The sequence below is a fragment of the Streptomyces sp. AK02-01A genome (assembly GCF_033795305.1).
Lineage (GTDB): Bacteria > Actinomycetota > Actinomycetes > Streptomycetales > Streptomycetaceae > Streptomyces.
Genome location: NZ_JARBAE010000053.1, coordinates 1 through 47,146, shown reverse-complemented (window position 1 = coordinate 47,146; position 47,146 = coordinate 1). Strand labels below are relative to the sequence as shown.

Annotated in this window: 36 protein-coding genes; 15 read left to right on the top strand and 21 right to left on the bottom strand. The window is 71.8% G+C overall.

The features are described 5' to 3' along the window. Positions 1–399 precede the first annotated feature (399 nt). Positions 400–849, top strand: a complete 450-nt coding sequence (locus PV679_RS31910; protein WP_319684233.1) for a PTS glucose transporter subunit IIA — start codon at positions 400–402, stop codon at positions 847–849. Between the two features lie 92 nt (positions 850–941). Further along, positions 942–2,612: a phosphoenolpyruvate--protein phosphotransferase gene (ptsP, locus tag PV679_RS31905; protein WP_319684231.1), complete on the top strand. Its 1,671-nt coding sequence runs from the start codon at positions 942–944 to the stop codon at positions 2,610–2,612. Positions 2,613–2,685: 73 nt separating this feature from the next. Here ptsP and PV679_RS31900 read toward each other — a convergent pair whose 3' ends face one another. Together PV679_RS31900 and PV679_RS31895 are read right to left on the bottom strand one after the other, a co-directional pair. Continuing rightward, positions 2,686–3,621, bottom strand: a complete 936-nt coding sequence (locus PV679_RS31900) for a hypothetical protein (RefSeq protein WP_319684229.1) — start codon at positions 3,619–3,621, stop codon at positions 2,686–2,688. Positions 3,622–3,696: 75 nt separating this feature from the next. Then, on the bottom strand, positions 3,697–5,682 hold the full coding sequence (locus PV679_RS31895) for an acetoacetate--CoA ligase (protein ID WP_319684227.1): 1,986 nt from the start codon (positions 5,680–5,682) through the stop codon (positions 3,697–3,699). A gap of 218 nt (positions 5,683–5,900) precedes the next feature. Between PV679_RS31895 and PV679_RS31890 the strand changes: the two genes are divergently transcribed. Continuing rightward, complete coding sequence (locus tag PV679_RS31890) at positions 5,901–8,267, top strand: glycoside hydrolase family 31 protein (RefSeq protein ID WP_319684226.1); 2,367 nt, start codon at positions 5,901–5,903, stop codon at positions 8,265–8,267. 34 nt (positions 8,268–8,301) lie between these two features. Here PV679_RS31890 and PV679_RS31885 read toward each other — a convergent pair whose 3' ends face one another. Beyond that, positions 8,302–8,826 carry an NUDIX domain-containing protein gene (locus PV679_RS31885; RefSeq protein ID WP_319684238.1) on the bottom strand — a complete coding sequence of 175 codons (525 nt, stop codon included), beginning with the start codon at positions 8,824–8,826 and terminating at the stop codon, positions 8,302–8,304. A gap of 287 nt (positions 8,827–9,113) precedes the next feature. Between PV679_RS31885 and PV679_RS31880 the strand changes: the two genes are divergently transcribed. Then, positions 9,114–9,479: a DUF962 domain-containing protein gene (locus PV679_RS31880; RefSeq protein ID WP_319684224.1), complete on the top strand. Its 366-nt coding sequence runs from the start codon at positions 9,114–9,116 to the stop codon at positions 9,477–9,479. 105 nt (positions 9,480–9,584) lie between these two features. On the opposite strand, the gene PV679_RS31875 is transcribed toward PV679_RS31880, so the two are convergent. The 4 genes from PV679_RS31875 to PV679_RS31860 are packed head-to-tail and all read right to left on the bottom strand — an operon-like array spanning position 9,585 to position 13,698. Further along, positions 9,585–10,190, bottom strand: a complete 606-nt coding sequence (locus PV679_RS31875; RefSeq protein WP_319684223.1) for an ATP/GTP-binding protein — start codon at positions 10,188–10,190, stop codon at positions 9,585–9,587. Beyond that, positions 10,171–10,566 carry a DUF742 domain-containing protein gene (locus tag PV679_RS31870; RefSeq protein WP_319684221.1) on the bottom strand — a complete coding sequence of 132 codons (396 nt, stop codon included), beginning with the start codon at positions 10,564–10,566 and terminating at the stop codon, positions 10,171–10,173. The genes PV679_RS31875 and PV679_RS31870 overlap by 20 nt, the downstream gene beginning before the upstream one ends. 10 nt (positions 10,567–10,576) lie before the next feature. Then, the gene (locus PV679_RS31865; protein ID WP_319684219.1) at positions 10,577–11,020 is read right to left on the bottom strand and encodes a roadblock/LC7 domain-containing protein; all 444 of its coding nucleotides are present in this window, start codon (positions 11,018–11,020) and stop codon (positions 10,577–10,579) included. Further along, the gene (locus tag PV679_RS31860; protein WP_319684236.1) at positions 11,017–13,698 is read right to left on the bottom strand and encodes a nitrate- and nitrite sensing domain-containing protein; all 2,682 of its coding nucleotides are present in this window, start codon (positions 13,696–13,698) and stop codon (positions 11,017–11,019) included. Before PV679_RS31860 ends, PV679_RS31865 begins: the two co-directional genes overlap by 4 nt. 476 nt (positions 13,699–14,174) lie before the next feature. On the opposite strand from PV679_RS31860, the gene PV679_RS31855 reads away from it, so the two are divergent. Continuing rightward, positions 14,175–14,615, top strand: a complete 441-nt coding sequence (locus tag PV679_RS31855) for a hypothetical protein (protein ID WP_319684217.1) — start codon at positions 14,175–14,177, stop codon at positions 14,613–14,615. A 140-nt stretch (positions 14,616–14,755) separates the two neighbouring features. Here PV679_RS31855 and PV679_RS31850 read toward each other — a convergent pair whose 3' ends face one another. The 4 genes from PV679_RS31850 to PV679_RS31835 form a co-directional block, all read right to left on the bottom strand. Next, complete coding sequence (locus PV679_RS31850; RefSeq protein WP_319684215.1) at positions 14,756–19,540, bottom strand: hypothetical protein; 4,785 nt, start codon at positions 19,538–19,540, stop codon at positions 14,756–14,758. A 95-nt stretch (positions 19,541–19,635) separates the two neighbouring features. Next, entirely contained in the window at positions 19,636–20,547 is a 912-nt protein-coding gene (locus PV679_RS31845) for a hypothetical protein (protein ID WP_319684214.1), read from the bottom strand. 94 nt (positions 20,548–20,641) lie between these two features. Beyond that, the gene (locus tag PV679_RS31840) at positions 20,642–22,186 is read right to left on the bottom strand and encodes a hypothetical protein (RefSeq protein ID WP_319684213.1); all 1,545 of its coding nucleotides are present in this window, start codon (positions 22,184–22,186) and stop codon (positions 20,642–20,644) included. 70 nt (positions 22,187–22,256) lie between these two features. Further along, complete coding sequence (locus PV679_RS31835) at positions 22,257–22,988, bottom strand: GntR family transcriptional regulator (RefSeq protein ID WP_319684211.1); 732 nt, start codon at positions 22,986–22,988, stop codon at positions 22,257–22,259. A gap of 259 nt (positions 22,989–23,247) precedes the next feature. Between PV679_RS31835 and PV679_RS31830 the strand changes: the two genes are divergently transcribed. From PV679_RS31830 to PV679_RS31815, 4 genes are read left to right on the top strand one after another with little or no spacing between them, the layout of a single operon-like run. Further along, positions 23,248–24,525 carry an MFS transporter gene (locus PV679_RS31830; protein WP_319684210.1) on the top strand — a complete coding sequence of 426 codons (1,278 nt, stop codon included), beginning with the start codon at positions 23,248–23,250 and terminating at the stop codon, positions 24,523–24,525. Between the two features lie 20 nt (positions 24,526–24,545). Beyond that, the gene (locus PV679_RS31825; protein WP_319684208.1) at positions 24,546–25,310 is read left to right on the top strand and encodes a 5-oxoprolinase subunit PxpA; all 765 of its coding nucleotides are present in this window, start codon (positions 24,546–24,548) and stop codon (positions 25,308–25,310) included. Beyond that, positions 25,307–25,924, top strand: coding sequence for an allophanate hydrolase subunit 1 (locus PV679_RS31820; RefSeq protein ID WP_319684206.1), 618 nt, complete (start codon positions 25,307–25,309; stop codon positions 25,922–25,924). The genes PV679_RS31825 and PV679_RS31820 overlap by 4 nt, the downstream gene beginning before the upstream one ends. After that, positions 25,921–26,787 (top strand): biotin-dependent carboxyltransferase family protein, encoded by an 867-nt coding sequence (locus tag PV679_RS31815; RefSeq protein ID WP_319684204.1) that lies wholly within the window; start codon positions 25,921–25,923, stop codon positions 26,785–26,787. Before PV679_RS31820 ends, PV679_RS31815 begins: the two co-directional genes overlap by 4 nt. A gap of 12 nt (positions 26,788–26,799) precedes the next feature. On the opposite strand, the gene PV679_RS31810 is transcribed toward PV679_RS31815, so the two are convergent. From PV679_RS31810 to PV679_RS31785, 6 genes are all read right to left on the bottom strand, one after another. Continuing rightward, a complete protein-coding gene (locus tag PV679_RS31810) occupies positions 26,800–30,399 on the bottom strand; it encodes a hydantoinase B/oxoprolinase family protein (protein ID WP_319684202.1) in 3,600 nt (1,199 codons plus the stop codon). After that, positions 30,396–31,397 carry an SGNH/GDSL hydrolase family protein gene (locus tag PV679_RS31805; protein WP_319684201.1) on the bottom strand — a complete coding sequence of 334 codons (1,002 nt, stop codon included), beginning with the start codon at positions 31,395–31,397 and terminating at the stop codon, positions 30,396–30,398. Before PV679_RS31805 ends, PV679_RS31810 begins: the two co-directional genes overlap by 4 nt. Next, positions 31,394–32,560 carry a glycosyltransferase gene (locus PV679_RS31800; RefSeq protein WP_319684199.1) on the bottom strand — a complete coding sequence of 389 codons (1,167 nt, stop codon included), beginning with the start codon at positions 32,558–32,560 and terminating at the stop codon, positions 31,394–31,396. The genes PV679_RS31805 and PV679_RS31800 overlap by 4 nt, the downstream gene beginning before the upstream one ends. Further along, positions 32,557–33,675 (bottom strand): glycosyltransferase family 1 protein, encoded by a 1,119-nt coding sequence (locus PV679_RS31795; RefSeq protein WP_319684197.1) that lies wholly within the window; start codon positions 33,673–33,675, stop codon positions 32,557–32,559. The genes PV679_RS31800 and PV679_RS31795 overlap by 4 nt, the downstream gene beginning before the upstream one ends. A gap of 201 nt (positions 33,676–33,876) precedes the next feature. After that, positions 33,877–35,295: a HEAT repeat domain-containing protein gene (locus PV679_RS31790; protein ID WP_319684195.1), complete on the bottom strand. Its 1,419-nt coding sequence runs from the start codon at positions 35,293–35,295 to the stop codon at positions 33,877–33,879. A 385-nt stretch (positions 35,296–35,680) separates the two neighbouring features. Continuing rightward, positions 35,681–36,073, bottom strand: a complete 393-nt coding sequence (locus PV679_RS31785) for an ankyrin repeat domain-containing protein (protein ID WP_319684193.1) — start codon at positions 36,071–36,073, stop codon at positions 35,681–35,683. Between the two features lie 295 nt (positions 36,074–36,368). On the opposite strand from PV679_RS31785, the gene PV679_RS31780 reads away from it, so the two are divergent. Further along, positions 36,369–36,563: a hypothetical protein gene (locus tag PV679_RS31780; RefSeq protein WP_319684191.1), complete on the top strand. Its 195-nt coding sequence runs from the start codon at positions 36,369–36,371 to the stop codon at positions 36,561–36,563. Between the two features lie 37 nt (positions 36,564–36,600). Further along, positions 36,601–38,199, top strand: coding sequence for a hypothetical protein (locus PV679_RS31775; RefSeq protein WP_319684190.1), 1,599 nt, complete (start codon positions 36,601–36,603; stop codon positions 38,197–38,199). Between the two features lie 42 nt (positions 38,200–38,241). On the opposite strand, the gene PV679_RS31770 is transcribed toward PV679_RS31775, so the two are convergent. Continuing rightward, positions 38,242–39,741 carry a PLP-dependent aminotransferase family protein gene (locus PV679_RS31770; RefSeq protein WP_319684188.1) on the bottom strand — a complete coding sequence of 500 codons (1,500 nt, stop codon included), beginning with the start codon at positions 39,739–39,741 and terminating at the stop codon, positions 38,242–38,244. A 100-nt stretch (positions 39,742–39,841) separates the two neighbouring features. On the opposite strand from PV679_RS31770, the gene PV679_RS31765 reads away from it, so the two are divergent. From PV679_RS31765 to PV679_RS31750, 4 genes are all read left to right on the top strand, one after another. Then, complete coding sequence (locus PV679_RS31765; RefSeq protein ID WP_319684187.1) at positions 39,842–40,510, top strand: hypothetical protein; 669 nt, start codon at positions 39,842–39,844, stop codon at positions 40,508–40,510. Continuing rightward, complete coding sequence (locus PV679_RS31760; RefSeq protein WP_319684186.1) at positions 40,507–41,271, top strand: glycerophosphodiester phosphodiesterase; 765 nt, start codon at positions 40,507–40,509, stop codon at positions 41,269–41,271. The genes PV679_RS31765 and PV679_RS31760 overlap by 4 nt, the downstream gene beginning before the upstream one ends. A gap of 40 nt (positions 41,272–41,311) precedes the next feature. Next, positions 41,312–42,667, top strand: a complete 1,356-nt coding sequence (locus PV679_RS31755) for an MFS transporter (protein WP_319684185.1) — start codon at positions 41,312–41,314, stop codon at positions 42,665–42,667. A gap of 255 nt (positions 42,668–42,922) precedes the next feature. After that, the gene (locus PV679_RS31750) at positions 42,923–43,297 is read left to right on the top strand and encodes an RNA polymerase-binding protein RbpA (RefSeq protein WP_003959706.1); all 375 of its coding nucleotides are present in this window, start codon (positions 42,923–42,925) and stop codon (positions 43,295–43,297) included. Between the two features lie 133 nt (positions 43,298–43,430). Here PV679_RS31750 and fxsA read toward each other — a convergent pair whose 3' ends face one another. From fxsA to PV679_RS31735, 3 genes are all read right to left on the bottom strand, one after another. After that, a complete protein-coding gene (gene fxsA / locus PV679_RS31745) occupies positions 43,431–44,036 on the bottom strand; it encodes an FxsA family membrane protein (RefSeq protein WP_319684184.1) in 606 nt (201 codons plus the stop codon). A 65-nt stretch (positions 44,037–44,101) separates the two neighbouring features. Then, complete coding sequence (locus tag PV679_RS31740; protein ID WP_319684183.1) at positions 44,102–44,869, bottom strand: polyprenol monophosphomannose synthase; 768 nt, start codon at positions 44,867–44,869, stop codon at positions 44,102–44,104. 547 nt (positions 44,870–45,416) lie between these two features. Further along, positions 45,417–47,018 carry an amidohydrolase gene (locus tag PV679_RS31735; protein ID WP_416069844.1) on the bottom strand — a complete coding sequence of 534 codons (1,602 nt, stop codon included), beginning with the start codon at positions 47,016–47,018 and terminating at the stop codon, positions 45,417–45,419. Positions 47,019–47,146: the final 128 nt, after the last annotated feature.

Sequence of the window (47,146 nt, the reverse complement as noted above, 5' to 3'; positions counted from 1 at the left end):
AAGGAACGGACGCTTCCTTCAGTCCCGTCTCCGGGCCCTCCGGGCGCTTCCCTCCGGTACTTCATTTCGTTCCGTACTTCGTGTTTCCGACTCTATCAGGCCTTTTCGTTCTCCCTGACCACCGTCCCGCAGACATGCAAAAGCGGAGGTAAAGCGAGAATCCAGGTGTGATAGATGCCGCCGACCCCCGACTCAATGTCGTGGCGGGGTCAGGCAGGAGTACGACACTACAGCGGGTCGGTCGAGACAGGCAAATCCATTCCGGTGCCCCCCGGCACTGCCGGCCGGTAGCTCTCATGCGGAACCGTTACTTCCCATGACTTACCCTTCTGAACAGCACGTCGTCCCATCACAGGCGGTGACGGCGACCCCGAATCTCCGCCCCCTGGGAGGCTCCCCATGACCATCGTGACCGCGCCGCTGCCCGGACGGGCCGTCGGACTCGCCGCCGTCCCCGACCCGGTGTTCTCCGGAGCGATGGTCGGGCCCGGCACCGCCATCGATCCCGTGCGGGAGCCGGGCGAGGCCGTCTCCCCGATCGACGGTGTGGTTGTCTCCCTGCATCCGCACGCGTTCGTCGTGGTCGACGCGGCCGGACACGGAGTACTGACGCACCTCGGTATCGACACCGTGCAACTCAACGGCGAGGGCTTCGAGCTGCTCGTCAACAAGGGCGACACGGTCGAGCGCGGTCAGGCCGTCGTGCGCTGGAACCCGGCCGCGGTGGAAGAGGCCGGCAAGTCTCCCGTCTGCCCGGTCGTGGCGCTGGAGGCCACGGCCGACTCGCTCTCCGACCTCCGTGAGGACGGCGACGTGAAGACCGGTGACACGCTCTTCGGCTGGCAGTGACGCCGGCGCCGTATGTCAGAGACGGGCGCTGAGCGCTCGTCGCACACCCATCGGGGCCCGACCGGGGCGCCCCACAACGCGGAGACGGTGAGATGGAGACAACGCTGCGAGGCGTCGGGGTCAGCCACGGAGTGGCGATCGGCGAGGTCCGGCACATGGGGACCGCGGTGCTGGAGCCGCCGGCCAAGCAGATCCCGGCGGAGGAGGCGGAGCGCGAGCAGGGGCGCGCCCGTCAGGCCGTCGAGGCGGTGGCGGCCGACCTGATGGCGCGCGGCAATCTGGCGGGCGGCGAGGCGCAGGCGGTGCTTGAGGCGCAGGCGATGATGGCGCAGGACCCTGAGCTGATGGCCGATGTGGACCGGCGTATCGCCGTGGGAAGCACCGCCGAGCGCGGGGTGTACGACGCGTTCGCCTCGTACCGCGCGCTGCTCGCGGGTGCCGGTGAGTATCTGGCCGGGCGGGTCGCGGACCTGGACGATGTGCGGAATCGTATCGTCGCCCGGCTGCTGGGCGTCCCGATGCCGGGCGTGCCGGACAGCGACGAGCCGTATGTACTGATCGCCCGTGATCTCGCGCCCGCCGACACGGCGTTGCTCGACCCGGCCCTGGTGCTCGGTTTTGTGACGGAGGAGGGCGGGCCGACGAGTCACAGCGCGATTCTGGCGCGGGCGCTCGGAGTGCCGGCGGTCGTCGCGCTGCCGGGCGCCGGTGAGCTGGCCGAAGGCGTTGTGATCGCGGTCGACGGCAGCACCGGCGATGTCTTCGTGGATCCCAGCGCCGAGAAGCGGGCGGAGTTGGAGCAGGCGGCCGCCGCGCGGAAGGCCGCGCTGTCCGCCGCCACCGGGCCCGGTGCGACCTCGGACGGTCACAAGGTGCCGCTGCTCGCCAATATCGGCGGGCCGGCGGATGTGCCGGCCGCCGTCGAGGCGGGTGCCGAAGGTGTCGGGCTGTTCCGTACCGAGTTCCTGTTCCTGGACGACAGCGAGCAGGCACCTTCGGAGGAGAAGCAGGTCGAGGCGTATCGGGCGGTGCTCGAAGCGTTCCCCGAGGGCCGCGTGGTCGTACGGGTGCTGGATGCCGGAGCGGACAAGCCGCTGGACTTCCTGACGCCCGCCGACGAGCCGAACCCGGCGCTCGGTGTGCGGGGTCTGCGGAGTCTGCTGGAGCACCCGGAGGTGCTGCGGACACAACTGACCGCGCTGTCGAAGGCCGCCCAGGGTCTCCCGGTGTATCTGGAGGTCATGGCGCCGATGGTGGCCGACCGTGCGGATGCCAAGGCGTTCGCGGACGCCTGCCGTGCGGCCGGGCTGCACGCCAAGTTCGGTGCCATGGTGGAGATTCCGTCCGCCGCCCTGCGGTCGCGTTCGATTCTTCAGGAGGTCGAGTTCCTTTCGCTGGGGACCAACGATCTGGCGCAGTACACCTTCGCCGCCGACCGGCAGGTGGGTGCGGTGGCGCGGTTGCAGGATCCGTGGCAGCCCGCGCTGCTCGATCTGGTGGCGCTGGCCGCCGAAGGCGCCAGGGCCGAGGGCAAGAGCTGTGGTGTGTGTGGTGAGGCGGCCGCCGATCCGCTGCTCGCCTGTGTGCTCACGGGGCTCGGCGTGACCTCGCTGTCGATGGGCGCGGCGTCGATCCCTTATGTGCGGTCGACTCTGGCCAAGCACACGCTGGCGCAGTGTGAGCGAGCCGCGGCCGCCGCGCGCGCCACGGACACCGCCGAGGACGCCAGGAAGGCGGCGCAGGGGGTGCTGTCCGGCGAGTGACGGACGCGACCGGATTCTGATCGCGGTTCGCAGGGGCTTCCCGCCGTGTCCCGGCGGGAAGCCCCTGCGGCGTTCAGTGGTGGGTGCCGGTGTCGTCCAGGCCGAGGTCGAAGCCGGCGCGGTACTCCACTCCGGGCTCCGGAGAGAGAGGTTCTCCGGTGTCCGCGTCGGTGCAGTAGGCGCTGAAGACCTCGCCCACGGTGAGCGGGACGAGGCTGTCGCGGCGCAGTCGCCAGCCGTGCAGCCGGTCGGGAGTGCCCGGTCCTGTGGTGCGGAGCACCACTCCTCCCGGGCTCTCCAGCGCGATACCGGCGGCGAGGACGCTGACGAATTCGGCGCCCTCGGACGAGTCGAGCCGGGCGGGTGCGTCGTCGGGGCGCTCGGTGTGGAGGACCGCGAGGAGTTGTTCGTCGGCCGCTGGGACGCTGCAGACGAGGTGGTGTGTGCCGGGGCCGGCTGTCTCCAGCAGCCGGAGCAGGATGTGCGAGGCGCGGTCGAAGGCCGCGCGTCCAATGTCCTGTCCGCAGTCGGCGCACTCCCCGAGATCGGCGAGGACCGTTGTCGTGTACTCCCAGGTGGCCCTGCGGACCGCGGTGTCGAGGAGGAGTGGGACAAGGCTGTCGAGGGACTGGCCCGCGTAGGCGACGGCGGCGCCGTCCACAGGGATTCTGGCGGTGAACCGGCTGCGGCTGGCCGGGCTGTCCGGGTCGAGCCCGGCGTCCGCGCAGTACTCCGCGAATTCCTCCGGGTCGAAGAGCGCGACGGTGGTGTGCACGCCCTGGGACGCCAGGGATCTCAGGAGTCCGTCGAGCTGGCGCAGATAGGCCGCGTGGTCGTCAAAGGTGAAGCTGCGGTAGCGGCGCATCGCGGTGAAGTCCCGTGCGTCGGCCAGCAGGCCGACGGTGCTGGGGACTTCGCGCCGCAGTCTGCGGCGGACGGTCCCGGCCGCCCTGTCGTGTGCGGGCCGCCGCGTCCGTCCGGCTCGTCCGTTGTGCTCGTCGCGCGCCATGCGTCCCCCTCAGTACTGTCGATCACTGGTCACCGACGGTAATTGAGGGGTCTGACAACGGGCCTCGGACGGCGGTCAGTGACGCTCGCGGGCGAGGTGCTCGTAGAAACGGAGCAGTTCGAGGTTGTCCACGGAGCCGGCGTTGACGGCCTTGTCCAGGGCCGTGCCCTGGAGGAGGCGTTTGACGGGGACTTCGATGCGCTTGCCGGTCAAGGTGTGCGGGATGCCGGGGACTTGGATGATCTCGTCCGGGACATGGCGCGGGGAGAGATACTCACGGATCGTGTGTTTGACCCGGGCCCGCAGTGCGTCGTCGAGCACCGCGCCCTCGGTGAGGTGGACGAAGAGCGGCATCCAGTAGCCGCCGTCCGGCTCCTCCAGGCCGATGACAAGGGATTCGCGGATCTCCGGAAGGCGTTCGACCGCTTCGTAGATGTCGGCGGAGCCCATACGGACGCCCTGGCGGTTCAGAGTGGAGTCGGAGCGGCCGTGGATGACGACCGAGCCGTGGCCGGTGATGGTGATCCAGTCCCCGTGGCGCCAGACGCCCGGGAACATCTCGAAGTAGCTGTCGCGGTAGCGGCTGCCGTCGGGATCGTTCCAGAAGCGGATCGGCATCGAGGGCATGGGGTTGGTGACGATCAGTTCGCCGACCTCGTCCAGGACGGGCCTGCCCGCCGGATCCCATGCCTGGAGGTCCGTGCCCAGGCAGGCCGCCTGAAGCTCGCCGACCTGGACCGGGAGCGTGGGTACGGCTCCGGCGAAGCAGCTACAGACGTCGGTGCCGCCACTGACGGAGGCGATCCACAGGTCCTCGGCCACCTCGTCGTGCAGCCAGCGGAATCCGTCCGGCGGGAGCGGTGAACCGGTGGTGGCGACGCATTTCACGCGCGAGAGATCGTGGGCGCCGGCGGGCCGCGCCCCCGCCTTGCGGCAGGCCATGACATACGCGGCGGATGTGCCGAAGAGCGTGGTGCGGGTCCGGTCGGCGACGGCCCACTGGGCGTCGACGGCGGGAAAGCCGGGGCTGCCGTCGTACAGCACGATCGTGGTGCCGGTGAGCAGGCCGGAGACGAGGAAGTTCCACATCATCCAGCCGGTGGAGGTGTACCAGAAGAACCGGTCCTCGGGGCCGAGGTCGCAGTGCAGGCCGATCTGCTTGAAGTGCTCCAGCAGGATGCCGCCCTGCGACTGGACGATCGCCTTGGGCAGGCCGGTGGTGCCGGAGGAGTACAGGACCCACAAGGGATGGTCGAAGGGAACCTGTTCGAAGACCTGGTCGTCCGCGGTGGCGGTGCCGGCGGTCAGGTCCGACCAGGCGAGGGCGCCTTCCGGGGCCGGAGTGCCCAGCAGCGGGACATGGACCACGGCCCGCAACGTGGGCAGCTCACGGCGGAGTTCGGCGACGGTCTCGGTGCGGTCGTGTTCCTTGCCGCCGTAGCGGTAGCCGTCGACGGTGAACAGCACGACGGGTTCGACCTGCTGGAAGCGGTCCAGGACGCTGCGGGCGCCGAAGTCCGGAGCGCAGGAGGTCCAGACTCCGCCGACGGCGGCGGTGGCCAGCAGCGCGGTGACGGCCTGTGGAATGTTGGGAAGATAGCCGCTGACGCGGTCTCCGGGACGCACGCCGAGGGCCCGCAGCTCCCTGGCGAGAGAGATGACTTGGCGGCGCAGCTCGGACCAGCTTGTCGCGACCGGTTCATGTGTTTCGTCGACATACAGGAGTGCCGGGTCGTGGGCGCGGGCCGGGTCTTCGGCGGTGCGCAGCGCGTGTTCGGCGTAGTTGAGAGTGGCTCCCGGGAACCACTGTGCGCCGGGCATGGTGCGGTCGCCCAGGACACGTGTGTACGGAGTGGAGAACCGGATGTCGAACCAGTCGGCGAGAGCGGCCCAGAACGTTTCGAGTTCGTCGACCGACCAGCGGTGCAGCGCCGCGTAGCCGCCCTCGGCCGGAGCGCCGTACCGCTCGGCGGCCCAGCTCTGGAAGCGCGTGACATGGGCGGCCGCGATGCGGTCGGGACCCGGCTGCCAGAGGGGGTCGAGGCTGGCTGCTGCGGTCATGGGGCGGCTCCCGGGCTGGCTCGACGCGTGGTGTGCGTGGTCGCGCGCACGAGCGGGGGTGTGCGCGTGACGCGGCTGACACGGACGATGCCATGTGATCGTCGTTCGCACCAGGTTTCGCCACCCATGGTCGACCGGGCAGATATGTGCTGTCACCACGGGTGAACGGGAGTTGAACGATGCCCCCGAGGTCCCGGCCGGATGGCAGGCTGAGCAGCATGGACGGTCGTGAACTGGTGCGTTCGATGAAAGTGGTCGGGTCGGTACAGGGGCTCCGCGCCGTGCGGTCGGCCTGGCGCCAACGGCGTACGGATGCCAGAGAGCCGGCACCGCGCGGCCCGGAGCGGGCCCGGGTGCCCGGTCCGGTGACCGGCGCCGAGCGCATGCCGGGCGGCGGCACCGTACGGTTCGCGCGCGCGGAGCTGCATGTGTGCGTCGCGGTGGGCGGAGCGGTCTTCTGGGGCTGGGACGGCGCGAGGCCGCTGCCGTCGTACGCGCTCGACGAGGCTCCTCCCGAGCCGGATCCGCGGGCCGGGCTGGAGCCCGACAAGGACGGCGGCTGGCGGGTGGTGTCGGAGCGGATGACGGTGGCGATCTCGCGCCACGGTGGTGTGGAGGTCCGTACGCCGGGCGGTGTGCTCCTGCGCCGCGAGTTGCCGCCGCGCTGGTGGGAGCGGGCCCCGGGAGGTCCCGCGCGCTGGGTGCAGCGGTCCGAGGTGCCGGCGGACGCGCGGTTCTTCGGCCTGGGCGGGCGGGCTTCGGGGCCCCGGCTGCGGGACGGTACGTACCGGCTGTGGAACACCGATCCCGGCGGTCGCTTCGGCCCGGACGACGATCCACTGTATGTGACGATGCCGGTACAGCTCGTGGTGGCCGACGCGGGTACGCATCTGGCGTTCTACGACAACTCCTGGGACGGACGGGTCGTCCTGCGGGAAGGTGAGGAAGGCGCGGGCTCGGGACACGACCGGCCCGGCCGCAGCGAGCTGCGGATGGACGGCGGTCCGCTGCGCTGCTGGGTGGTGACCGGTACACCGGCGCGGGTGCTGCACGCCTGGACGGCGCTCACCGGCGCGCCCACTCCGCCGCCGGCCTGGGCGCTCGGGCCGCAGCACGCCCGCTGGGGTTTCGGCAGCGAGCGGGAGGTGCGGCGGATCGTCGCCGGCTACCGGGAGCGGGATCTGCCGCTGTCCGCGGTCCATCTCGATATCGATCACTACGACGCGCATCAGGTCTTCACCGTCGACCGTGAGCGCTTCCCCGATCTGCCGGGGCTCGCCAAGGAACTGCGCGCGGACGGCGTCCGGCTGGTCTCGATCGTCGACCCGGCGGTGAAGGCGGAGCGCGGTAACGCGGTGTACGACAGCGGTTCGGCGGTCGGCGCCTTTGTGCGGGACGGACGGGGCCGGGAGGTGCGTGGCGTCGTCTGGCCCGGTGACTGTGTCTATCCGGACTTCACGGATCCGCTGGTGCGTGACTGGTGGGGCGGGCTGTACGAGGAGCGGCTGGCGCAGGGTTTCGCCGGGGTGTGGCACGACATGAACGAGCCGGTGTCCTTCGCGCCGTTCGGTGACCCGACGCTGCCCCGGTCGGCCAGGCACCGGCTTGAAGGCAGGGGCGGGGACCATCGCGAGGCCCACAACGTGTACGGGCTGGCCATGGCGCGGGCCGGATTCGAAGGTCTGTGGCGGCTGCGGCCGGAGGAGCGTCCTTTTCTCTTCTCGCGGTCGGGCTGGGCCGGGATGCAGAGATACGGCGGCACCTGGTCCGGCGATGTGTCGACCGGCTGGCCGGGACTGCGGGCGTCGCTCTCGCTGGTGCTGGGCCTCGGCCTGTGCGGAGTGCCGTATTCGGGACCCGATGTGGGCGGGTTCGACGGGAGTCCGTCGCCCGAGCTGTATCTGCGCTGGTTCCAGCTCGGCGCCTATCTGCCGCTGTTCCGTACGCACGCGGCGATCGACGCGGGACGGAGGGAGCCGTGGGAGTTCGGCGCCGAGGTGCTCGCACACGCGCGGGCCGCGCTCGTCGAGCGGGAGCGGCTGCTGCCGTACTTCGTGACGCTGGCTCAGCTCGCGAGGCTGACGGGAGCGCCGTATGTGCGGCCGCTGTGGTGGGGCACTCCGGAGGACCGGGCGCTGCGCGACTGCGAGGACGCGTTTCTCCTCGGTGACTCGCTGCTGGTGGCTCCGGTGCTGGAGCACGGCGTCGAACAGCGCGGAGTGCGTCTGCCGAACGGCCGGTGGTACGACACGGCGACGGAAGAGGCGTACGAGGGGCCGGGCCAGATCCTGCTGGACGCGCCGCGCTCCCGTATTCCGGTACTGGCACGGGCCGGTGCGGTGATTCCCGTACAGGACGAGGACGGCGGTCGCGTGCTGGAGGTGTGGGCTCCGGCGGACGGACGTCCGGGCGGCGGCCTGGTGGTCCGGGATCCCGGCGACGGACGGCGTGAGCCGGAGGTGGAGCGGTACACCTCGCGGCTGGTGGACGGTGAGGTCGTGGTGGAACGGGTGGGACACGACGGCACGGTGGAGCCGGAGTGGGAGGTGCGGGTGCGGGGCACGCGTCCGGTCCGGCGCGGGTGACGGGACCGGCCCCGGGCGGATCCGGCGGCCCGCGTCATGGGTGTCCGGCCGTCCCGGCTGTGTCGTAGCGGCCGGCGAACCAGGCGCGTACCGCCTCCGTGTGCAGCGGGAACGCCAGTTCCGCCGGAGCGCGCAGAAGCTGCCAGCCCCGCGTCTCGTCCGTGGGGACGGAGGGCGGCAACTGGGCGGCGGGACGCTCCGGGAGCAGGCCGAAGAGCAGCAGATGGCCGCCCGGTGAGCTGAGGATGTCGGCCCCCCGCACGTCCTCCGGCGCCGCCTCGATGCCCGTTTCCTCGCCGAGTTCCCGTACGACGGCGTGCCGCCAGTCCTCGCCGTGGTCGATGAAGCCGCCCGGGAGCGCGAGGCCGCCGCGCTGGGGCTCGATGGTGCGGGTGATGACGACCAGCGCGCTGCCGTCGCGGTCCGTCACCGGCAGCAGTGCGACGGCGACGGGCAGCGGGTTGCGGTAGGCGGTGGCGCCGCAGGCCGTACAGGTACGGGGCCAGCCGGCGTCGGCGGGATACCGGGCGCCGCAGCTTCCGCAGTGCGAATTCGTCATGGGCTTCTTCTCGGGCTCCAGCACGCGCGGACTGTATCCGATCGCGGTGGCCGGTCACGGTGGCCGGTCACGGTGGCCGATCGCGGTGGCCGATCGCGGTGGCCGGGAGGCCCGGCCTCGGTGAACCGGGCTTCGCCGGCGGAGAGTCGCGGCGTCTCGTCCACGCATCGTCTCGTCCACCGGCGAACGGACGGCCGGGACCACCCCCGTAGGCTCCGGCCGTCCGTCTTCCTTTTGGACGTTCCACACCCGTTTCCGGTTCTCGTCCGAGCCATTACGGTGCCCCTATGGCGGAGCGAAGGACAACTGAACGGCGCACATTCGACTCGTACGAGGAGTTCTGGCCGTACTACGTGGCCATGCATTCCAGGGCGGCGACCCGCTGGGTCCATCTGACCGGCACGCTCACCGGGCTGGCCGTCAGCGCCTATGGTCTGGCGCGCGGCCGGAAGCGGTATGCGGCGGCGCTGCCGTTGATCGGTTACGGCACGGCGTGGCCCGCGCATTTCCTCATCGAGGGGAACAATCCCGCCACCTTCGGACATCCGGCCTGGTCGCTGCGCGGTGATGTGCGGATGATCCGGATGATGCTGGCGGGCCGCGACCGGGAGCTGGCGGAGACCGCGGCCAAGTGGCTCGCGGAGCATCGCTGACCGGGTGCGTCTCGTCGCCGGCGCGTGGCGGCAGGAAGAGCCACGGCCCGTACCCCAGTCGGTGAGGGTACGGGCCGTGTTCCTGGTCGTCCGGTGGTGCGGCGTTCAGGTCACCGCGTGCCGGCGTTGCCGCGCCGCGCGGTTCATGGCGTGTTCGACGACCGTCACCAGGACTTCCTTGACGGACTCCCGTTCGCGCGCGTCGCACATCACCAGCGGCACCTCGGGATCGAGGTCGAGTGCGGAGCGTACGGTCTCGGCCGGGAAGCGGTCGGCGCCCTCGAAGCAGTTGACGGCGACGGTGAACGGGATGCCGCGCCGTTCGAAGTAGTCGACGGCGGCGAAGGAGTCGGCGAGGCGCCGGGTGTCGGCGAGGACGACCGCGCCGAGCGCGCCCTGGGCCAGTTCGTCCCAGAGGAACCAGAAGCGGTCCTGGCCCGGCGTGCCGAAGACGTACAGCACCAGGTCCTCGCGGAGCGTGATCCGGCCGAAGTCCATGGCGACCGTGGTGGTCGTCTTCGTCTCGACGCCGTCGACGTCGTCGACGGGCCGGCCCGCCTCGCTGAGTACCTCTTCGGTACGGAGCGGTCTGATCTCGCTGACCGCGCCCACCAGAGTGGTCTTGCCCACCCCGAAACCGCCCGCGACCAGGATTTTCAGCGTCACCGGATCGACCGGCCGCTCCCTGCGGCTAGAGCGCCCGAAGACCATTGATCACCTCGCGGAGAATGCTCTCGTCCGGCAGCTCGGCCGGCGGAACGGGACGGGTTACATGCACGATTTCGTCGTCGGCGAGATCGCCCACCAGGACCCGGACCACCCCGACGGGGAGGTCCAGGCCGGCGGCGAGTTCGGCGATCGACTGAGGGCTGTCGAGGCAGCGTTCGACGATCTCCACGTGCTCGGGAGAGAGCGTCTGGTCCCGGCCGGGATCCTCGGCCGCGGGTTCGGGAACGACGACCGCGATCAGGTCGAGCCGATGGCGTGCCGCGCTGCTGGTGCGGCCGCGCGTCATCGCGTACGGGCGTACCACCGGTCCGGCTTCGCCGTCGAACCAGTGCTGCGGCTCCTGATCTGCGTCACTCATGCCGTCCCACTCACCCTCCGGCGGGCAGACCGGTCCGGGGTGCCGTGCCGAGATGGATGCCGACCCGCTTGACCATGAGCGTCATCTCGTAGGCGACCTGTCCGACGTCGGAGTCCGCGTCGGACAGCACGGCCAGGCAGCTTCCGTCGCCGGCCGCCGTGACAAAGAGGAAGGCATCGTCGAGTTCCACGACCGTCTGCCGGACCTGGCCAGCCTCGAAGTGCCGGCCCACGCCCTTGGCGAGGCTGTGGAATCCGGACGCGACGGCCGCGAGGTGCTCGCCGTCCTCCCGCGTGAGGTCCTTGGACGTACCGGTGGCGAGGCCGTCACCGGAGAGGACCACCGCTTTACGGATGCTGGCGACCCGTTCGACGAGCTCGTCGAGGAGCCAGTTGAGCTCTCCGGCGCCGTTGGGGTCGGTTGAGTTGCGTACTGCGGCGTTCGGTGCGGTCATCGACCGTCCCCCTCCGATGTGGTTCCTGGTGTCTCGCCGGGGCCGGTGGTGTCCTCGGCATCGTTCTGCCGGCGCCCGCGCTGCCAGCCCCGTTGGAGTGAGGCCATGCGGTCGCGTACTTCGTCGGCGTCCCGTTCGGTGTCCTGGCTCGCGGCGGGCGCCTTGTCGGCGGCGCCCACCGGAGCGGTGTCCCTCAACTGAGGGGCGAGGCTGGCCTGCCTGACCCGGCGGGGCAGCCCGTCGAGCATGGCCGGAGTGTCCTCGGACGGCTTACGGCCCGGTGTTCCCGCGGACTCGGCGGACCATGACCGGGCCGTTCTGGCCGTGCCGCCGGATCCGCCGGATCCCGGTTCCGGCGCGGAGTGTGCGCCGCTCTGGTCGTCCAGCCGCCGGCCGCGGTCGACGACCAGCGTCGGAGGCCTGCGGCGGGGCAGGGTGACCGGTTCGCCGGGGCCCTCGTCCAAGACCTGCTGGTGCTGGTCACGCGGGCCGCGGGGCTCCTGGGCGGCGCGGCCCCGGTCGCGGAGGTCATCGCTGTCGTCGCGCGTGTCGCGGAGGTGTTCACGGGAGCGGAACAGCCCGCCGCGTTCGTTCCGCGTGTCGTCGAGATCGGCGCGAGCGCCGAGCGGCGGTTCGAGCTCGACCGGGCCGTCGAGTACGGACGGGCCGCTGCCCAGTCCGGCGGGAACCTGTGCCAGCGTGGTGAGCCTGCCACCGCTGTCGGCGCGGCCGCGGCCGCGTTCCAGCGCGCTCTTGCGGTCGAGCCGGAAACCGGTGCCCTCGGTCTCGGGCGCTTCGGTGAGCAGCGCGACCGGCAGGAAGACGATCGCGGTGGTACCGCCGTACGGCGAAGTCTGGAGCGAGACGCGGACGTTCTGCCGCTGGGCGAGGCGGCTGACGACGAACAGCCCGAGACGGTCGGTGTCGGACAGCTCGAACTCGGGGGTCTCGGCGAGCCGGAGATTCGCGTCGAGCAGCACGTCCGGCGCCATGCCGAGACCGCGGTCGTGGATCTCCAGGGTGAAGCCGTTGGCGACCCGCTCGCCGTGCACCTGTACGGCGGTGTGCGGAGGCGAGAACACCGTGGCGTTCTCCAGGAGTTCCGCGATGAGGTGAGTGAGGTCGGCGACCGCGGGGCCGCCGACGCCGATCCGCGGCAGCCTGCGGACCTCGACGCGCTCGTAGTCCTCGACCTCGGCGACCGCCGCGCGTACCACGTCCATGAGCTGGACGGGCTTGCGCCACTGCCGGGACGGTGCGGCTCCGGAGAGGATCACCAGGCCCTCGGCGTGCCGTCGCATACGGGTGGTGAGGTGGTCGAGCCGGAAGAGGTCGGCGAGTTCCTCGGTGTCCTCCGTACGTCGCTCCATGGTGTCCAGGAGCGTGAGCTGACGGTGCAGCAGGACCTGATTGCGGCGGGCGAGGTTGACGAACACCTCGGAGACACCGCGCCTGAGGTCCGCCTGTTTCACGGCGGCCTCGACCGCGGCGCGCTGGAGCGTGTTGAGGGCCTGGCCGACCTGGCCGACCTCGTCCTTCTCGTAGTCGAGTCGCGGGGCCTCGGTCTCCACGTCGACCTGGTCGCCGGCGGCGAGGCGGCGCATGACGCTGGGCAGCCGTACGCCGGAGACCTCGTGGGCCTCCTTGCGGAGCCGGGACAGGTCACGGATCAGGTCGCGGCCGACGCGTACGGACACGAAGACGGAGACGAGGAGGGCGACGAAACCCAGCACGCCCGCGATCCCGGCCCGGATGAACACCTCGCGGCGGACGGGGTTCACATGGTCCCGGTAGAGAGAGCCGGCCTGCGCGCTCTCGTGGGTCAGGTCCTGAAGGACGGGAGCGGTCATCTCCTGCCAGCCCTCGGCGTCGATCGTCTTCGGATTCCTGACGGGACCGGCCGCGATGAGCCGGTCCTCGGTGGCGCGGAGTGTCAGGGTGGCCGGAGTACGCCAGTACTGCTCAAGGATCGCGCGGTCCGAGGCGGGCAGGTCGGACAGGTTCGTCTGGTAGAGCAGGGTGCGGTTGGCGACCAGGTCGGAGAGTGCGCGGATCTCGTCCGCGGTGATCCTGCGCGCGATCAGCGCGGAGACCACCAGAGCGTCCTCGCGGGAGACCATCTCCTTGGCACGGTCGAGCCCGATCAGGGCCCGGCCCCAGTTGTCCTCGTCCACGTCCTCGCGGTCGTTCAGTGCCGCGAGGAAGCCGAAGCCCGGGTCGACCAGCCGGTTGTAGAAGTCCAGTGCCTGCGCGCGGGTGACGGTGTTCTTCTCCACGGAGCGGCGCATCGTCCCGAGGCCGTCGAGCGCGTCGAGAAGCGTCATGAACTGCTGGGAGGCCGCGGCGTCGAGCTGATCGCGGACGGAGGCGGCGTTGGACCTGACCTGTGCGACGGCGTCGTCCGTCTCGGCGCGGCGGACGCGGAGTTCGCTCAGCGAATCGGATGCCCGGGGGTCGGCCAGATAGACGAGCGTCTGGCGGCGCTCGCTCTGGATGCCCCGGAGCGTGTCCTCCACGGGGTGGCCGACCTTGTTGAAGGCGTAGCCGACGTCCAGTAGCTGGCCGGCCTCACGACCGGTGAGCGTGGTGGCGAGTCCCCAGAGCGCGGTGAGAGCGACGAGCGGCACGAGCAGCAGCGCCACGATCTTCCGGCGGATTGACTTCCCGCGAAAGCGCATGGCCTCCCCCAGCTCGATCCCCGCCCGGTGCGGGAGATACTCCGTCAACAAACGGCGCGAGCCTACTACTGCCACACCAGCAACTCGAAGGCGTGTCCGGATGTTTTTCAGCCACTCACCACGACGTTGATCATGAGTTGTCCTGGTATCCGGCGAGATGACTTCCGAGCCCGAGACGGGGAAACCCGGGCAGGGTTCCATGAAACCTCAAGACGATGGCTGAAATCGTTCGATAGGTGATCGGTGCCGGGAATCTTCCCGACCGGCCATTCGTCCTTGTGTGCGGGGATCAGGGGAAGTTGGGAGCACTGCGGGTGGTTCGCGCGGCGCGCTCGGCGCCCTGGCCCTGTCTGACGCAGAGCGCCGTCCGGCCGCGGGCCGGGCGGGATTTTGTCGGACAGGGGCCAGGCCGGAGTGAAGCGGCGCACACCGGGCAGTCACCCTTGAGTCGGACATCGGTGGGGAGTGACGGGTCCATGGAGACGGGCGAGTGGCGTGGTTCGGCGTCGGCGGACGGGTTCGCGGGGGTGCGCCGAGGGCTCTGGGTCGAGGAGCCGGCCGTGCGGTACCGGATGCCGGATCAGGTGCGAAGAGCCGCCGTGCGGGCGGTGATCATAGCGGCCGTGACACTGATTCAGGCCATGATTGCGTTCCTCAGTACGCTCGCGGGCTCCTGGCTGGCCTTTCCCATGGTGCTCAGCAGTGTGGCCTCGACGGTGGTGGCGACCTGGGGCGTGCTGGACGTGTGGGTGACGCGCCAGATGTGGAACCAGCGGCACGGCGTGGTGTCCGTTCCCAGCAGCACGGCGCGGCAGTTGCGCCGGGAGCGGCGCAAGGCCCGGCGCGCGGCGCGGAGCGCGATGCGTGAGGAGGCCCGGATACGGCGGCGGGGCACGAACAGGCTCAGCGAGGCCTGAGCTGAGCGTCCGTGTCCCCGGCGGCCGTTGACCGCCTCTTCCGGCTCCGTGTTCCGCGCGTCGGTCTCGGATTCCGCCACGGAGCCGGTGCGTGTCGCGTCCGGAAGCCGGTCCGCTGTCACTCCGCGGCGGCTCCGGCGTCACTCCGCGGCGGGCTCCGGCGTTCGCTTGAACATCCGTGTCGCGGTGATCTCGCCGTGCACGGGCTCACCGTCCGGGTCCTGCTGCGGCAGGCCGGGACGCAGATGCTCCTCCACGCTGATGTACTTCAGCCCCGCACGCAGATCCGCGTCATTGCGCAACCTGATGACCAGCGGGAATTCGGCGAGCGCCGTCGTGTCGAACAGCCCGGTGGTGTAGAGGAGCTGGACACCGAGCGCGTCCGAGACCGCACGCTGCAGTTCCAGCAGATAGGTGGCGTTGGCGCGGCCGATCGGATTGTCGAGGAAGAGCGTGCCGGCGTGGCGGTGCTTGTCCCGGCCCCGGTCGTTGCTGCGCAGAGCGGCCATGGTGCAGTAGAGCGCGATCGCGGCGGTGAGGAGCTGGCCGCCGGAGAACACGTCGCCCATCTGCCCGACCGGGACCCGCTCGGCCCGCAGTACCGCGTCGGGCTTGAGGATCTCCACGGCGACACCCTTGGGCTGAAGCGCCGCCTGGACACCTCGTAGCAGCAGGGACATCCCGTCCCTGCGGAGGTCGGAGTTCTTCTTCAGGGCCGCGCGGGTCGCCTCGTCGACGACCTCACCGAGCCGCTCGGTGAGCATGGACCGGTCGGGTTCCTCGAAGCGGATCCGCAGGAACTCCTGCCCGGACCACTCCCCCAGGCCCTCGGGCAGCCGGGAGAGCCGCTGCGCCGAACGGAGCGTCGTCAGCGCGGACTCCACCAGACCGCGCAGCCGGGCCACGATGGAGTCCCGATTGCGTTCGAGCTGCGCCAGCTCGTCCGTCAGCACACGCAGCCGGGGCGCGAACGCCTCGGCCCACGCCGCGGCGTGCTCGGGCAGCGCCGACGCGGGCAGTTCCCGGATCTGCTGGCGCGCGGGCGTGCGCACCTGCTCGTAGCGGGTGGAGTTGGCATGCCGTACGAGCACGTCACAGGCTTCCCGTACGCCGGCTTCCGCGGCGGAGAGGTCGGACGCGCAGCCGCGCAGCGAGCGGCGGGCCTCGGCCGCGGAGTGCCGGGCCTCCTCCAGTGTGCCCGGATACGGCTCCGGGGCCTGAGGCGCCTCCTCGTCTCCGCCCCGCCCCTGCTCGTGGTCGTCGGCGGCGGCGCCGCGCAGCAGATCGCGCAGGAGAGCGGCCGTCTCGTCGAAGCCGCCCGCCGCGTCCTCGGCGGAGCGGTGGGCGTACAGCAGCTCGTCGTGCGCGGTGCGCGCGGTCTCCAGCGCGTCGGTGCGCAGGGCGAGTTCGGTGGTGGCGGTGCGCAGCAGCGTGCCCGCCTGCTCGACATCGGCGGGGACGAGTTCCTCGGGCAGTTCGGTGTGGGCGTCGCCGTCGGCGGGCGCGAGCCGTTCGGCCTCGCCGCGGAACCGGCCGAGCTGTTCGCTGGCGGCGGAGGCACGCGATTCGAGGAGTTGGACGAGTGATTCCGCGCGGGCGGCGGCCGCCTGCCGGGACGGGCCGTCGGCGCCGTCGGTGGATTCGAGGAGCTGCGCGGCGCGGCTGCGGACCTTGTTGGTGAGCCGGTCCAGTTCGGCGAGGGCCGCGCTCTCGTCGCTCTCCGCACGGGCCTGTTCGGCCCGCAGGTCGGCGCCGACGCCCACCTTCTCGTAGAGCTGGGAGGCGGCGCGGTAGGCCTCGCGCAGCGCGGGCAGCGCGGCGCGCGGGGCGTCCGCTTCCGGCTCGGGAAGGATTTCCGGCGCGCCGGCGATCTCGGCGCGTTCGGCGCGCAGGACGCGGGCGGTGCGGCGGGCGTCGTCGCCGGCCCGCTGGGCGGCCCTGCGGTCCTCGTCGGCGGCGCGGGCCCGCTCCAGGCATACGGCGGCCCGGGTCTCCGACTCGGCGGCGTCGTCGGCCAGTTCGCGGAGTTTCGTCTGCCAGCCGGACCGCTCACGGAGCCGGAACGCCAGGCCGGCCAGTGCGTCAGCGGCGCGGCGGGCGCGCTGGGCCGCCTCCTGCCGTTCGTCGCGGACCCGGGCGGTGTCGGCGGCGGCTTCGTCCGCCTCGGCGCGTGCCGTGCGGGCCTCGGCGAGGGCCGCCGCGGCGGACTCCGCGGTCTCCCGTGCGCTGCCGGCCGCCTCGGCCAGCTCCATGAGCATGCCGGGCGGGCAGTCCGTACGCCAGGAGCCGAGCCGGGCGGCGAGCGAGCGGTCGCCGGTGAGCCGGGCCGCGAGCGCGCGGATCTCGTCGTCCCGGACGGCGGCGCGGGTGCGCAGCGCCTGCCGCTCCTCGTCGGCGGCGTGTTCGTCGTGCATGGCCGGGTTCGGCGGTACGAGGAACACGCCGCTGTCGGCCGCTCCGGGGCCCGGGACGGGCGCCAGCAGCGCGGCGGCGGTGCCGACGGCGACGGTGGAGCGCGGCAGCAGCGCGGCGCCGCTGAGCGCGTCGCGGGCCCGGGCGTGCGAGGCCGGGTCGGTGATCACGACACCGTCGACCAGCTCCGGCCGGGCGGCCAGCACCGCGGCGTGGTCCGCCGGGTCAACGGCCTGGGCCAGATAGCGCCAGCCAGGGAGGGCCGGGATGCCGTGCTCGCCGAGGTACTCGACGGTGGCGAGGACATCGGGTCCTGGCGGCAGCAGTCCGCCGTCGCCGAGCGCGCCGAGGATACGGGAGTCGTCGGCGGCGGCGGTGCGCAGCTCGAAGAGCTGTCGTTCGGCGGAGGCGATGCCCTGGTCGAGCAGCTCGCGCAGTTCGTCGGCGTACCGGTCCAGCTCCTCCGGGCTCAGCGAGGCTCCGGCGGACCGCTGAGGCGCGTGCGGCGCCGGACCGCCGGACCGGCTCCGGGCCGGGTGCGGCACCAGGCCGTGCGGTTCGCCGGCGGCGGACGGCTGCCGGGGCCCGGGCCCGGCGGCGGCCGTGCGCTCCTGCGCGGAGGCCGTGCCACGGCGCGGCGCGGGGACTCCGGCCTGGGCGGCGGAGGACACGGGCAGGCTCAGCAGTTCCGCGAGCCGCGGGTCTCCGGCGATCGATTCGGCGGCGCGGCGCTCCGCTTCGTAGGCGTGTTCCGCGGCGCGGGCCGCGTCGGCGGCGCGCGCCGCCGCCAGCTCGGCCCTGGACTCCGCCGAGGCCGTCTCCCTGGCCCGCTCGGTGGCCGAACGCGCGGCCTCGCGCGCCGTGTCCCAGGCCGCGACCGCCGGTTTCTCGGCGTCGCTCGCGGCGAGCGCGGCGCGGGCCGGGTCGGCGTCCGGCGCGGTGTCGTCGAGCCAGCCGGCCCGTACCGCCTCGGCCGTCTCCTGTTCGACCTCGGCGAGGCGCTGGCGCAGATGTCCTGCCTCGCTGCGGGCGCGCTGGGCCTCGGTGGCGGCGGAGGTCGCGTCGCGGTGAGCGGCCTCGCCGGTCTCCTGGAGGACGGCGGAGCGGTCCTCCTGCTCGTTCGCCAGGCGCTCGCCGTCCTCGGCGGCGGCGTGCAGCGCCCGGACGAGGTCGGCCGCCGCCGTGGCCCGCGCCGCCAGGGCGGGCGCGGCGTCGCGCTCGGCCTCCCGGATCGCGACGGCCACGCGCGCGGAGCGGTCGGCGGCGGCGCGGTGGCGCAGGACGGCCTCGGCGGCCTGCCACGCCGAGTGGAGCGTACGGGCCTCGGTCAGTTCACGGCGCTGCGCGGCGGCACGCTTCTCCGCCACGGTGAGGGCCAGCGAGGCGTGCCGGTAGGAGAGTTCGGCCGCGATGAGTGAGCTGAGGCCGCGCGCCTGCTCGGCGCCGGTCACGGTGTGGGCGGCGGCGGTGACCTGCTGGGCGAGCGCGGCGGCGCGGGCCCGCTCCTCGCCGGCCCGGGCCATGATCCGGCGTACGAGGGTACGGGCGCGGCGTTCGGCGCCGGCGTGGACGTCCCGGGCTCGGGAGCGGGTGTCGGCGGCCTCGACGATCCGGCCGAGCAGATCGGCGGAGCCGGCGGTGAAGTCGCGCTCCGCGGTGAGTTCGGACCGGCGGCCCAGTTTGCCGCCGAAGCCGCCGACGAGGTCGGCCAGTCCGTCCGTGTCCCGGGTGTCGGTGACGGCGCGCAGCAGCAGATCGGTGAAGTCGGAGTCCTTCTTGACCGCGAAGAGCCCGGCGGCCTCACCCTCGTCGGCGTTCATCTCCCGCTGGTAGCGGAAGAGTTCGGGGTCGAGGCCCAGATCACCGAGGTGTTCGTTCCAGCGGTCGTGGATCTCTTCCCAGTGGACGTCGAGATGCGGATACGCCTTGCCGGCGTCGGTGAGGGCGTCCCGGAAGCCCTTCATGGTGCGGCGCCGGCCGCGTGCGCCGGAGGCGCCTTCGACGGGCGGCCGGACGGCGGTGGACTCGGCCACCGGCAGCGAGTCGAGACTGAGTCCGGGGCCCGGCCGGAAGGAGTACCAGGCCTCGGCGAACTTCCTCGGGTCGTTGGACACCTGACGGCCGCGCCACTCACTGGCCTTGCCGACCACGACGAGTTCGCCGGTGAGCGTGTGCTGCCACTCCAGGGCGACATGGCCGCAGTCGTCGGCGAGCAGGAACTTGCGCAGCACACCGGAGCTGGCGCCGCCGAGCGTATTGCGGTGACCGGGGAGCATGACCGAGAAGATCAGCTTGAGCAGTACGGACTTGCCGCCGCCGTTCTCCAGGAAGAGCACGCCGGCCGGGGCCGGCCGGCGCGGCGGTCCCACCGGCTCCTCCTCGAAGAACTCCGCCTGCGTGGGAGCGGGATGGGGCACGGGAGCGCCCACTCCGCGCAGGTCGAGCACGGTGTCGGCGTAGCGCGCACCGGCCGGCCCGATGGAGTAGAGGCGGACCCGGGACAGCTCGTACATGGCGGCGGACTCTCGTCGTGGTGATGGACCGGGGCGAAGGCCGGTGGGCTCGGGCGCGGTCGGGCGGGATGGTGCGGGAACTGCTGTCGGTCGGGTCAGGCGTGGAAGGGCAGACCGGCGTCGGCGGCCAGCTCCAGGTCGTCGCCGTCGGGCGGCGGCAGCAGGGTCGCGGAGCCGTCGCTGACCGGCACGATGCCCAGCTCCAGCAGCTCGGCCATGGCCGCGCGACCGGCCATGTCGCGCACTTGGAGCTGGTAGCGGGCGGTGGTGCGGTACGCGCCTCCGGCGTCGTCACCGGTCCGCTGGAGAAAGCCCGAGTCGGTGAGGAACGCGACGGCCTTGCCGATGATGCCGGTGGTGGATCCGGCGAGCCGGCGGGCGTCCTTGGTGGCGCCGGTGGCGCTGCGTCTGGTGTAGATCCGCCAGGCGGCTTCGAGGCCGGGCGCGTCGGTCGAGGGGTCGGTGTTCTCGCCCTGTTCCTCGGCGCGCTCTTCGAGCCGCCGGCAGGCCCCTCGTACGAACGCGTCGACTCCGTTGACCGTGATCCGGCCGATGTATCCGTCGTCGGCGAGGTCCTCGGGCCGTGGGAACGCCAGGGCGGCGACGGCCAGATGAGCGAGACCGTGCAGGAAGCGGTCGGCGGAGTCGGTGGAGGCGCGGCGGGCGTAATCACCCATGCGGACCGCGAAGACCGAGTCCTCCCCGGCTGTCACGGCCATGCCGGCGCGCGGCGAGACTTCCAGGACGACCAGGCCGAATCCGGTGGCGATGGCGTCGGCGACGCGCGCGAAGGCGGAGTCCTCGCGATAGCGCCGCAGCAGCTCGGTGTACTCGGCGTCCCGCGCGGGCAGCAGCTTGGGCTGCAGCCCGAAGGAGACGAGCCGCGCGGCGTCGGCCGCGTCGGCGGGGGTGACCGCGCCGCCGGGCGTCGGCGCGGCGGTCTCGGCCGCCTCGCCGCCGCCGGGATCGCTCCACGCGGCGGTGTGCTCGGCGTGGTGGTCGCTCACGGGTGGTGCTCCTCGCTGCGGTGGATGGTGGGTGACGAAGGAAGGGCCGACGCCGGCGCGGCGGACCGGAGGCTCGCGCGCCGTGCCGGGACGGTCACGACGCCTCCGTACGGTCCGCGGTCATGCCCGCCGCGTCCAGCAGGGCCGTGCCCACTATCAGGTCGGCTCCGCCGAACTCCGGGTCGTCGAGCTCCGTCCCGTCGTCGACGGCGAACAACAGCCGCTCCTCGCCCTGGCGGTAGGCCGTGCCGACCGGCGGGCTGGCGGCGTGGACGGCGAGCAGTGCGACCAGGTACGGCAGCTCCGGATCGCGGACGCGGGCCTCCGCGAGCAGGCCGGAGAGGCGGCGCGGAGCGTCGTGCTCCAGATCGAGCAGCTCCTTGGCACTCGCCAGTTGCTCCTCGCTGAAGCGGCTGTCGTCCGGTGTCGCGATCAGATCCGGCTCGGGCATCTCCGCGCCCAGGTGCTCCCGCTCCACCGGTGGCGTGAGCAGGAGGTCGATCAGGTCCCCGAGCCGGACGGAGACGGGTGTGCGCGGACCGGTGCCACGGGCGAAGTACGCGTCCGTCACCCGGGTCGCGCGCTCGACGGCGAGCGGCAGCAGCGGAGCGACAAGCTGTCCGTACAGATCGAGGCCGGTGCGGGCCGTGGGCCGGGCGAACGCCTGCCGGTCCTGTTCCGCGCGGAACAGCGGGCCGGCCTCCAGCAGCCGGGACTGGAGCTGGGTGTGTCTGCGGATGCAGTCCTTGACTATGTCGACCAGCTCGGCCGCGCGGCGCTTGTGCTCGGCGGTCTTCGGGTCGGCGCCGGTCTCGGCCTCGTCGCGTGCCTTGCGGATATTGGTGAGGATCGCGTTCTCGTGGCGGTAGCGGTCGGCGACATGGTCGAGTGCCTCATCGATCATGTCCGGTACGGCGTTGAGCCAGTCGACGGCCCGCACATCGCGCCGCGTCGCCTCCAGCGTTCTGCGCAGCGACTCGGCGTACTGCACGGTCCGGTAGCGGGCCTGCTCCGCGGCGAGCTGCGCGTCGGCGAGCCGACCGCGGTTGATCAGTACCTCCAGCTTGACCTCGGCCGCGATCTGCGCGCTGGTGACATCCGTGTCGAGCGCGCCGACCAGGACGTTCACCGCCTCGTCGGTCGTACGGAGATAGACGCTGCCGCCGTGGCCCGGCACCTCTTCGATGAGCTTGAAGTCGTAGTCCCTGCGCGTGTACACGCCGTCGGTGCCGAACGTGCCGTAGACCGCGCGGAAGCCCCGGTCGACGCTGCCGACATTGATCAGGTTCTCCAGCACCCAGCGGGCGACCCGCTCGTGTTCAGCGACCGGGCGGCCGGGTGCCTGGGCGGCGACGCGCGGCAGCAGTCTGGCCACTATCTGCTCGTGGTCGGCGCCGGTGTCGAAGTCCATGTTGAGCGTGACCAGATCGATGGCGGAGAGCGCGACCTCCGCCATCGCGTAGACGGAGTACTCACCCGCGAGATTGGCCTTGCGGCTGTCGAGGTCGTGCAGCGGCGCGGTGCAGGCGAGCGCGCGCAGCCGCCGCGCGAGCCCTTCGTCGGCGGCCGGGCCCTGGGCGGGTCGCGGCCCCGCGCTGAGCTGGGGCGGAACGAATTCCGTCGAGGCAGGCGAAGTCACGCTGAACAGATTAGGTCCTCGCACCGACAACGGTCGAAACGGCGCAGAAGCGACCACGCCAGCGCTGCTCTCAGCCGGACCCGTCCGCGCCGCCGCGCGCGCCGTCCTCCGCGACGAGACCCGCGTACACCTCGACGAGTTGCTCGCGCGAGTCGTCCAGATAGCGGGCGAGCATCCGCTCCGTGCCGTCCCGGTCTCCCGACCTGAGGGACTCCAGTAGCCGCCGGTTCCGTACCAGGTACGGCTCGTGCAGCCGGCGCGGATCGTCCACCACATGGAAGGCGAGGCGCAGTTCGGCCAGGACGCCGCGCATCAGTTCGTCGGTGCGCGCGCTGCCCGCCAGCGCGACCAGCTCCCGGTGGAAATGGATGTTCGCCGTCGAAACGCCCTTCCAGATCTCCTCGTTCGCCGCCCGCTCACCCTCGGCGACCGCCTTCTCCAGGCCGCTCACCGCGAACGGCGGCCCGGCGAGCCCTCGCACCACGGCGCATTCGATCAGCCGGCGCGTGCGGTAGATGTCCTCGACGTCTCCGACCGCGAGCACCCGTACGAAGACACCCCGGTTGAGCTGATGGACGAGCAGCCGCTCGTGCGTGAGCAGCCGGAACGCCTCGCGCAGCGTATTGCGCGAGACTCCGAGCGCCTTGCCGATGGTGTCCTCGGAGAGCCGCTCCCCCGGCGGGAAATAGCCCTCCGCGATACGGGTGCGCAGGATGTCCGCGACCCGTTCCGCCGTACTGGTACGGCCCAGCAGTGGGCGGTCGTCCGCCAGTTCGCCGAGTTCGGCCCCGCTCGTCCCCACAGCGCTCTCTCCCTCACCGACGGCGTCCGCCACCTGTACGACCCATCGTAGAAGCAAGAACGAAACAACATAACTCTTGTCGGATCGTTGAACGATCCTCTACGTTGTTCTCAGCTCACAGCGCTCAGCTCATAGCGCTCAGTTCGGTTCAGTTCAGCTCTCGGGCCGTTTCGGGCCGGTGGTTCTCAGTCCGGTTCCCGGGTCACGGTCTTCGCACGCTCTCCTCCGCGCACTCTCCCCCTCCCTCTGCGAGGTGCAGATGAGCACGACCCGGACACAGACAACCAAGGACGGACTCCCCGAGGACACCGGCGCGTTCGCCTGGCTCCGGGCCCTGGGGCCACGGGGCCGCCGCGCCTTCGCCGGCGCGTTCGGCGGCTACGGCCTCGACTCCTACGACTTCTTCACGCTGCCGCTCGGCATGGTGGCGATCGCCGCGTACTTCAGTCTGGACAGCGGGCAGACCGGTCTGCTCACCACCGTCACGCTGGTCGTCTCGGCCGTCGGCGGTGCGATAGCCGGTGTCCTCGCCGACCGGATCGGCCGGGTGAAGGCCCTGATGATCACGGTGATCACCTACGCGGTCTTCACCGTATTGTGCGGTTTCGCGCCCAACTACGAGACTCTGCTGCTCTTCCGCGCTCTCCAAGGTCTCGGCTTCGGCGGCGAGTGGGCGGTGGGCGCCATCCTGGTCGCCGAGTACGCCTCCGCCAAGCACCGCGGCCGTACGCTCGGCGCCGTCCAGAGCGCCTGGGCGGCCGGCTGGGCGCTCGCCGTCATCGTCTACACGCTGGTCTTCCAGTTCCTCGACGCGGACACCGCCTGGCGCGTGATGTTCTGGACGGGCGCGCTGCCCGCTCTGCTGATCATCTACGTCCGACGGAACGTCAGCGATGCCCCGGCGGCGGCCGCACAGCGCCGCGAGAGCGGCGAGAAGGGCTCGTTCACCGCCATCTTCCGCGGGAATCTGCTGCGTACGACGCTCTTCGCGACCCTGCTGTCCACCGGTGTCCAAGGCGGCTACTACACGCTCGCCACCTGGGTGCCGACCTATCTCAAGACCGACCGGGGCCTCACCGTCGTCGGCACCGGCGGCTATCTGACCTTCCAGATCGCGGGCGCCTTCATCGGCTATCTCACCGGCGGCTATCTCACCGACCGGCTCGGCCGGAAGAAGAACGTCGCGATCTTCGCCGTCCTCTCCGCCGCCGCGATCCTGGCCTATGTCAACATCCCGGACACGGCCGACGGTCTGCTGCTCGTCCTCGGATTCCCGCTGGGCTTCTGCATGTCGGCCATCTTCAGCGGCTTCGGCTCGTTCCTCAGTGAGCTGTATCCGACCGCCGTACGCGGCACGGGCCAGGGCTTCACGTACAACACCGGGCGGGCCGTCGGCGCGCTCTTCCCGACCCTTGTCGGCTTTCTGGCCGAAAGCTGGGGCGTGGGCGGCGCCCTGGTCTTCGGGGCTGTCGGCTACGGTCTCGCGGTACTCGCGCTGCTCGGACTTCCCGAGACGCGCGGTCGCGAACTGCTCTGATCCGATCGGAAGGTGACTCCATGACCTGGGCGTCCATCGATCTCAACGCCGACCTCGGCGAAGGCTTCGGCCGCTGGCGGCTGACCGAGGACGAGCAGTTGCTCTCCGTCGTCACCAGCGCCAATGTGGCCTGCGGCTTCCACGCCGGGGACGCGGCCACCATGCGGCGGGTCTGCGCGTGGGCCGCCGAGCGAGGAGTACGGATCGGCGCCCAGGTCTCGTACCGCGATCTGGCGGGCTTCGGCCGCCGCTCCATGGATGTGCCGCCGGACGAGCTGGCCGCCGAGATCGCCTACCAGATCGGCGCGCTGGAGGTGTTCGCCAGAGCGGCGGGCGCGCGGGTCGCCTATGTCAAACCGCACGGCGCGCTCTACAACAGGGTCGTGCACGACGAGGAGCAGGCCGAGGCCGTCGTCGAAGGCGTCATGCTCACCGGCGAGCGGCTGCCACTACTCGGCCTGCCGGGCTCCGTGCTGCACGAGCGCGCGGAGAAGGCCGGACTGCCGGTCGTCACCGAGGCGTTCGCCGACCGCGCGTACACGGCGGCGGGCACGCTGGTGCCGCGCGGCCAGGAGGGCGCGGTGATCACCGATCCGGCGGCCGTCGTGGAACGGTCCGTCTGCATGGCCCGGTTCGGCGTGGTGACCTCCCGGTGCGGACAGCCGGTCAATGTCCGGGCCCGCTCGCTCTGTCTGCACGGTGACACTCCGGGCGCCGTCGACCTGGCCCGCCGCGTCCGCGGCCAGTTGGAGTCGGCCGGTGTCCGGGTGGAGGCCTTCGTATGAGAACGCTGCCCGTCGGCGACCGGGCGCTGCTGGTCGAACTGGCCGACGCCGACGAGACCGTGGCGCTCCACGCCGAGCTGCTGCGCCGCCGGGCCGCCGGGACGCTGCCGCCGGTCGGCGAGATCGTGCCCGCGGCCCGCACCGTGCTGATCGACGGCCTGGACGATCCGGCCGGATTCGCGGCGCGGCTGGCCGGCTGGGAGGCCGCCTCGCCACGGGCGCGTGCGGCGGACACGATCGAGCTGCCGGTCCGTTACGACGGTCCGGATCTGGCGGAGGTGGCGGCGCTGTGGGACGTGCCGGCGCGCGAGGTCGCGCGGATCCACTCGGCGGCCGAATTCCGGGTGGCCTTCTGCGGGTTCGCACCGGGCTTCGGCTATCTCACCGGGCTGCCGCGCCGGTACGCCGTGCCCCGCAGGGCCACTCCGCGAACCGCCGTCCCGGTCGGCGCGGTCGGTCTGGCGGGTCCGTACACCGGTGTGTATCCGCGCTCCTCACCGGGCGGCTGGCAGCTCATCGGGACGACGGACAGCGTCCTGTGGGACCCGGCGCGCGAGCCGGCGGCGCTGCTGGCGCCCGGCACGCGGGTGCGGTTCACGACGGCGGACCGATGACGGACGGTGCGCTCGCGGTCATCAGGGCCGGAGCGCTGACCACGGTGCAGGATCTGGGCCGGTACGGGCACGCGCATCTGGGAGTGCCGCGCTCCGGGGCCCTCGATCTGCCCGCGCTGCGGCTGGTCAACCGGCTGGTGGGCAATCCGGAGGGCGCGGCCGTCCTGGAGACCACTCTCGACGGCTGTGCGGTACGGCCGCGCCGCGCGGTCACCGCGGTGGTCGCCGGAGCGCCGTGCCCGGTCTCCGTCGACGGCCGTCCCGCCGCCTGGGGCGCTCCCGTACGCGTGCCGGCGGGCGCCGTGCTCGACATCGGCGCGGCGGTCTCCGGCGTCCGCGGCTATGTGGCGTTCGGCGGCGGGATCGCGGTGGAGCCGGTGCTGGGCAGCCGGTCCACGGATCTGCTGTCGGGCCTCGGTCCCGCGCCGCTGCGCGACGGGACCGTACTGCCGCTCGGCCGCGCCTCCGGGCGGGCCGTACCGGCGGACGCCGTGCCGTTTCCGGCGCCGCCCGCCGAACTGGTGCTGCGCGTCCGGTTCGGGCCGCGCGACGACTGGTTCACGGACGCGGCCCTGCGCACGCTGGTCACACGCGTCTACCGGGTGTCGTCCGCGAGCAACCGCATCGGGCTGCGCACCGAGGGGCCGTCGCTGGACCGCGCCGTCACCGGTGAACTGCCCAGTGAGGGCCTGGTGACCGGAGCCGTGCAGGTGCCGCCGGACGGATCTCCGGTGGTGTTCCTGGCCGATCATCCGACGACCGGCGGCTATCCGGTGGTCGCGGTCGTCCGGGAGCGGGATCTCGCGGCGGCGGCGCAGGCGCCGCCGGGAACGCCGGTGCGTTTCACGGCGGCGGGTCGCTGATCCGGCGGCGGATCAGCGCGGTGTCCCGTAGCCGCCTCCGCCCGGTGTCCGCATGATCAGCACATCGTCTGGTGCCACCTCCACCGAGTCGACGCCACGCAGCGGCGTGACCGTGCCGTCCGCGCGCTCCACCTCATCGCTGCCGAGCGCGCCGGGGCCGCCGCCGGCCATGCCGTACGGCGGGACTCTGCGGTGTCCGCTGAGCAGGGTCACGGTCATCGGCTCCAGGAAGCGGATGCGCCGTACGACTCCGTTGCCGCCTCGCCACCGTCCGGGACCGCCGCTGCCCGTCCTGACCGCGAAGCTGTCGACCCGCACCGGACAGCGCCACTCCAGCACTTCGGGGTCGGTGAGACGGGAGTTGGTCATATGGGTCTGTACGGCGTCGGCGCCGTCGAAGCCGTCGCCGGCGCCGGAGCCGCTCGCGACGGTCTCGTAGTACTGCACCCGGTCGTTGCCGAAGGTGAGGTTGTTCATGGTGCCCGATCCCTCGGCCTGGACGCCGAGCGCCGCGTACAGCGCGCCGGTGACGGCCTGCGAGGTCTCCACATTGCCCGCGACGGTCGCCGCCGGATATACGGGCGCCAGCATCGAGCCCTCCGGTACGCGTACCTCCAGCGGCTCCAGACAGCCGCTGTTGAGCGGGATGTCGTCGGCAACAAGGGTCCTGAAGACGTAGAGGACGGCGGCCATGACCACCGACCTGGGCGCGTTGAAGTTGCCCGGGAGCTGCGCCGAGGTGCCGGTGAAGTCCAGGACCGCGCCGCGTGCCGCGCGGTCGACCCGGACGGCGACCTCGATCGCCGCTCCGCCGTCCGTCTCGTAGCGGTACCAGCCGTCGTGCAGTCCGGCGACGATCCGGCGTACGGACTCCTCGGCGTTGCGCCGCACATGGCCCATGTACGCCTGTACGACGTCGATGCCGAACTGGTCGGCCATGCGCCGCAGTTCGGCGATGCCTTTCTCGTTCGCCGCGATCTGGGCGCGCAGATCGGCGAGATTCGTGTCCGGGTCACGGGACGGATAGCGCGCGGTGGTGAGCAGTTCCCGGGTCTCGGCCTCGCGGAGCCGGCCGTCCCTGACGAGCAGCCAGTTGTCGAAGAGCACGCCCTCCTCGTGGACGGTGGTGCTGAAGGCGGGCATGGAGCCGGGAGTGATGCCGCCGATCTCGGCGTGATGGCCCCGCGAGGCCACCAGGAACTCCAGCCGCTCGCCGCGTTCGTCGAAGACGGGCGATACCACGGTCACATCGGGCAGATGAGTGCCGCCGTGGTACGGGTCGTTGATGGCGTAGACGTCGCCGGGCCGCAGCTCGTCGTGGTCGCGCCGCAGCACCTCCTTGATGGACTCGCCCATCGAGCCGAGGTGGACGGGGATGTGTGGCGCGTTGGCGATCAGATTGCCGTCGGCGTCGAAGAGCGCGCAGGAGAAGTCGAGCCGTTCCTTGATGTTGACGGAGTGAGCGGTGTTCTCCAGGCGCACGCCCATCTGTTCGGCGATCGCCATGAAGAGGTTGTTGAAGACCTCCAGGAGTACGGGATCGACACCGGTGCCGACCGCGACGCGCGAGGGACGCGGCCGTACGCGGGTGAGCAGCAGATGTCCCAGCTCTCCCGGCGCCGCCTGCCAGCCCGGTTCGACGACGGTCGTGGCGTCGGCCTCGGCGATCACGGCGGGACCGGTCACGGTGTCGGACGGCCGCAGATCCTCGCGGCGGTACAGCGGGGTGTCCTGTGCGCGGCCGTCGGAGAACACGCGTACGGTCGCCGACGGCTCGGCGGGACCGGTGCGGCCCGGCCGCACGAGCGGACGGGAGGTGTCCGGTCCTGAGGCGCCGACGGCCTCCACCGAGACGGCCTCCACCACGAGTGGTCTGTCCATGGTGAAGGCGTAGCGCGCACGGTGTTCGGCCACGAACGCACCGGCCATGGCGGCGAGGTCCTCCAGGTCGACCGGCAGACTCGCGTCCGTGCCGGCGTAGCGGAGCAGCACACGCGCGTGTGTGGTGATCGCCGCGTCCGGGACGGAGTCGGCGCGCAGTTCGGCGCGGGTGCGCTCCGCGAGGGAGTCGCACAGTTCGCGCACCTCACCGAGGGTCCGCTCGTCCAGCTCGGCCTCGACGGACTGTTCCCGCATGGCGGTGGCATCGGCGAGCCCGATGCCGTACGCGGAGAGCACACCGGCGAGCGGCGGCACGATCACGGTGTCGACCCCGAGGGCGTCGGCGACCGCGCAGGCGTGCTGGCCGCCGGCGCCGCCGAAACTGGTGAGCGCGTAGCGGGTGATGTCGCGTCCGCGCTGTACGGAGATCTTCTTGACGGCGTTGGCCATATTGAGGACGGCGATCTCCAGGAATCCCGCCGCGACCTCTTCCGGCGCACGCTCGACGCCGGTGGCCTCGCGTACCTCCCGGGCCAGTTCCGTGAAGCGTTCGCGTACGATCCCGGCGTCCAGTGGCTGGTCGCCGTCCGGTCCGAACAGCGCGGGAAAGTGGGCCGGCTGGACGCGGCCGAGCATCACATTGGCATCGGTCACGGTGAGCGGACCGCCGCGCCGGTAGCAGGCCGGTCCCGGCTCCGCGCCCGCCGAGTCGGGACCGACGCGGTAGCGCTGCCCGTCGAAGTGCAGGACGGAGCCGCCGCCCGCCGCGACGGTGTGGATGTTCATCATGGGAGCGCGCATCCGGACGCCGGCCACCTGTGTGCCGAGTTCGCGCTCGAATCCGCCCGCGTAGTGCGAGACATCGGTGGATGTGCCGCCCATGTCGAAACCGATGACGCGGGTGAAGCCCGCCTGCTCCGACGTACGGGCCATGCCGACCACACCACCGGCCGGTCCTGAGAGCACGGCGTCCTTGCCGCGGAAATGGGCCGCCTCGCGCAGCCCGCCGTTGGACTGCATGAACATCAGGCGGATGCCGCGGAGTTCCGCGGCGATCTCGTCGACGTACCGGCGCAGGATCGGTGACAGATAGGCGTCCACGACGGTGGTGTCACCGCGCGGCACGAGTTTGATCAGCGGGCTGACCTCGTGGGAGCAACTGATCTGCGTGAAGCCCGCCGCACGGGCGGCGTCCGCGACGGCACGCTCGTGCTCGGGATGACGGTAGCCGTGCATCAGTACGACGGCGGCGCTCCGGAAGCCGTCGCCGTGGGCCGCGCGGAGCCGTTCGGTGACGGTGTCCATGTCGAGCGGCCGTACGGTGGCGCCGTCGGCGCCGATCCGCTCCGGGACCTCGATGACACGGTCGTACACCGCCTCCGGCAGTACGACATGGCGGTCGAACAGACGGGGCCGGTTCTGGTAGGCGATCCGCAGGGCGTCTCCGAAGCCCTCGGTGATGAGCAGGACGGTCGGCTCGCCGCGCCGCTCCAGGAGCGCGTTGGTGGCGACGGTCGTGCCCATCTTGACGACATCGATCCGGTCGGCCGGGACCGGGTCGTGCGGTCCGAGACCGAGCAGCAGCCGGATTCCGGCGACCGCCGCGTCCCGGTACCGCTCCGGATCGTGCGAGAGCAGCTTCCTCGCGACGAGGTCTCCGTCGGGACGCCTGCCCACCACATCGGTGAAGGTGCCGCCCCGGTCGATCCAGAATTCCCAGCGCCCGCTCATTCTCCCATTCTCGCAAGCGGAGCGCCGGAAGAGAGTGCCGCGAGCGCACGGGACAGCGCGTGCTCGGCGTGGAGATCGAGGCGGGAGCTGGTGCCCCGGGCCCCGTGCCGCACCTCGTCACCCGCCAGTCGCAGCAGCTCGGGCAGGAGATCCCGGCAGCGGCGCGCCACCCATCCGGTGCCCGAGGTCGCGAGCCAGAGCAGCGCCGCCGTCCGGGTGGGCGAGGGCTGGTCGGTCTCCAGTGCGGGCGGCGGGCCGGCCACGAGCCCGCGTGCGGCGAGCAGTTCGTGAAAGCGCAGGGCGATCATCCGGTGGCCGCGCTCACCGGGATGCAGCCGGTCGGCGCTCCACAGGGAACGGTCGGCGACCCAGGAGGCGTCCGCCATGTGCAGATGGACGGTGTCGTAGCGCGTGGACAGGGCGTGCACGACGGCGTTGACGGCGCGCTGGCGCCGCGCGAGCGGCCGGGCCAGCGGCGCCGGCAGGCCCAGCATGCTGCCGGGGTCGGGCAGGCAGGCAGTCAGCAGGAGCGTGCCGTGCGCGGCGAGGACGCCGCAGATCCTGTCGAGGCGCTGGGCGAGGTCCTGGATGTCGAAGGCGCGGCGCAGGGTGTCGTTGACGCCGACGACGACGGAGGCGACACCGGGTTCGAACTCGACGGCGGCCGGTGCCTGGTGTTCCTCGACGTCACGGGTCAGAGCGCCGCTGACGGCGAAATTACGGAACACACCGGCCGCGCTGCTCGGGCCCGCGATCCCGGCGCCGAGCAGCGCGGCCCAGCCGCGCCACCCGCCGTCCACGGGATCGCCGACACCGGCGGTGAGCGAGTCGCCGAGTGCGGCGTACCGCAGGGTCCGCGGCGGGGTCGCGGCCGGGCCGGGCGGCGCGGCTGTCACCGCCTCGGGCGCCGGCCCGGCCCCGGCGGACGGCGCCGGGGCCCCGCCGGAATCCGTACGGCCACCCGGCGCCGGTGTCCCGGCGGCGGGCCGCGTCGTCATCTCGGCGCTCCTTCCGGGCGCGCGGGAGCCACGGCCTTCAGCGCCGGCGCGTCATGGGCCGCCAGGAACGCGGCGACCGAGTTGTCCCAGCTGAACAGCTCCGCACGGGTGCGGGCCGCGGCGCGGCGGGCCGCTTCCGGGCGGGTCAGCAGATCCTGGACCGCGTCGGCGAAGGCGACGGCGTTGTCCGCAGCCGCGGCTCCGGCGTCTCCGATCACCTCGGGCAGCGCCGAGGACGCGCTCGCGACGACCGGTGTGCCGCAGGCGAGCGCCTCCAGGGCCGACAGTCCGAAGGTCTCGGCGGGGCCCGGCGCCAGACAGATGTCGGCGGCGGCCTGCAGATCGGCCATCTCCTCCCGGTCGCCGACATGCCCGAGGAACAGCGCGGGCAGCCGCTGCGCACGGGCCCGGCGGGCCAGTCCGGCGCGCAGCGGGCCCTCACCGGCGACGACCAGCACGGCCCGTACGCCGCGCTCCTGAAGCTGGGCGAGCGTGTCGAGCGCGATTCCTGGGCGCTTCTCCACCGAGAGCCGTGACCCGAGGACCAGCAGCACATCCGCGCCGCGCGTGTAGCGCTCGCGCAGAGCCTGGCTGCGCCGTTCGGGCCTGCACCGGGTCAGATCGACGCCCAGCGGCGCGCGCACCACATTGCGCGCGCCGATCCGGAGGAACTCACGCTCCGACCACTCGGTGGTGCACACGATCCGCGAATAGGCCCACGCGCTGCGCAGATTGATCCGGTCGGCCGTCCGTCCCGCCGCGACGGCCGGCACGCCCCAGGTGCGCAGCACTCCGTCCGCCGTCTCGTGGGAGACCATCACGGAGGGCACCCGGTGGCGCCGCGCCCACTCTCCCGTCCAGCGCAGCGTGGTCCGGTCGGACACTTCGAGCCGGTCGGGGCCGATCGCTTCGAGCACCTCGCGCAGCCGCCGCCGCGCGGTCAGCACCCGGTATCCGCCGGTGCCGGGCAGTACCGGGCCCGGCAGGGTGATCACCCGTCCCTGCTCGGTCTCCTCGTCGGTCTCCCGCCCGCCGGGGACGATCAGCACGGGCTCGTGTCCGGCCGCGAGATAGCCGCTGCCGAGTTCCCGCAGCGCGGTGCGCAGCCCTCCGGAGGCCGGAGTGACGAAGTTGGCCAGCCGTACGATCCGCAGGGCGCTCACGCGACCACCGCCGTGCGCGCGCCGAGGACGTCGGCGTAGTGGCCGAGGAGCTGATCGCCCACCGCGGCCCAGGTCCTGCCCTCGACCGTGGCCCGTCCGACCCGTCCGTAGGCCGCGCGGAGCGCGGGAGCGAAGGCCAGTTCCCGTACCGCCTCGGTGACGGCCTCGGCGTCGTGCGGGGTCACCAGCAGTCCGGTGCGGCCGTGGCCGACGAGGTCGAGCGGTCCGCCGGCGGCGGGCGCCACGACCGGCACTCCGCTCGCCATGGCCTCCTGCACGGTCTGGCAGAAGGTCTCGTACGGGCCGGTGTGCGCGAACACGTCGAACGAGGCGAAGACCCGGGCCAGTTCGTCGCCGGTGGTACGGCCCAGGAAGACCGCGCCGGGCAGCGCGCCGCGCAGCGAGGTCTCGCTGGGGCCGTCACCGACGATCACGACCCGGACGCCGGGCAGTTCGCAGACGCCGGAGAGGAGTTCGACATGCTTCTCGGGCGCCAGCCGGCCGACATATCCGACGATCAGCTCTCCGTTGGGAGCGAGCCGCCGGCGCAGCGCCTCGTCGCGCAGTTCTGGCCGGAACCGTACGGTGTCCACGCCTCGCTGCCAGAGCCGCACCCGCGGGATGCCGTGTTCCGCGAGATCGCGGACGGCGGCGCTGGACGGCGCGAGTGTGCGGTCGGCCGCGGTGTGCACGGCGCGTATCCGGCGCCAGGCCGCGGCCTCACCCGCGCCGACATAGGTACGCGCGTAGCCCGCCAGGTCGGTCTGGTAGACGGCGACGGCGGGCACGCCGAGGCGGGCGGCGGCCGTCATGCCGCGTACGCCGAGGACGAAGGGCCCGGCGAGATGGACGAGATCGGCGTGGTGCGCGGCGATCGTCGCCGCTACCCGCCGGCTCGGCAGCGCCACCCGCACCTGCGGATAGCCGGGCAGCGGCAGGGAGGGCACGCGCACCACGGGGCACGGTGCGTCGGTCTCGGCATCGGCGGCGACCGCCGGGGCGATGACGAGCGGATCATGACCGCGCGCGGCGAGGTGCCGGGCGGTCTGCAGGGCGCAGTGGGCTACGCCGTTCACATCTGGCGGAAAGGACTCGGTGACGATGACGACACGCATATCCGTGTTGTCGTCCTGCCGAACGTGTCCCTGCCAACGTGGATCTTTCCGCGTGGGAAACGTCCCGTGAGCATTGGGATCAGGCACGTCCCGAGGAGGCGACAAAGGTGCAAAGGCTGCGCGGACGTCCTCCCGGAAGGCGCTCCGGCGGAAGGCTTCCCGGACCTGCCGGAGCGACCGGTGCGGCGGAGTCGTCCCGCCTCATACCGCTCCGGCGTCCGGACCGATCCGGCTGCGTACGGCGGTCTGCACCTCGGCCTCCTCGGCCGGATCCGCGGCCAGCCGCCGCAGCCGCTCGGCCACCCGCACGTCGGCGGTCTCGGCGTGCCTCGCCGCGATCTCCCTGGTGGTCTCCTCGCAGTCCCACAGGCACTCCACGGCGAATCCGGTGGCGTAGGAGGGATCGGTGGCGGCGAGCGCACGGGCCGTACGGCCGCGTAGCTGCGAGGAGGCGGTCTCCCGGTAGACATGGCGCAGCACGGGAGCGGCGCAGACGATGCCGAGGCGTCCCGCGCCGTCGACGAGGGCCCACAGCGACGGGGCGTCAGGACCCTGGGCCCGTACCGTCTCGCGCAGCGCGCCGAGGACGAGCTCGGTGTCCCGGGTGCCGCCACGGGTGGCGAGCACGCCCGCCGCCGACGCGCCGAGGGCGTCCGGCCGGTGCACCCAGCCCCGGGCCCGGTCGACGGCCTCGTCTCCGCACATCCGCTCGAAGGCGGAGACGGCGGCGTCGGCGACCGTACGGTCCGGGCTGAGCGCGGCGTCCTCGATCAGATCAAGGACGACGGGATCGCGGGCCTCGGCGAGATAGTGGAGTGCCGCGCACCGGGCGCCGTCGGGGCCGCCGCGGGCGGCCTCGACGATCATCGGCCGGTCGTCGGGTCCCGCGACGGCGGTGAGACAGCGGGCGGCGGGGACATGCAGCGCGGTGCCGCGTTCGAGGCCCTGTTGCGCCCAGTCGAAGACGGCCCGCACGCTCCAGCCGGGACGGGGGCCGCTCGGCCGGAGCTGGCGTTGCCAGCGGTCGAAGGATCCCTGTTCACCGGCGGCCCTGATCCGGGCGCCGATCGCTTCGCGCGGGTCGTCCGCCCAGAGCCGCCAGGGACGGGGCTCGAAGGCGTCCCGTACGGCGGACGCCAGCTCGGCGTCGCCTTCCGGCGAAGCGGGGAACCGGGCGAGGACCGGCACGGCGAGCGCGCGCAGGCCCTGGTCGTCGTCCCGCAGGGCGAGCTCGTCCAGGGCCCAGGCCCAGTTGGACCCCGTAGCCGCGTAACGCCGGAGCAGCTCCAGGGCGTCGCGCCTGCCGTACGAGGCGAGATGCCCGAGCACGGCGAGCGCGAGCCCGGTCCTGGACTCCTCGGTGTCGAAACGGTCCTCGGCACCGAAGAGATGGCGGTCGACGGCGTCAAGACCGCCGTGGAGATCCAGATACAGGCGTGCGTAGTACAGCGAACGGTTCTCGACCTGCCAGTCGTGGCGCGGGTCGTTCAGTACGCACTGGTTGAGGGCGGCGAGCGCCTCCGCGCGGGGCGCGGCGAGCGCGTGCAGCGTGCCGTCGCCGCGGCCCCTCTGCAACAGGCCGAGCAGAGTGCCGCTCGGCGCTATGACTGGATCGAACATGGGAAAAGCCTCACATCAAGCTGTCGACACGACCGGGGGTGTGGATGCCAGGCGCGCGCCCAGGCCCTGTCTGAAAAATCCCGCCAGGCCCGCGACGCCCGGCACGCACACTCGCGGCGTTGTCGGTGTCGGCCACGTACGTCCCGTACGAGGCCGCTCCTCCGCCTTGCGATCGCACGCCACCGGACCACGCGGGCCCCGCCCCGCGGGCGGACGGCGCCATCTGTCAGACAGGGCCTAGGCCTCGCGGCAACATGTTCGGTCGACCGTCGTCTTCCGCTTGGTGCAGACCATCTTCCCTGCCTCTCGTCGGTGGCCCCCTACGGGCCCGACGTCATGATGACCCAGCCATTTCGCCACCGCGACCACATTTACGGCGTCTGTCTCACTGGGCTCCGAACAGTTCCAGGAGGTCCCTCTTCCCAAACATCCGCGCGGTATCCACGGCGGAGGGAGTCCCTCCGGTCGGATCGGCGCCGCCGGCCAGCAGCGCCCGGATCACCGCGTCCTCACCCTTGAACACCGCGCCGGCGAGCGGGGTCTGCCCGCGGTCGTTGGGCCGGTCCGCGTCGGCGCCACGGGCCAGCAGTGCCTCCACCGCCGGTGCGTGGCCGTGATAGGCGGCGAGCATCACCAGGGAGTCGCCTCTGTCATTGGTGAGATTGGCGGACACACCGGCGTCCACGTACGCGGCGAGCGCCTCGGTCTCGCCGCGCCGGGCCAGATCGAAGATCTTCGTCGCCAGGGCGATCACCTCCGGGTCCGGGGCTTCGCTCATCGGTGGACCACCTTTCACGCCGTTGACCTGGCACGTACGGCTACGGCGCCGTACGAGTGAATCGACAGGGTACTGCGCGGGCGCCGACCCGACCCGGCTCGCCCGCCGCGAGGATCATCGCGGGCACACCACATCACGCGGCGGTGGCCGGCCCGCCCTCCGGATGGCTCTTCGGCATGGGCCAGCACAGTGAAATACCTGAGATTTCACTCATTCACACCTTTTGTCGCATAGATACTTTCGGTGATCCTGGAAGGACTCATGGTGACTGTCCCCCTCTACCAGGAGAACTCTCATGATTCTGTCCATGTCAGGTGTCGTACTGCTCGGAGTGATCGTCTATCTCTTCTTCAGGAAAGACGGCCTCAAGGCCTCGCACATGATGGTGTGCGCGCTCTTCGGCTTCTATCTGGCGGGCACCGCCATCGCCCCCAGCATCACGGCCGGCGGCGACAGCCTCGCCGGTCTCCTGGGCGGGATCAAGTTCTGACGTCCGCCCATCCCTTCCGCACTTTCAGGAGACAGCCGTGGCCCGGCGACCACTTCCCCGCATTCTGAGCAGCGGCAGCGCCCAGATCGCTCGCAGTCGCGAGCTGGCCCGCACGGCCGCCGACAGCGCCACGGACGTTTTCCAGCCCCTCATCACGGTCAGCCGTGGTCTGCGGCTGCTGACCGCCGGGGGCCGGCAGAAATGGGCCGCCACGCCCAAGGACCGGCGCGGTCCCGCGCTGTTCCTCGTCGCGGCCTGTGTCCTGGTGGTCGTGCTCCTGCCGTACGGACCGCTGCTGGTCCTGATCTCGGTGATGGCGGCGGCTGGCTGGAAGGGACGGGACCGGGCGCCCGCGCGGACCGGGTCCGACGACGCGGAGGTGCGGCGGCTCCAGTCCCTCTACGAGGCGCTGGTGCCGTACTTCTCCGTGCCGGAGGACCCGAGTCCGCTCTTCGCCCACGGCGGCACCTGGAGCAAGGCGTTCAGCGGGCAGGAATTCGACGGCACCGGACGGCTCACCCGGCTGCGGGTGAGATACCCCGCTTACTTCACCGACGGTGAGCCCGCCGCGCGCGCCCGGATCGAGCATCTCCTGCAGGCCAAGTCCGGCCGTGGCCGCGAGTATCTCTTCGACTGGGACGAGGAGCTCAACCAGCTCGCGATGAGCGTGCTTCCCGCGCTGTCCACCTCCATCGCCGCTCAGCGCTTCGTCACCGTCCCCGGCGAGACCGTCCTCGGCTTCACCGACACCGGCGTGCAGCGCACCGTGCCGGTTCTCGCGGGCACCGAGACCTGTGACGCGCCGGCGGTGGTCTGGCGGACCGGACCCCGCTCGACGGAGCCGCATCTCCTGGTCGTCGGCCAGCCCGGCAGCGGCGCCACGAGCCTGCTGCGCTCCATCGCGCTCCAGGCCCTCCAGCACGGCGAGGTACTGGTCGTGGAAGGCAGTGGCACAGGAGAGTTCGCCTGCCTGCCGGGACGCACCGGCGTACTGGCCGTGGAGTGCGGACTGGCCGGCGCGCTGGCCGGCCTCGAATGGGCCGCGCAGGAGACCGAGCGGCGGCTGATCGCCACCAACCGGGCCCGGCAGGCCGGCCATCCTCCGCCCGACGACACCAGGCGTCCGCTGTGGATCCTGCTGGACCGGCCGAGCGTCTTCGGACATCTCGCCGCCGCCGACGGCCGGACCGATCCCCAGCTCCTGCTGGACGTACCGCTGCGCCATGGCAGGGCCGTCCATGTGACGGTGGTCGTGGCCGACCAGCTCGACAGCCTGGACTCGCTCAGCGAGGCCGTACGGACACACACCCGCGCCCGGGTCGTCCTGGGGCCCGCCACGTCCTCGCAGGTGGAGACCGTGCTGGGCGCGCCGCCGCACACCACACCCACCTCGCACGTCCCGCCGGGCAGGGGATACGCCCGGCTCGGCGCGGGTCCCGTGCTCCGTCTCCAGGTCCCGGCCACTCCCGACCCGTACGACAGCGCGACGAGCGAGGCGCACCGCCGGGCCGTCCTGGCGCTCCTTCCCGAGCCCCATCACACGTTCGACGAGACCACGGCCGCGCTGCCGGTCCAGGAACACGGCCAGGAGCGGGCGGCGGACCGCGTCACCGATCCGGTGCCGGCCGAGGGCTGACGGTCCGCCCGCCGGCCCCGTCCCGCGCGGCTGCCTGCGTCGTCAGGCGACGAAGGTGCGCGGCGCGTCCGTGCCGGTGCTCGCTCCGGTCTCCACCAGGCGCGCGGCCGCCGCGAGCCGGGCCGCCGCCTCGACGGCGACCGGGCCGCTGACGGTGAACGGCAGCCGTACGTAGCCTTCGAACGCGCCGTCGACGCCGAAGCGCGGCCCGGAGGGCACCCGTACACCGACCCGCTCGCCGGCCTCCGCGAGACGTGAGCCGGACAGTCCTCCGGTACGCACCCACAGCGTCAGCCCGCCACGCGGCACCTCGAACTCCCAGTCGGGCAGCCGCTCGCGCACCGCCGCCACCAGCGCGTCCCGGTTCTCCCGCGCCTGGACGCGCCGCAGAGCGACCGCCTCTTCCCAGCCGCCGGTCCGCATCAGCCAGCTCACGGCGAGCTGTTCGAGCACCGGAGTGCCGAGATCGGCGTACGCGCGGGCCGCGACCAGGGACCGGATCACATCCGGCGCCGCGCGCACCCATCCGATCCGCATCCCCGCCCAGAACGCCTTGCTGGCCGAACCGACCGTCAGGACCGTGCTGCCCGCCGGGTCGAACGCGCAGACCCGCCGCGGCATGTCGACATCCGCGTCCAGGGACAGCTCGGACATGGTCTCGTCGACGATCAGCACCGTGCCCGCCGAGCGCGCGGCCTCGACCAGACCGCGCCGCTGGTCCTCGTCGGCCAGGGCGCCGGTCGGATTGTGGAAGTCGGCGACGACATAGGCGAGCCGGGGAGCCGCGTCCCGGAACACCTGCCGCCAGCGGTACAGATCCCAGCCGGTCAGTCCCTCCGCCATGGCGACCGGCACCAGTCTGGCGCCCGCCTCCCGCATGAGCTGGAGGATGTTCGCGTAGGAGGGCGACTCCACCGCGATCCGCTCACCACGGCCCGCGAAGAGATGACAGATCGCGTCGATCGCACCCATCGCGCCCGTGGTGACCATGATCTGTTCCGGCATGGTCGGAATGCCGCGCTCGGTGTAGCGGTCGGCGAGCATCCGGCGCAGCGCCGGAACACCGGCCGGATAGTCGCCATGGGTGTGCGCGTACGGCGGCAGCTCCTCCAGCGCTCCCTGGACGCCCCGGGTCAGCCAGGGCTCGGGAGCCGGCAGTGCGGCGGTGCCGAGATCGATCATCGAGCCGAGCGACTCCGGAGGCAGCGGCTCCAGACCGCGCGCGGGCAGCGGAATGCCCGCCGGCACCGCGGTCCAGCTACCGGCGCCCCTGCGGGATTCGAGAAAGCCCTCCGCGCGCAGCGCCTCGTACGCGGCGGCCACCGTCGTACGGCTCACGGACAGCGAGAGGGCCAGTTCGCGTTCGGCCGGGAGGCGGGCGGCGACCGGGACCCGGCCTTCGAGGACGAGCAGCCTGATGCCGTCGGCGAGAGACCGGTAGGCGGGCGGGCGGCGCGTACCGGCGCCGGTGGGCCGGCTCTGCTGAGCGGTCAACTGGCGGGCGAGCTGAGCCACGCCGACCGCTGAGGTCCACTGGGCCATGGAAATCAGTCCACCTTCTCCGAATTGGCCATGGTTGGCCTCGGTCGGCCAGCCACAGAGTGCCATGTATCAGTCCACCATCGCATCAGGGAGCAGCATCGTGTCCATCACCTCCGGCCTCCGGGGCGGGCGTCTCGTCCGTCGGCTGTGTCAGCTCTACGCCGGCCTCGCGCTGTACGGAGCGAGCGCGGCGCTGCTGGTCCGCGGCGGCCTCGGCCTGGAGCCGTGGGGAGTACTGCACCAGGGACTGGCCCGGCTCACCGGGCTCACGATGGGAGTCGTCTCGATCATCGTCGGCGCCGCGGTGCTGCTGCTCTGGATCCCGCTCAGGGAGCGCCCGGGACTCGGCACGGTCTCCAATGTGTTCGCGGTCGGGATCGCGATGGACGCCACTCTCGCCCTTGTCCCGGACGGTCACGGCCCCGTCGCCCGCGTCACGCTGCTGATCGCCGGCATCGTCCTCAACGGCGCGGCCACCGGCCTCTACATAGCCGCCCGGTTCGGCCCGGGGCCGCGCGACGGCCTGATGACCGGGCTGCACCGGCTGTCCGGCCGCTCGGTCCGGCTGGTCCGTACGGCGATCGAGGTGGTCGTCGTCGCCACCGGTTTCGCGCTCGGCGGCTCGGTGGGCATCGGCACGCTGCTCTACGCCCTCGCCATCGGACCGCTGGCCCAGCTCTTCCTGCGCGTCTTCGCCATCCCGGCGGCGCACCCCGGCAGCACGGCCGTCGCCGCCGGGTCACCGGAGCAGGCCATACTGCGGCGGTGACTCGCCTATCCCATCCCTACCTGGACCGGCCGGTCCCGATCGCGTTCGCTCATCGCGGCGGCGCGGCGGACGGCCTGGAGAACACCGCCGCCGCGTTCCGGCGCGCGGCCGGCCTCGGATACCGCTACTTCGAGACCGATGTGCACGCCACCGCCGACGGCCGGCTCGTCGCCTTCCACGACCCGACCCTGGACCGGATGACCGACGCCCGGGGCCGGATAGCCGACCTGCCGTGGGACGAGGTGCGCCGGGCGCGGGTGGCGGGCAGCGAACCGCTGCCGCTCTTCGAGGAGCTGCTGGAGGAATTTCCCGAGGCCCGCTGGAACGTGGACATCAAGGCGGCGCCCGCGCTGGTCCCGCTGGTCGATCTGATCCGGCGGACCGGGAGCTGGGACCGGGTGTGTGTCGGTTCCTTCTCCGAGGCCCGGGTGGCGGGCGCGGCGCGGCTCGCGGGCCCCCGGCTCGCCACCTCGTACGGCGTACGGGGCGTGCTCGGGCTGCGGCTGCGCTCGTACGGAATCGCCGCCTCCGTCCGGCCGGGCGCCGTGTGCGCGCAGGTCCCGGAGAAACAGAACGGCATCCGGGTGGTGGACGAGCGCTTTGTCAGGACGGCGCACGCGCGCGGCCTCCAGGTCCATGTCTGGACGGTCAACGAACCGGATCGGATGGAGGTTCTCCTGGATCTTGGCGTGGATGGCATCATGACCGATCATCTGGAGACGCTGCGCGCGGTGCTCACCGCGCGCGGAGCCTGGTCATGACCGGGCGGGCGTCGACACGGGGAGAGCGAGGGGGCGCGGGGTGACCGCCGACACCGTGGACCGGGCCGACGAGGCGGCGGACCGCAGTCGCGAGCAACGCGGCTGGTATTTCTACGACTTCGCGTGCTCCGTCTATTCGACGAGCGTGCTCACGGTCTTCCTCGGGCCGTATCTGACTTCGGTGGCGAAGGCCGCCGCCGACGCCGAGGGCTTTGTCCATCCGCTGGGCATACCCGTGCGCGCGGGCTCGGTCTTCGCGTACGCCGTCTCCGTGTCGGTCGTGGTGGCCGTGCTGGTGATGCCGCTGGCCGGCGCCGCCGCGGACCGTACCGGGCGCAAGAAACCGCTGCTGGCCGCCGCCGCCTATCTGGGCGCGGGCGCCACCGCGGGCATGTTCTTCCTGGACGGCGACCGTTATCTGCTGGGCGCGCTGCTGCTGATCGTGGCGAACGCCTCACTGTCGGTGTCGATGGTGCTCTACAACGCGTATCTGCCTCAGATCGCCGGACCGGAGGAGCGCGACGCGGTCTCCTCCCGGGGCTGGGCCTTCGGCTACACGTCGGGCGCGTTCATGCTCGTGCTCAATCTCGTGCTCTACACCGGCCACGACTCGTTCGGCCTCTCGGAGTCCACGGCGGTCCGGATCTGTCTGGCCTCGGCCGGTGTGTGGTGGGGCGCCTTCACGCTGGTGCCGCTGCGCCGGCTGCGCGACCGCCGGGTGCCGCCATACGCCGCGGGAACCGCGGGCGCCGTGGGCTCCGGCTGGCGGCAGCTTGTGGCCACGCTGCGGGACATGCGCCGCCATCCGCTGACCCTGTCCTTCCTGCTCGCCTATCTCGTCTACAACGACGGCATCCAGACGGTGATCTCGCAGGCCTCGATCTACGGGTCGGAGGAACTGGGCCTGGACCAGACGACATTGATCACGGCCGTGCTGCTGGTGCAGATTCTGGCGGTGGCGGGCGCGCTGGGCATGGGCCGGATGGCCAGGTCGTACGGGGCCAAGCGCACCATCCTGGGCTCGCTGGCCGTCTGGACGCTCATCCTCGCATCGGGGTATTTCCTGCCCGCCGGCGCGCCGACGGCGTTCTACGCGCTGGCCGCGGCGATCGGGCTGGTGCTGGGCGGCAGCCAGGCACTGTCCCGTTCACTCTTCTCGCATCTCGTGCCGCGCGGGAAGGAGGCCGAGTACTTCTCCGCGTACGAGATGAGCGACCGGGGACTGAGCTGGCTGGGGCCACTGGTGTTCGGTCTCGCGTATCAGCTCACCGGCAGCTACCGGGATGCGATCATCTCGCTGGTGGTCTTCTTCGTACTCGGATTCGGCCTGCTGGCAAGGGTGCCGGTCAGACAGGCCATCGCGGCGGCGGGAAACCCCGTGCCGGACCGGATTTAGACGTTGAAGTGAAAGGGCGGTAGTGTACGCGTTTGGCCTGCCGGGCGAACCGTTACCGCGTATTGCGGAAATCAATTCGTTGGGTGACATCTCCTGGCAGATGTGACAAACCGGGCACCGGTGGGTACAACAAGGGGCGGCACGACGGGCGACGCATGACCCGGAACGGGAATCTTTACCGCCGACCGGACGTTGACCGGATGACGACGACAGCGACACCTGTCCTGTGGGCGACAAGCCCGGGAGGCACGATTCATGAGTGAGCGAGCTCTCCGCGGCACGCGACTCGTGGTTACCAGCTACGAGACGGACCGCGGCATCGATCTGGCCCCGCGCCAGGCGGTGGAGTACGCATGCCAGAACGGCCATCGATTTGAGATGCCGTTCTCGGTAGAGGCGGAAATTCCGCCGGAGTGGGAGTGCAAGGCGTGTGGCGCCCAGGCACTCCTGGTGGACGGGGATGGCCCCGAAGAGAAGAAGGGCAAGCCTGCGCGTACGCACTGGGACATGCTCATGGAGCGGCGGACACGCGAGGAGCTGGAGGAGGTGCTGGCCGAGAGGCTGGCGGTCCTGCGCTCCGGCGCCATGAACATCGCCGTGCATCCGCGGGACAGCCGGAAGTCCGCCTGACCGCGTAGCCACCGCACAAGACATCACCGCACAAGACAAGCGACAACAGCAGAAGCCGCGGGCCCCGCCACACCGAGTGTGTGCCGGGGCCCGCGGCTTGCGCTGTCCTGGTGCGTGTGGTGGCCTCGGTCAGTCAGGAGGTCAGAGGCGGCCGCGGGCCCTTGTCCTCGCGGTCCTCGCGGCGAGGCCGCTCGTCCTGCTTGATGACCTCGCCCTGGACCACCTTGCCGTCCGGCTGGTGCATCCGGGCCTGCTGAAATGCCTCTCCGAAGCTGCCGGGAGCGGCCACGGCGCTCATCCGCCGCTCCAGTGAGCGCTCCGCGTAACGGCTCAGAACCGACCGTACCGGCGGTACGAGCAGCACCAGCCCCAGCACATCGGTGATCAGCCCCGGCAGCATGATCAGCAGCCCGCCCAGCATCAGGAAGCCATTGCCACCGCTGCCCGAGCCGGTGTCCGGGCCGAGGACCTCTCCCGGGTGCTCCCGCTGCTGCCGCTGCTGTCGTTGCAGCGTCTCGGTCAGATTGCGGAAGGCCCGGCGGCCCGCGCTCTTCATGACCACCGCTCCGAGCACTACTCCGCCGACGAGCAGCAGCAGGACCGCCAGCCCGCCCGCGACGTCGCCCACGACGGTCAGCAGCCAGATCTCCAGCACCAGCCAGACGGCGATGCCCAGCGGGATGAGGGTGCGAGCACGGGAACGCTTGGGAGCGGTGCCGGCCGGTTGCGCTGTCGTCATGTCCCCAGTGTGCCTGGGACCACATCTGAACGGCGTATGAGGACGGTCAAAATGACCGTCCCGAATCAGCCGGACTTACGGCCGAGCAGACGGTTGGCCCTGGACTCGACGCCCCACGCCGTGACCCGCCAGAGCGCCTCGACGACGATGTCACGGCTCATCTTGGAATCTCCCAGCGCCCGTTCGACAAAAGTGATGGGCACCTCGACCACATGGAAGCCCGCGTCAACGGCACGCCGGGCGAGGTCGACCTGGAAGCAGTAGCCCTGCGAGGAGACGGCGTCGAGGCCGAGCCCTTCCAGGGTCTCTCTGCGGAAGGCCCGGAATCCGCCGGTGACATCGCGGATCGGAACGCCGAGCAGGACCCGTGAATAGGTACTGCCGCCACGGGAGAGGATCTCTCTGCTCCTGGGCCAGTTGACAACGCGGCCGCCCGGCACCCAGCGCGAACCGAGGACCAGATCAGCGCCCTTGAGCGCGGTCAGCAGGCGGGGCAGTTCCTCGGGCTGGTGGGAGCCGTCGGCGTCCATCTCGATGAGTACGCCGTAACCGTGCTCGATGCCCCAGCGGAAGCCCGCCAGATAGGCGGCGCCGAGGCCCTGCTTGCCCTTCCGGTGCAACACCTTGACCTGGCTGTCCTCGGCGGCCAGCTCATCGGCGATCTTGCCGGTGCCGTCAGGGCTGTTGTCGTCGGCGATGAGGATGTCGGCCGCCGGCACCGCGGCGCGCACCCGGGAGACGATCGGCCTGATGTTCTCGGCCTCGTTGTAGGTCGGGATGATCACCAAGGCTGTACCGAGCGGGCCGTACCGCCTCTGATCACCGTCGTTCACTACTGCCCCTTAATCGCCGTACGCCTATGCACACCTTAGCGAGCACGCCGGGGGCAACGACCACCATGGTGGTGAGACGGAGCGCGGGCGAGGGGCGATGTCCGGAGATGGTGTACGGAACCGGAGATCTCATATGAACACGAACTGCGGATCGGGACCCGGCGTCCTTCGGGCCGACCTGGGACCCGCTGGCTGCGGGTCGACCGAAAGCCGTTGTCTACTGAACGCCGGGCCCCACCCGGGTCGCACCCGCCGGCCGGCTTGCCCCTTCCCCGGCCCCCTGAACACGAGCGCTGGACCTGGCTCCCAGCGGTGGTGCGCCGGTGCGGCACACCGCCCCATGGCCCAGCGGTGTTCGAAGACTGCGTGAAGGTTGCCGGACGGACATCCTGTGGTGGACTCGGCCGAACCTACCCGCCGGTGGCTACTTACTGTCAATAGCCGTTTGACCTGCGACGTTGCCGCAAATCACCAGGTCAGCGGGGAAGATCCGCAGGTCGCGGCGGAGACCGGCGGGCATCGGTCGGCGGTACGAAATGTCCGTACGTCACTCATTCGGTCGCACGAACACCGTTCGCCCGAACACCACCGTCCGCAGGCACTCGGGCAGCGGACGGCCCGGTGTGAGATCCGGCAGACCGGGCGTACCGGAGCGCGGATCGGTGGACCAGCGGGCCACCCGGTCGTCGGGAGCCTGGACCACCAACTCGTCGGTGCGCCAGACGGCGTAGTCGGCGGGAGCGCCGGGCACGAGCGTGCCCGCGTCGTCCCGTCCGACGGCCCGCCAGCCGCCACGGGTATGGGCGGTGAACGCGGCACGCACCGAGATCCGGTGCTCGGGAGTGCGGTGGAACGCCGCCGCCCGGACCGTGCCCCAGGGATCCGTCGGGGTCACCGGGCTGTCCGATCCGAAGGCCAGCGGGACACCGGCGCGCAGCAGCGCGGCGTACGGATTGAGCGTACGGGCGCGGTCGGCGCCGAGCCGTCGCGCGTACATACCGTTCTCGCCGCCCCAGAACGCGTCGAAGGCCGGCTGCACGGAAGCGGTGAGTCCCAGCTCCGCGAAGGCGGAGATGGTCTCGGAGGTGAGCATCTCGGCATGTTCGACGCGATGCCTGGCCGCTCTGATACGCGCCAGGCCCAGCCGCTCCGCCGCGGCCCGTACACCGTCGACGACGGTACCGATCGCGGCGTCGCCGATGGCATGGAAGCCGGCCTGCAGCCCGGCCTCGGTGCAGGCGGCGACATGGGCCGCGACCGCCGCCGCGTCGAGATGGGCGGTGCCGCGGTGCGCGGCGTCGGCGTACGGATCGCGCAGAGCGGCGGTGTGGGAGCCCAGCGAACCGTCGACGAAGAGATCACCAGCGGCTCCCACGGCGCCCAGCTCACGGACGCGCCTGGCGCCCTTCTCGTCGGTGATCTGCTCGGCCCAGTAGCCGTGGAGCCGCGGCCCCGGCTCCTCGGCCGCCAGTTTGAGCAGCGCGGTGAAGTCCTCCTCGTCGGAGATGTCCGGCCCCGCGCACTCATGGAGGGTCCCGATGCCGAGCGACGCGGCCCGGTGCCGCGCCGCCCGCTGGGCCTCGGCGCGCTGGCGCGCGGTGATGGCGCCGTGGGCCGCCGCGCGTACGGCGTGGTGCGCGGCGGCGGTCAGCGGAGCGTCCGGATGGTAGCCGGTGAGTGAGGTGACACCGGGAACGAGATCGAGCAGGGCGGTGGTCACCACCGCCGAGTGCACGTCGATCCGGGTCAGATAGAGCGGCCGGCCGCCGGCCGCCTCGTCGAGTTCGGCGCGGGACGGCGGGCGCTGTTCCGGCCAGCGGGTGGGGTCCCAGCCGTGACCGAGAAGAATCCGGTCGCCGGGATGCGCGGCGCGGTGGGCCCGTACGAGTGAGAGCGCTTCCTGCAGGCCGGCGGCGGCGGAGAGATCGAGGCCGGTGAGGGCGAGGCCGGTCGCGGTGGTGTGGACATGGGCGTCGGTGAACGCGGGCGTGACGAGTGCGCCTTCGAGGTCGATGACCTCGTCGACACCGGAGGAGAAGGCGTCCGCGGCGCCTTCCGAGCCGACCCAGGCGACATGGCCGCGTTCGACGACCATGGCGGTGGCGAAGGGGTCGGCGGGGCTGTGGACTTCTCCACCGCGCAGCAGCACGGTGCGGGGTTCTGGTCTTTATAAACACCTGACGCTGCCCACGAATAACCTAGTGTAGCTCAGCGTGGCCGGTAAAGAAATGACAGATAAAAAACACACGGGAGCAAGCTACCTGGCGACAGAATAGA

Coding starts and splice junctions, on each gene's coding strand:
- PV679_RS31855 (WP_319684217.1), top strand. CDS start 14,175: ATGGAGACGGGCGAGTGGCGTGGTTCGGCGTCGGCGGACGGGTTCGCG.
- PV679_RS31870 (WP_319684221.1), bottom strand. CDS start 10,566: ATGAGTGACGCAGATCAGGAGCCGCAGCACTGGTTCGACGGCGAAGCC.
- PV679_RS31910 (WP_319684233.1), top strand. CDS start 400: ATGACCATCGTGACCGCGCCGCTGCCCGGACGGGCCGTCGGACTCGCC.
- PV679_RS31785 (WP_319684193.1), bottom strand. CDS start 36,073: ATGAGCGAAGCCCCGGACCCGGAGGTGATCGCCCTGGCGACGAAGATC.
- PV679_RS31750 (WP_003959706.1), top strand. CDS start 42,923: ATGAGTGAGCGAGCTCTCCGCGGCACGCGACTCGTGGTTACCAGCTAC.
- PV679_RS31825 (WP_319684208.1), top strand. CDS start 24,546: ATGACCTGGGCGTCCATCGATCTCAACGCCGACCTCGGCGAAGGCTTC.
- PV679_RS31820 (WP_319684206.1), top strand. CDS start 25,307: ATGAGAACGCTGCCCGTCGGCGACCGGGCGCTGCTGGTCGAACTGGCC.
- PV679_RS31890 (WP_319684226.1), top strand. CDS start 5,901: ATGGACGGTCGTGAACTGGTGCGTTCGATGAAAGTGGTCGGGTCGGTA.
- ptsP (WP_319684231.1), top strand. CDS start 942: ATGGAGACAACGCTGCGAGGCGTCGGGGTCAGCCACGGAGTGGCGATC.
- PV679_RS31875 (WP_319684223.1), bottom strand. CDS start 10,190: ATGGTCTTCGGGCGCTCTAGCCGCAGGGAGCGGCCGGTCGATCCGGTG.
- PV679_RS31790 (WP_319684195.1), bottom strand. CDS start 35,295: ATGTTCGATCCAGTCATAGCGCCGAGCGGCACTCTGCTCGGCCTGTTG.
- PV679_RS31900 (WP_319684229.1), bottom strand. CDS start 3,621: ATGGCGCGCGACGAGCACAACGGACGAGCCGGACGGACGCGGCGGCCC.
- PV679_RS31885 (WP_319684238.1), bottom strand. CDS start 8,826: ATGACGAATTCGCACTGCGGAAGCTGCGGCGCCCGGTATCCCGCCGAC.
- PV679_RS31830 (WP_319684210.1), top strand. CDS start 23,248: ATGAGCACGACCCGGACACAGACAACCAAGGACGGACTCCCCGAGGAC.
- PV679_RS31805 (WP_319684201.1), bottom strand. CDS start 31,397: ATGACGACGCGGCCCGCCGCCGGGACACCGGCGCCGGGTGGCCGTACG.
- PV679_RS31865 (WP_319684219.1), bottom strand. CDS start 11,020: ATGACCGCACCGAACGCCGCAGTACGCAACTCAACCGACCCCAACGGC.
- PV679_RS31815 (WP_319684204.1), top strand. CDS start 25,921: ATGACGGACGGTGCGCTCGCGGTCATCAGGGCCGGAGCGCTGACCACG.
- PV679_RS31850 (WP_319684215.1), bottom strand. CDS start 19,540: ATGTACGAGCTGTCCCGGGTCCGCCTCTACTCCATCGGGCCGGCCGGT.
- PV679_RS31795 (WP_319684197.1), bottom strand. CDS start 33,675: ATGCGTGTCGTCATCGTCACCGAGTCCTTTCCGCCAGATGTGAACGGC.
- PV679_RS31860 (WP_319684236.1), bottom strand. CDS start 13,698: ATGCGCTTTCGCGGGAAGTCAATCCGCCGGAAGATCGTGGCGCTGCTG.
- fxsA (WP_319684184.1), bottom strand. CDS start 44,036: ATGACGACAGCGCAACCGGCCGGCACCGCTCCCAAGCGTTCCCGTGCT.
- PV679_RS31810 (WP_319684202.1), bottom strand. CDS start 30,399: ATGAGCGGGCGCTGGGAATTCTGGATCGACCGGGGCGGCACCTTCACC.
- PV679_RS31895 (WP_319684227.1), bottom strand. CDS start 5,682: ATGACCGCAGCAGCCAGCCTCGACCCCCTCTGGCAGCCGGGTCCCGAC.
- PV679_RS31780 (WP_319684191.1), top strand. CDS start 36,369: ATGATTCTGTCCATGTCAGGTGTCGTACTGCTCGGAGTGATCGTCTAT.
- PV679_RS31770 (WP_319684188.1), bottom strand. CDS start 39,741: ATGGCCCAGTGGACCTCAGCGGTCGGCGTGGCTCAGCTCGCCCGCCAG.
- PV679_RS31880 (WP_319684224.1), top strand. CDS start 9,114: ATGGCGGAGCGAAGGACAACTGAACGGCGCACATTCGACTCGTACGAG.